Origin of the sequence: Pseudomonas sp. NFACC46-3 (genome assembly GCF_900114515.1) — a bacterium.
Lineage (GTDB): Bacteria > Pseudomonadota > Gammaproteobacteria > Pseudomonadales > Pseudomonadaceae > Aquipseudomonas > Aquipseudomonas fluorescens_Q.
The window spans coordinates 1-46,030 of sequence record NZ_FOTH01000040.1; the positions used below are offsets into that span (position 1 = coordinate 1).

The 46,030-nt window shown below is 60.2% G+C and carries 37 protein-coding genes and 1 pseudogene; 12 read left to right on the forward strand and 26 right to left on the reverse strand.

Going from position 1 to position 46,030, the window contains the following annotated elements; all coding sequences use genetic code 11:
* Window positions 1-113, forward strand: a pseudogene (locus BM300_RS31490) (heme utilization protein); the annotation flags it as partial.
* A 278-nt stretch (window positions 114-391) separates the two neighbouring features.
* A complete protein-coding gene (locus BM300_RS26385; protein ID WP_063324578.1) occupies window positions 392-1,012 on the forward strand; it encodes a flavin reductase family protein in 621 nt (206 codons plus the stop codon).
* Between the two features lie 164 nt (window positions 1,013-1,176).
* Here the strand turns inward: BM300_RS26385 and BM300_RS26390 are convergent, their stop codons facing one another.
* The gene (locus tag BM300_RS26390; RefSeq protein ID WP_063325233.1) at window positions 1,177-1,410 is read right to left on the reverse strand and encodes a hypothetical protein; all 234 of its coding nucleotides are present in this window, start codon (window positions 1,408-1,410) and stop codon (window positions 1,177-1,179) included.
* A gap of 43 nt (window positions 1,411-1,453) precedes the next feature.
* On the reverse strand, window positions 1,454-1,807 hold the full coding sequence (locus tag BM300_RS26395; RefSeq protein WP_072345530.1) for a putative quinol monooxygenase: 354 nt from the start codon (window positions 1,805-1,807) through the stop codon (window positions 1,454-1,456).
* Window positions 1,808-2,135: 328 nt separating this feature from the next.
* Between BM300_RS26395 and BM300_RS26400 the strand changes: the two genes are divergently transcribed.
* Window positions 2,136-3,065, forward strand: a complete 930-nt coding sequence (locus BM300_RS26400) for an AraC family transcriptional regulator (RefSeq protein ID WP_092145061.1) — start codon at window positions 2,136-2,138, stop codon at window positions 3,063-3,065.
* A gap of 25 nt (window positions 3,066-3,090) precedes the next feature.
* On the opposite strand, the gene BM300_RS26405 is transcribed toward BM300_RS26400, so the two are convergent.
* The 6 genes from BM300_RS26405 to BM300_RS26430 all read right to left on the reverse strand — a co-directional run bounded on the left by BM300_RS26405 (window position 3,091) and on the right by BM300_RS26430 (window position 10,542).
* Entirely contained in the window at window positions 3,091-4,146 is a 1,056-nt protein-coding gene (locus BM300_RS26405) for an ABC transporter ATP-binding protein (RefSeq protein WP_092223443.1), read from the reverse strand.
* Window positions 4,147-4,161: 15 nt separating this feature from the next.
* The gene (locus BM300_RS26410; RefSeq protein WP_092345693.1) at window positions 4,162-5,010 is read right to left on the reverse strand and encodes an ABC transporter permease; all 849 of its coding nucleotides are present in this window, start codon (window positions 5,008-5,010) and stop codon (window positions 4,162-4,164) included.
* Window positions 5,007-5,915: an ABC transporter permease gene (locus tag BM300_RS26415; protein WP_092145055.1), complete on the reverse strand. Its 909-nt coding sequence runs from the start codon at window positions 5,913-5,915 to the stop codon at window positions 5,007-5,009. Before BM300_RS26415 ends, BM300_RS26410 begins: the two co-directional genes overlap by 4 nt.
* 225 nt (window positions 5,916-6,140) lie before the next feature.
* Window positions 6,141-7,244 carry an extracellular solute-binding protein gene (locus BM300_RS26420; protein ID WP_092145053.1) on the reverse strand — a complete coding sequence of 368 codons (1,104 nt, stop codon included), beginning with the start codon at window positions 7,242-7,244 and terminating at the stop codon, window positions 6,141-6,143.
* Between the two features lie 215 nt (window positions 7,245-7,459).
* Window positions 7,460-8,908 (reverse strand): aldehyde dehydrogenase family protein, encoded by a 1,449-nt coding sequence (locus BM300_RS26425; RefSeq protein ID WP_092345695.1) that lies wholly within the window; start codon window positions 8,906-8,908, stop codon window positions 7,460-7,462.
* Entirely contained in the window at window positions 8,905-10,542 is a 1,638-nt protein-coding gene (locus tag BM300_RS26430) for a 5-guanidino-2-oxopentanoate decarboxylase (protein WP_092223439.1), read from the reverse strand. Before BM300_RS26430 ends, BM300_RS26425 begins: the two co-directional genes overlap by 4 nt.
* 160 nt (window positions 10,543-10,702) lie before the next feature.
* Between BM300_RS26430 and BM300_RS26435 the strand changes: the two genes are divergently transcribed.
* Window positions 10,703-11,584 carry a LysR substrate-binding domain-containing protein gene (locus BM300_RS26435; protein WP_092464419.1) on the forward strand — a complete coding sequence of 294 codons (882 nt, stop codon included), beginning with the start codon at window positions 10,703-10,705 and terminating at the stop codon, window positions 11,582-11,584.
* A 198-nt stretch (window positions 11,585-11,782) separates the two neighbouring features.
* On the opposite strand, the gene BM300_RS26440 is transcribed toward BM300_RS26435, so the two are convergent.
* Window positions 11,783-12,802 (reverse strand): alpha/beta fold hydrolase, encoded by a 1,020-nt coding sequence (locus BM300_RS26440; protein ID WP_092146960.1) that lies wholly within the window; start codon window positions 12,800-12,802, stop codon window positions 11,783-11,785.
* Between the two features lie 347 nt (window positions 12,803-13,149).
* Window positions 13,150-15,462 carry a 5-methyltetrahydropteroyltriglutamate--homocysteine S-methyltransferase gene (gene metE / locus BM300_RS26445; protein ID WP_092464420.1) on the reverse strand — a complete coding sequence of 771 codons (2,313 nt, stop codon included), beginning with the start codon at window positions 15,460-15,462 and terminating at the stop codon, window positions 13,150-13,152.
* A 109-nt stretch (window positions 15,463-15,571) separates the two neighbouring features.
* Between metE and metR the strand changes: the two genes are divergently transcribed.
* The gene (gene metR, locus BM300_RS26450; RefSeq protein ID WP_092464422.1) at window positions 15,572-16,489 is read left to right on the forward strand and encodes a transcriptional regulator MetR; all 918 of its coding nucleotides are present in this window, start codon (window positions 15,572-15,574) and stop codon (window positions 16,487-16,489) included.
* Between the two features lie 421 nt (window positions 16,490-16,910).
* Here the strand turns inward: metR and BM300_RS26460 are convergent, their stop codons facing one another.
* From BM300_RS26460 to BM300_RS26475, 4 genes are all read right to left on the reverse strand, one after another.
* Complete coding sequence (locus BM300_RS26460) at window positions 16,911-17,408, reverse strand: GNAT family N-acetyltransferase (RefSeq protein WP_092464425.1); 498 nt, start codon at window positions 17,406-17,408, stop codon at window positions 16,911-16,913.
* A complete protein-coding gene (locus tag BM300_RS26465; protein WP_063324566.1) occupies window positions 17,405-18,043 on the reverse strand; it encodes a LysE family translocator in 639 nt (212 codons plus the stop codon). Before BM300_RS26465 ends, BM300_RS26460 begins: the two co-directional genes overlap by 4 nt.
* A 24-nt stretch (window positions 18,044-18,067) precedes the next feature.
* Entirely contained in the window at window positions 18,068-18,484 is a 417-nt protein-coding gene (locus BM300_RS26470) for an NUDIX hydrolase (protein WP_092146950.1), read from the reverse strand.
* Between the two features lie 343 nt (window positions 18,485-18,827).
* Window positions 18,828-20,195 (reverse strand): response regulator c-di-GMP phosphodiesterase, NosR family, encoded by a 1,368-nt coding sequence (locus BM300_RS26475; RefSeq protein WP_092464426.1) that lies wholly within the window; start codon window positions 20,193-20,195, stop codon window positions 18,828-18,830.
* 228 nt (window positions 20,196-20,423) lie between these two features.
* Between BM300_RS26475 and BM300_RS26480 the strand changes: the two genes are divergently transcribed.
* The 6 genes from BM300_RS26480 to BM300_RS26505 all read left to right on the forward strand — a co-directional run bounded on the left by BM300_RS26480 (window position 20,424) and on the right by BM300_RS26505 (window position 30,713).
* On the forward strand, window positions 20,424-22,715 hold the full coding sequence (locus BM300_RS26480; RefSeq protein ID WP_092464428.1) for a GGDEF/EAL domain-containing response regulator: 2,292 nt from the start codon (window positions 20,424-20,426) through the stop codon (window positions 22,713-22,715).
* Window positions 22,712-24,586, forward strand: a complete 1,875-nt coding sequence (locus BM300_RS26485; protein ID WP_092146944.1) for a putative bifunctional diguanylate cyclase/phosphodiesterase — start codon at window positions 22,712-22,714, stop codon at window positions 24,584-24,586. The genes BM300_RS26480 and BM300_RS26485 overlap by 4 nt, the downstream gene beginning before the upstream one ends.
* 42 nt (window positions 24,587-24,628) lie before the next feature.
* Window positions 24,629-25,588 (forward strand): cytochrome-c peroxidase, encoded by a 960-nt coding sequence (locus tag BM300_RS26490; protein WP_092146942.1) that lies wholly within the window; start codon window positions 24,629-24,631, stop codon window positions 25,586-25,588.
* Window positions 25,585-27,387 carry a DAHL domain-containing protein gene (locus tag BM300_RS26495; RefSeq protein WP_092223424.1) on the forward strand — a complete coding sequence of 601 codons (1,803 nt, stop codon included), beginning with the start codon at window positions 25,585-25,587 and terminating at the stop codon, window positions 27,385-27,387. The genes BM300_RS26490 and BM300_RS26495 overlap by 4 nt, the downstream gene beginning before the upstream one ends.
* Complete coding sequence (locus BM300_RS26500) at window positions 27,384-28,790, forward strand: ATP-binding protein (protein WP_092146938.1); 1,407 nt, start codon at window positions 27,384-27,386, stop codon at window positions 28,788-28,790. Before BM300_RS26495 ends, BM300_RS26500 begins: the two co-directional genes overlap by 4 nt.
* Before the next feature lie 303 nt (window positions 28,791-29,093).
* Window positions 29,094-30,713 carry an FMN-binding glutamate synthase family protein gene (locus BM300_RS26505; protein WP_092464430.1) on the forward strand — a complete coding sequence of 540 codons (1,620 nt, stop codon included), beginning with the start codon at window positions 29,094-29,096 and terminating at the stop codon, window positions 30,711-30,713.
* A 41-nt stretch (window positions 30,714-30,754) separates the two neighbouring features.
* Here BM300_RS26505 and BM300_RS26510 read toward each other — a convergent pair whose 3' ends face one another.
* From BM300_RS26510 to BM300_RS26545, 8 genes are all read right to left on the reverse strand, one after another.
* Window positions 30,755-32,200 (reverse strand): glycosyltransferase family 39 protein, encoded by a 1,446-nt coding sequence (locus BM300_RS26510; protein WP_092223420.1) that lies wholly within the window; start codon window positions 32,198-32,200, stop codon window positions 30,755-30,757.
* Entirely contained in the window at window positions 32,197-33,141 is a 945-nt protein-coding gene (locus BM300_RS26515) for a lysylphosphatidylglycerol synthase transmembrane domain-containing protein (RefSeq protein ID WP_092223418.1), read from the reverse strand. Before BM300_RS26515 ends, BM300_RS26510 begins: the two co-directional genes overlap by 4 nt.
* The gene (locus BM300_RS26520; RefSeq protein WP_092223416.1) at window positions 33,138-33,881 is read right to left on the reverse strand and encodes an SDR family oxidoreductase; all 744 of its coding nucleotides are present in this window, start codon (window positions 33,879-33,881) and stop codon (window positions 33,138-33,140) included. Before BM300_RS26520 ends, BM300_RS26515 begins: the two co-directional genes overlap by 4 nt.
* Complete coding sequence (locus tag BM300_RS26525; protein ID WP_092464432.1) at window positions 33,878-35,194, reverse strand: FAD-binding oxidoreductase; 1,317 nt, start codon at window positions 35,192-35,194, stop codon at window positions 33,878-33,880. The genes BM300_RS26520 and BM300_RS26525 overlap by 4 nt, the downstream gene beginning before the upstream one ends.
* 55 nt (window positions 35,195-35,249) lie before the next feature.
* Window positions 35,250-36,719 carry a UbiA family prenyltransferase gene (locus BM300_RS26530; RefSeq protein ID WP_092223412.1) on the reverse strand — a complete coding sequence of 490 codons (1,470 nt, stop codon included), beginning with the start codon at window positions 36,717-36,719 and terminating at the stop codon, window positions 35,250-35,252.
* Window positions 36,716-37,081 (reverse strand): GtrA family protein, encoded by a 366-nt coding sequence (locus tag BM300_RS26535; RefSeq protein WP_092223409.1) that lies wholly within the window; start codon window positions 37,079-37,081, stop codon window positions 36,716-36,718. Before BM300_RS26535 ends, BM300_RS26530 begins: the two co-directional genes overlap by 4 nt.
* Before the next feature lie 169 nt (window positions 37,082-37,250).
* Window positions 37,251-38,672 (reverse strand): amino acid permease, encoded by a 1,422-nt coding sequence (locus BM300_RS26540; protein ID WP_092464434.1) that lies wholly within the window; start codon window positions 38,670-38,672, stop codon window positions 37,251-37,253.
* 682 nt (window positions 38,673-39,354) lie between these two features.
* Entirely contained in the window at window positions 39,355-39,813 is a 459-nt protein-coding gene (locus BM300_RS26545) for an REP-associated tyrosine transposase (protein ID WP_092223403.1), read from the reverse strand.
* A gap of 516 nt (window positions 39,814-40,329) precedes the next feature.
* Here BM300_RS26545 and BM300_RS26550 point away from each other — a divergent pair.
* Window positions 40,330-43,440, forward strand: coding sequence for a transglycosylase domain-containing protein (locus tag BM300_RS26550; RefSeq protein ID WP_092464436.1), 3,111 nt, complete (start codon window positions 40,330-40,332; stop codon window positions 43,438-43,440).
* 144 nt (window positions 43,441-43,584) lie between these two features.
* Here BM300_RS26550 and BM300_RS26555 read toward each other — a convergent pair whose 3' ends face one another.
* From BM300_RS26555 to BM300_RS26570, 4 genes are all read right to left on the reverse strand, one after another.
* Window positions 43,585-44,076, reverse strand: a complete 492-nt coding sequence (locus tag BM300_RS26555) for an adhesin (RefSeq protein ID WP_092223399.1) — start codon at window positions 44,074-44,076, stop codon at window positions 43,585-43,587.
* Between the two features lie 54 nt (window positions 44,077-44,130).
* Window positions 44,131-44,622 carry an adhesin gene (locus BM300_RS26560; RefSeq protein ID WP_092464438.1) on the reverse strand — a complete coding sequence of 164 codons (492 nt, stop codon included), beginning with the start codon at window positions 44,620-44,622 and terminating at the stop codon, window positions 44,131-44,133.
* 39 nt (window positions 44,623-44,661) lie between these two features.
* On the reverse strand, window positions 44,662-45,156 hold the full coding sequence (locus tag BM300_RS26565; protein ID WP_092464440.1) for a CS1 type fimbrial major subunit: 495 nt from the start codon (window positions 45,154-45,156) through the stop codon (window positions 44,662-44,664).
* Window positions 45,157-45,382: 226 nt separating this feature from the next.
* A partial coding sequence (locus tag BM300_RS26570; RefSeq protein WP_256575861.1) for a hypothetical protein occupies window positions 45,383-46,030 on the reverse strand: 648 nt, incomplete at its 5' end.

The window sequence follows — 46,030 nt, forward strand, 5'->3', positions numbered from 1 at the left end:
GCTTCGACCGCACTAACGGCGCCACCGTTGCCGAAGATGGCTTCGACCGCACTAACGGCGCCACCGTTGCCGAAGATGGCTTCGACCGCACTAACACTGCTGCCATCAGCTAACCCGAGAACGACACCCTCACAGCCCGGCTTCGGCCGGGCTTAGTTATTCATGGGCTATGGAAAAAGGAAGACCGCCAGTGGTTTTGTTATCGCCACTCATCAAATTGTGGGAGCGGGCTTGCTCGCGAAGACAGTATGTCAGTCGACATCTATGTGTCTGAACCTGCGCATTCGCGAGCAGCCTGCTCCCACAGTGTCCCAGGGTGCTGACAAAAACAGCGCGGCCCTGCACTATCTTCCAATCCCTTTGAAAGCCCACCGCAGGACCTTCTTCAACCATGCCCGATGACATCCACTTCTACGAACCCGCCAACGGCCACGGCCTACCCCACGACCCATTCAACGCCATCGTTGGCCCGCGCCCCATTGGCTGGATTTCGTCCCAGGATGCCGAAGGCCGCCTGAACCTTGCGCCCTACAGTTTTTTCAACGCCTTCAACTACATTCCACCGATCATCGGGTTCTCCAGCGTTGGGCGCAAAGACAGCCTGAACAACATCGAACAGACCGGCGAGTTCGCCTGGAACCTGGCCACGCGCCCGCTGGCCGAGCAGATGAACCAGAGCTGCGCGATGGTCGCCCCAGAGGTCAATGAGTTCGAACTGGCGGGTTTGACGGCCGCCCCATCACGGGTAATCCAGGTTCCACGCGTCGCCGAAAGCCCGGTGTCCTTCGAATGCAAGGTCACGCAGATTATTCAACTGCAGCGAGCGGACAAAGGGCTCGTGCCAAGCTGGCTGATCCTCGGCGAAGTGGTCGCCGTGCATATCGCCAAGTGGTTGTTGAAAGACGGGGTGTACGACACCGCCGCCGCCGAGCCGATCTTGCGCGGTGGCGGGCCGGCGGATTATTTCCAGCTGGGGCCTGAGGCGTTGTTCAAGATGCATCGCCCGAAGTAAGCGACACGGCTCTCAAGAAGAAACAGCAACCTGTGGCGAGGGAGCTTGCTCCCGCTGGACGCGCAGCGTCCCCTTGCGGTGTGTCAGACAAACCGGGGGGCCGCTTCGCAGCCCAGCGGGAGCAAGCTCCCTCGCCACAAAAGCCCTACCGGGTGATCGTGCCGCTACCAGACCAACCCGCCCTCGTCGTCGACACCTTTGAGGTGGGTCAGCTGCAGGGCTGCCGCTTCATCGGCTTTGACCGCGGTCTCGAAGGTTTGCTCTTCAAGGATCTTGTTGAAACGCGGCGCACCGGAACCACCGATGGCCTTGGTGGCGATGGCGGCATGGTAGCCGCCGCCTTCTTTGGGGATTACAGCGGAAACAGCTTCAAAGGTTTCAAAGGCTTTACGTGCCATGTCTTGTGCATCCTGGCGTTGGAAAATGACGCTCATTAAACCTTCAACCAGCCAGTTTGTGTACCTGCGCCCGGCACCCTTCGGTCGCCTGGGCGGCGGACACGTCGCGGAACGTATGGAAATCCAGGCTGCTCACCACCAGGTCTTGCACCAGCTCGGCAAATATCGCCATGGCCGGGGAATTGAAGTAGGCATCCATGGCCGCCTGATTGACCCAAAGCCCGGACACCAGCCACAAATCGGCATCGCACTGCGAATGCTGCAAGGCAAAGTACAGGCAACCGGGGGCCTGGCGCGAAGGCGCGATCAGCGTACTCAGGCGTGCGCCCAGTTGCTTGGAGCAACCGACGCGGGCCCGGACAAAAGCCATGTGACTGACGGGGATCTGTGTAGACATGTTCAACCCTCCCAGGTCATCCGTTGTGCAGCCGGGGACAGGCCGCGACAGGATCAAAGGTTAAGCGCCGCCCTGCCAGTTTCGTTAGTCGATTCCTGCCGACCCATTGCACGATCCTGCGCGTCGGTATCATAAAATTTGCTATCGATCCGGTCGAAACCCGGGAAGTTGAAACAAAAGGTTTCAAGCAAGTTTCCACAGCATTGCAGCGTCATGGCCCTTTGCGCCGTGCAGGATCAGGCAAGCTTTCAACAGGATGTTGCTATCGCTGTGCCTTGCACAAACATAAGCTTTTGTTCATCGCTCCCTATCGCTTGAGGATCCCGGCATGTCGCCACTCGACCACGCCCACGTCCCACTGGACACGTATCTGGAACAACAGCGCGCCGAACTGGCATCGATCATCGACCGCAACACCAGCGAAGACGGAAGCTACGCCACGGCCATCGGCTCACTGAATCTGTCACGGCACAGCCAGCCGCATAAGTTCGCCCCGGTGTTGGCGCAACCGGCGCTGTGCATCATGGCCCAGGGCAGCAAACAGGTGCGCCTGGCGGATGAGTTGTTCAACTACGACCCACTCCATTACCTGGTGGTCTCGGTCTCGATGCCGTTGAGTGGTTGCGTTGCCGACGTTTCGCCCGAGCAACCCATCCTGGCCCTGCGCCTGGACATCGACCCGGCGGAAATCACCGCGTTGATCGCCGACGCCGGCCCCCTGGGCGTACCGACCCGCCCCGCCGGGCGCGGGCTGTATGTCGAACGCCTGGACACGCCAATGCTCGACGCCGTACTGCGCCTGGCACGGTTGCTCGATACGCCGAAAGACATTGCCATGCTCGCGCCCCTGGTGCGCCGGGAAATCCTCTATCGTCTGCTGCGCAGTCCCCAGGGTTATCGGCTGTACGAAATCGCTATCGCCAACAGTCAGAGCCATCGCATCAGCCAGGCGATCAAATGGCTCAACGGCCATTTCGAACAGCCGCTGCGCATCGATGACCTGGCCCGGGAAGTGAACCTCAGCGTCTCGACCCTGCATCACCGCTTCAAGGCCATGACCGCCATGAGCCCGCTGCAATACCAGAAGCAACTGCGCTTGCAGGAAGCCCGGCGCCTGATGCTCGCCGAAGGGCTGGAAGCTTCGGCGGCGGGCTATCGGGTGGGTTATGAAAGCCCTTCGCAGTTCAGCCGCGAGTACAGCCGATTGTTCGGCGCGCCGCCGTTGCGGGACTTGGCGCGGTTGCGGATGACGGTTTGATCTGGGTTTGCATTGCCTTTTGAAATCAGGCAGCGAGCACCCGACATGCCTGCGCCGGTATGGTCACCGACACCGCATGCCCGATGCCCAGGTCCATGCCCTGGCACGGCGTGCTCAGTGCCGTGAACGAGATTCCAGAACACTCCACCGTGGTCTCGATCGTCGCACCGATGTCGCGCACGAACGTGACCTTGCCCAGCAACCGGTTGCCCACCGTGGCCTGGGGCGCGGACAGTTGCAGGTCTTCGGGGCGCACCAGCAGCTTGATCTTTTCGCCAACCTTGAGGCTATCGCTGGCCGGCACCTCCAGCGCATCGCCACCCGGCAGCCCCACTCGCCCGTTGCCCAGGGTGGTCGCCGGAAAAATGTTGCCAGAGCCGATGAAGTCGGCGACGAACTCATTGGCCGGGTGCCGGTAGATCTCGATCGGCGTACCGACCTGTTGCACCCGATGTTCCCCCAGCACCACGACGATGTCGGCCATGGTCATGGCTTCGCGCTGATCATGGGTCACCAGGATCGTGGTGATGTTCAACCGCTGCTGCAGTTGGCGGATTTCCACTTGCATCGACTCGCGCAGCTTGGCGTCCAGGGCCGACAGCGGTTCGTCCAGCAAGAGGATCTTCGGCCGGGCAGCAATGGCCCGGGCAATCGCCACGCGCTGGCGTTGACCGCCGGACAGTTTGGCCACGGGCCGGTCGATCATCGCCTGGAGCTGGATCAGTTCCAGCAACTCCACCACCCGCGCTTGTTGCTCGGCCTTGCCCACGCCCCGCAGCTTCAGCGGATAGGCGATGTTCTCGCCGACGGTCATATGGGGAAACAGCGCCAGCGATTGAAACACCATGCCGAAGTTACGCAGGTGCGCCGGGGTATGGCCGATGTCTTCGCCATCCAGGCGGATTTCCCCGCCGCTGAGGCTCTCCAGGCCGGCGATCATGCGCAGCAAAGTGGTCTTGCCACAGCCTGAAGGCCCGAGAAAGCACACCAGTTTTCCTTCGGGCAAATGCAGGTTCACGTCCTTCACCGCACAGGCCGAGCCGTAATGTTTCTCGACGTTTTCCAGTATCAGTCCAGTCATGTCTTCACCTTGAAATCAAAAGGAAACGCCGCCCTCGCCCACCAGCTTCTCCAACGCCCAGATCAGCACGAAGTCGATCAGCACGATGAGCACGGCAAACGAGAAAACGGTGGGGTCCAGCGACGATACGGTGCGGCTGTACATCCAGATCGGCACGGTCATGACATCGATGGTGTAGAGGAAATAGGTCACGGTGAATTCGTTGAACGAGACAATGAACGCCAGCAGCATCCCGGCGAGAATTCCCGATTTCATCAATGGCACCACCACATCGACGATGGCCCGCTGTGGTGTGGCCCCGAGCATTCGCGCGGCTTCTTCGACTTCGCTGCCGATGCCAAGCATGGCGGCGGTGCAGTTCTTCACCACGAACGGCAAGGCGAGGATCACGTGGGCAATGACCAGCCGCGAGGTGGTCATCTGGAACGGCAGGCTGTCGAACACCAACAGCAGCGCCAACCCCAGCACCACCATGGGAAACACCAGTGGCAGCGACATCAGTTGCAGCGCCACAGCCTTGCCACGGAACTCGCAACGGGTCAGCGCGTAGGCCGCCGGCACGGCGATCAGCGTGGCGAAAATCATGGTCAGGCAGGCCACCAACAAACTGGTGCCCATGGCCTGGCCCAGGCTCAGCACATCGCTGGCATCCGGCGATACGAAGGTGTGCCAGGCCGCCCGGTACCATTGCAGGCTGTAGCTGCTCGGCGGAAAGTCCAGGTTCGCGGCGCCGCTGAAGGACATGACGATCATGGTCAGGATCGGCAGCACCGCCAGCAGCAGGATGAAACCCGACAGCAGCCCCACTGCGCGCCCGGTTTCACCGGGCAACAGCGACTGGCGTTTTTTGCTCAACGCGGTCATTGAGAAGCCTCCAGCATCCGCCGACGACGGCCGGTGAAATATTCGGACAGGGTCATGATCATCAACGTGGTGACAATCAGCACCACCCCAGCGGCGGACGCGGCGGGCCAGTTCATCAACGGGGCAATCTGATCGTGGACCATCACCGCCAGCATCGGCACCCGCCGGCCGCCCAACAGCAGCGGCACGACAAAGCTGCTGGCGTTGTAGGCAAACACCAGCGTCGCGCCGGTGATGATGCCCGGCAGGCTCATGGGCAGCACCACTTGGCGAAACACCTGGAAGCGGCTGGCGCCGAGGGTCGCGGCGGCCTCTTCATAGCTGCGGGCGACCCCACGCATGGCGCTGGCGATGGGCAACACGGCCAGGGGGAAGGCCGTCTGGACCAGGCCCATCAACACACCATTCTGGTTGTACAGCAGCATGACCGGTCGCTTGATCAAACCCAGGCCCATGAGCGCCTGATTGAGCATGCCGGCAGGGCCGAGGATCACCAGCCAGCCATAGCTTTGCAGCAGCAGGTTGACCAACAGTGGCAACAGCACCGCCGCCAGGAACACCCGCCGCAACAACGGCGAGGCCAGGCGCGACATGGTGTAGGCCACGGGGATCGCCAGCAGCACAGCAATCACCGCGCTGATCAATGCAAGGCGCAAGGTCAGCAGCAGGGACTTGAGGTAATAAGGCTCCAGCAACTGCTCGTAGCTGGCGAGGCTGAACCCACTCCACTCCGCGCCCTTGGTGCCGACGCTCATGCGCAGCACCAGCAGGCTGGCGGCGATCAGCACGCCGAGAAACAGCATGGATGGCGACAGGAACAGCCAGGCTCGGCCGGTGGGTGAAATCTCCCGGGGTGGACGCATGGATGCGACGCGCTGGGGATGGGTTAACGGTTGGGGTTCCATGGCAAGATCTCGTCAGAGGAACACGACAGGACAAACACAATTTCAAAACAACCCACTTCCCTGTGGAGCGAGCTTGTTCGCGAAGGCGGCGGCACCGTCAACATCTCCTTCAACTGACCTACCGCTATCGCGAGCAAGCTCGCTCCCACACTGGATCTCGGGTGGTCACAGAGGCCGCATACTCCTCAATTCCCTATGCTGGGCAGGCGGTGTGCAGCGCTTGTTTCAGGAAGAGAAGATTTCCGTGTACCGACGAATCCACTGGTCATGCACCGTCGCCAGGAAGGCGTTGTCATGCATGATCGCTTTGTCGGCGATTTGCTCCGGGGTGAGGATGTAGGGGCTCTTGCGCGCTTCGCTGGAGATGATGGCCTTGGCGTTGACCGGGCCGTTGAAGATGTCTTCGGCCATCTTGCCCTGCACCAGCGGGTCGAGGGAGTGGTCGATGAAGGCGTAGGCCAGGTCGGTGTCGCCCGGGCGGTTTTTTGGCATGACCGAGAGCATCAGGTCGGTGTAGAAACCTTCCTTCATGCCGAACGTCGCCCCCAGGCCGTAGGCCGGGTCGCGGATCTGCTTGGGGAAAAACGCCGGCGCATACAAGCCGCCCATGTCCAGGGAACCGGTGCGGAACAGCTCGGCGATCTGGTTCGGGTTTTCCCCCAGGGTCACCACCCGATCCTTGAGTTCGGCGAGTTTCTTGAAGCCGGGTTCGATGTTGTGTTCATCACCACCGGCCAGCTTGGCGGCGATGATGATCAGGTCCATGGCCTCGGTCCAGTTCGGCGGCGGCAGGAAAATGTTCGGCGCCAGCTCCGCGTCCCACAGCGCAGCGTAACTGTCCGGTGCCTGCTGCAAGGTACGGGTGCTGTAGACCAGGCTGTTGCACCACAGCAGGTAACCGATGCCATGGCCGCCAGCGCCGGTGCGGTATTGCGCCGGCACGTCAGCCAGGTTGGGAATGCGGTTGAGGTCAGGCTTTTCCAGCAGCCCGGCGACGGCCAGGCCCTCGGCGCCGACGCCTGCCAGGGTGATAATGTCGTACTGCGGCCGGTCGCCACCGGCCTTGAGCTTGGCCACCATCTCCGAGGTACTGCCGGTGCGGTCGGCGATGACCTTGGCCCCGGTCTTGGCCTCGAAGGTGGCGGCGATGTTGCGCAGCGCCGCCAGCCCGGTGTCATCGGACCAGGTCAGCAGGCGCAGGGTCTTGCCGACGAACCGCGTGTCACTGGCCCGCGCACTGATGAACGGCATGCTCATGGCCGCCGCTGCAACCGAAACCACACTTGCAGTCTTGATGAATTGACGTCTGTTCAGATCATGCTCGCCCATGAGGACTCCCTTTATTCTTTTAAGTATGAGGTGGGTGAAAACCGTTGTGCCCGCACCGTTCGGCGTCGACGAAAGCCCCGTATTGCCTGGGCTTTGCCGCCGCCTGCGGCCATCCTGAGGTTGTGCAAAATCCCTGACTATCGAAAAAAACTCATTGGAGCCATGTCCTTGGCGCATGCCTTTTTTCGAGGCATGCATGACCTGAAAACGTGCCGTCAGATCGCCCGGACCACATGCTTGATTTCCTGGAACGCGGCCAACCCCCAAGGTCCCAACTCGCGGCCCAGGCTGCTTTGCTTGTACCCTCCCCACGCCGCCTGGGGAAAAATCACCTGGGGCGCGTTGATCCACACCAGCCCAGCCTGCAACGCGTCGGCCACCTGCCCGGCGGCTTCGGCATCGCGGCTGACCACGCTGGCCACCAGACCGAAACGGCTGTCGTTGGCCAGGGCAATGGCCTGCGCCTGGCTGCTGAAACGGCGTACGCACACCACTGGCCCGAAGATCTCTTCGCACCACAGCGCACTGTCGAGGGGCACGTCAGTGAAGATTGTCGGCTGTAGAAAAAAGCCGCGCGGCAGGTGCGCCGGTCGCTGGCCGCCGCACACCAGGGTCGCTCCGGCGCTCAGGCCTCGGTCGATGTGCCCCAGCACCCGCTGGTATTGCGCCTGGTTGACCAGTGTCCCCATCTCCACGTCCGGATCGAACGGATCGGCTACGCGGATCGCTTCGGCACGGGCCTTGAGCCGGCGCAGGAATTCATCGGCCAGCTCATCGGCCACCAGCACGCGGCTGGTGGCCGAACACATCTGTCCGGCATTGAAGAAAGCGCCGCCACAGGCCAGCTCCACCGCCAGGTCCAGGTCGGCGTCCGCCAGTACCAGCAGGGACGATTTACCGCCCAGTTCCAGGCTCACGCCCTTCACCGTTTCTGCCGCCCGTTGCATCACTTGCACGCCCACCGCGTTGCTGCCGGTGAAGGAGATCTTCGCCACGCGCGGGTCCGCCGCCAGCGGCGCGCCAACTGCCAGGCCGGTGCCGCAGACCAGGTTGAACACCCCGTGGGGCAAGCCGGATTCGGCGATGATCGACGCCAGCGCAAGCTCCGGCAACGGTGTGACTTCCGAGGGCTTGAGCACCACGCAGCAGCCGGCAGCCAACGCCGGGGCGAGTTTCCAGGCCGTGGTAACCATCGGGAAATTCCATGGCACGATCAAGCCGACCACGCCGCACGGTTCGCGGCGCAGGCGTGCGCTGAAATCAGCACTGGGCAATGCCAACGGACTGTCTTGCCGAGCGTCCAGGCCTTCGGCCAACTCGGCGTAATACTCGAAGGTGGCGACCACATCGTCGACATCGATGGCCGCTTCGAACAACGGTTTGCCGTTGTTGCTCGATTGCAATTGCATCAACCGCTCGCGGCCTGCCTGCACGCCAGCGGCAATCCGGCGCAGGATCGCGCCACGCTCGGCGCCGGTGGTGATCGACCAGTGCGTGAAAGCCTGGGTCGCGGCGTTCAACGCCTGATCGACGGCGCGTTCACCACCGCCATGAACGGTGGTCAGCAGCGCTTCGGTCGCCGGGTTGATCACCCGCAGCGGTTGATCGCCGGCCAACCACTCACCGTTGATGTACAGCCCGTCTTGCGTCGTAGGGACATTCATTTCGACACCTGCGCCATCCAGGTTGCCTGGTCGATTTCGATCAGCGTCGGGCCCTGCCGGTCGCAAGCGGCGAGCAACGCGGCGTGCAGTTGCGCCACGCCGTCGATGGCTTGCGCAGCGCAGCCCAAAGCCCTAGCGACACCGATGAAATCCGGGGTGTAGATGTCCACGCCCACCGGTTCGATGGCGCGGTTGACCATGTATTTCTTGATCTCTTCGTAGCCCTGGTTATTCCACAGCAGCACGATCACCGGCGTGCGCGCCTCCACCGCGCTGGCCAATTCCGGCAGGGTGAACTGCAACCCGCCATCGCCGATCAAACACACCACTGCCGGGCGACCATGGCCCCGGTCCTTGCCACCAAGCCAGGCGCCAATGGCCGCCGGCAAGGCGTAGCCGAGGGTGCCGTAGCCGGTGGATGAATTGAACCAGCGGCGTGGCTGCTCCGGGTTGAAGGTCAGGTTGCCGGTGTACACCGGTTGGGTCGAATCGCCGACGAACACCGCCTCCGGCAGCGCTTGCAAGACGGTGTCGAGAAACAAGGTCTGGGCGCGGGTCGTGGCGTCCCAACTGCCTTGAAGCTCTGCGCGCAACCGGGCGGCACGCGTCGTGCCCCAATCGTCACGGCGCTCGGCCAAGGGGTGCTGGCTCAGCGCATCGAGCACGGCCCGGGTGGCGACGCGAGCGTCGGCCACCAGCGCCAGGTGCGGCGGGTAGTTGCGCACGGTCTGGTCCGGGTCGATGTCGATGCGCAGCAACGCACCGGGAATCTCGAAGCCGCCGGCGAAGGTGATGTCGTAGTCGGTCTCGGCCAGCTCGGTGCCGATGGCCAGCACCACATCCGCTTCGGCCACCAACGCGCGGGTGGCGACCAGGCTCTGCGTGGAGCCGATCAGCAACGGATGCCGGGACGGTAACAGGCCCTTGGCATTGATGGTCAACGCCACGGGTGCGCCGAGACGTTCGGCCAGTTCAGTCAATTCGGCCGCCGCGTCGATGGCACCGCCGCCGGCCAGGATCAACGGCCGTTGAGCCGATGCCAACTTTGCAGCCATTTGCGCCACGGCACTCGGCGCAGCACCGGCACGGTTGATGTTCACCGGCACACTGGCGAGCAAGGCATCGGCGTCTTCGACCAGCACGTCCAACGGAATTTCAATGTGCACCGGCCGCGGGCGCCCAGCCTGGAACACGGCGAACGCCCGGGCCAGCACACCGGGCAATTCAGCGGCGGACATCAGCGTGTGGGAAAACGCCGCGACACCGCCCACCAATGCAGCCTGGTTCGGCAGTTCATGCAACTTGCCGCGCCCGCCGCCCAACTGGTTGCGCGACTGCACGCTGGAGATCACCAGCATCGGGATCGAATCGGCGTAGGCCTGGCCCATGGCGGTGGTGATGTTGGTCATGCCGGGGCCGGTGATGATGAAACACACGCCGGGCTTGCCGCTGACCCGAGCGTAACCGTCGGCCATGAAGCCTGCGCCCTGTTCATGACGCGGGGTCACATGGCGGATGTTGGAACGGGCCAGCCCGCGGTACAACTCGACGGTGTGCACGCCAGGAATGCCGAACACCTGCTCCACGCCATACGCGTGGAGTAACTTGACCAATACTTCGCCGCACGTCGCCATTGCCATTGCCTTTTCTTGTCGTGTAAAGGGCCTCGCACGGCATGCGGCGGGACCCTTTTTCTGTCTTGGGAATGGCGTTATTGGAACGGTCCGACCATAGCGGCAACAATGGATAAAAAGTCATACTAGCCATGTCCTCACGTCATGGCTTGGATCCGAAATGAAACGACTTCCCCCGCTGCCGGCGCTGCACACATTTCTGATCACGGCCCAATGCTGCAATTTCACCCGGGCCGCCGAACAACTGCACATCACCCAAGGCGCGGTGAGCCGGCAGATCGCCGGGCTGGAAGATCATCTGGGTTATGCACTGTTCCAGCGCCAGGCACGCGGCCTGACCCTGACTGCCGAAGGCCTGGCGTGGCTACCCCGGGTGCAGCAGGTGTTCAGCCTGATCGGCGAAGCGGTTGAGCAGGTCGGCGAAAAACGCCAGACCCTGCAACTCAAGGCCCCGACCTGCGTGATGCGCTGGCTGCTGCCGCGCCTGTTGCAATGGCAGAAAGAACGGCCGGACGTGCCGGTGGAACTGACCACCACGGTCAGGCACGGCGTGGATTTCCAGCGCGAAGCCTTCGACGCCGCGGTGGTCTATGGCCCAGCACCCGACGCCTCGCTGGCGTGCGTACATCTGTTCGATGAACAACTGACGCCCGTCTGCTCCCGTCCGATCCTGGAAGGGCCGGTGCCGCTGCATGAACCCGCCGACCTGCAACAACACGTGCTGCTGCACCCCACCCGTGACGAGCGCGACTGGAACGCCTGGCTGAAGGCAGCCGATGTGCACTTGAGCAATGTCAGCAAGGGCCAGCATTTCGAAACCCTGGACCTGGCGATGTCCATGGCTTCCCAAGGCACGGGCGTGGCAATTGGCGACTGGTCGCTGATCGGCGATGACTTGAGCGCCGGCCGACTGGTGATGCCGTTTGAACTGAAGGTCAAGACCGGGCTGGGTTATCACTTGGTGCATCCGCACAAACCCGAAGTGTCAGGGCCGTTGCAGGCCTTGATGGGGTGGTTGGTGGAGCAGGCCAAGGCGCGGTAAGCGTCAGCCACCCAGATCATTCAAGGATGAACAGGACCGTGGCGAGGGAGCTTGCTCCCGCTGGGTTGCGCAGCAACCCCTGGGGTCTGCCTGGGGCACTGCGGCGGCAGGTAGATGATGGGGCTGCTGCGCAGCCCAGCGGGAGCAAGCTCCCTCGCCACATGATCACACCAGGCTCAAGAGATCAGTACGGGCTTGTCAGAGCAGATTAGGCGCCTGCACCGGCTCGATCTGCGCCCAATGCGATGTGTCTTCGCGATGCTGCTGCAGATACGGCAACACGGCACCCAGCAACGGCGCCTTGAATGCCTCCTGGAAACGATGGGCCAGGCCCGGGATCAGCTTCAACTGGCTGCCCTGGATGTGCGCCGCCAAGTGCACGCCGTGCATCACCGGCAGCAACGGGTCGGCGGTGCCGTGGATAACCAGGGTCGGCACGCGCAGTTGATCGAGCAGCGTCACCCGGCTTGGCTCGGCCATGATCGCCATGATCTGACGCTTTACTCCCTCGGGGTTGAAGGCCCGGTCATAGGCCACTGCGGCCTGATGCAGCAGCGCCTCGCGGTCGTCGACCACCATCGGGCTGCCGAGGGCGGCCAGCAGATCGGCCTGCTGTTCCAGGGCCATTTCGCGATTCGGCGCACCGCGCCGGGACAACAGTTGCACCAGCCTTTCGCTGGGCGCCGGCAGGCCTGCGGCGCTGGAACTGGTCATGATCAGGGTCAGGCTTTCAACCCGCTCGGGGGCCATGGCCGCCATGTGCTGGGCGATCATCCCGCCCATGCTTACCCCCAGTACGTGGAAGCTTTGCACGTGCAAGGCGTCCATCAGCCCCAGTCCGTCGTCAGCCATGTCGGTCAAGGTATAGGGCGCGGCCACGGGCAAGCCGAGTTTGTAGCGCAGGGCTTCAAAGGTCAGGTTGGCGCTGCCGGGCGCTTGGCGCCAGGTGGACAGGCCGACGTCGCGGTTGTCGTAGCGAATCACCCGGAAACCTTGCTCGCACAGGGCGACCACCACTTCGTCCGGCCAATGGATCAACTGCCCACCCAGGCCCATCACCAGCAACAGCGCCGGATCCGAGGCACGGCCAACGCTCTGGTAGGCCAGGCTCACCTGAGCCAGATCGACCCGTTGGGTCGCAACATTGATGTCACACCGAGAAGCCGCCATCGACGGCAGGCCGAAAAACAACGCGGCCAGGAAAATGAATACACGCATGAAGAAACACCGAAACGCAGAACCCCAGTAGAGCGCGAGTCTGATGAAGTTTGTTCAAGCGCGCTGCCACAATTGCGTGACAGTTTGATGAAGATTGCCGAGTGGTGATGGTTGCCCGGTCAAGGGGAGCAATAAAACCGAATGCTACCCCTTGTGGCGAGGGGATTTATCCCCGCTGGGCTGCGAAGCAGCCCCAGAAAAAGCTGGACGCAATCCACCTGATACAACAGGGCGCCTGGCTTCAGGGCTGCTTCGCAGCCCAACGGGGATAAATCCCCTCGCCACAGGTTAACCATGTCCCCGGACCGAACAGTGCATGTCACAGGGGGTGCAAATCTCATAGGACCTCAGGCCAACTGATTGCGCAACTGCCGCGCCGCCGCCACCATATTCACCAATGCCGCTTCCGTTTCCGGCCAGCCCCGGGTTTTCAACCCACAGTCGGGGTTGATCCACAGCCGCTCGGCGGCGATCCGTTTTACCGCCTTGCTCATCAGCGCAACCATCTCGGCCGTGTCCGGCACCCGTGGCGAGTGGATGTCGTAGACGCCCGGGCCGATGTCGTTCGGGTAGTCGAACGCCTCGAAAGCCTCCAGCAATTCCATGTCCGAACGCGAGGTCTCGATGGTGATGACATCGGCGTCCATGTCGGCGATGGCCTTGATCACGTCGTTGAATTCGCTGTAGCACATGTGGGTATGGATCTGGGTTTCATCAGCCACCCCCGACGCGCACAAACGGAACGCGTCAACCGCCCAGTCCAGGTACTCCTGCCATTGCCCGCGACGCAGCGGCAACCCTTCGCGGAACGCCGCCTCGTCGATCTGCACAATCTTGATCCCGGCCTTTTCCAGGTCCAGCACTTCGTCCCGCAGGGCCAGGGCCAGTTGTCGGGCCTGGGCCTGGCGCGACACGTCTTCACGGGGGAACGACCACATCAGCATGGTCACGGGGCCGGTGAGCATGCCTTTCATGATCTTGTCGGTCAGGCTTTGCGCGTAGCGGATCCAGTCGACGGTCATGGCGCTCGGCCGACTGATGTCGCCATAGATGATCGCCGGTTTCACGCAGCGCGAACCGTAGCTCTGCACCCAACCGAAACGGGTGAAGACGTAGCCGTCCAGGTGCTCGGCGAAGTATTCCACCATGTCGTTGCGCTCGGCTTCACCGTGCACCAGCACATCCAGGCCCAGGCGTTCCTGGATCTGCACGGCATGGCGGATCTCGGTGTGCATGGCGTCCTGATAGTCATTGGCCGACAGCTTGCCTTGCTTGTAGGCCTGACGCGCCAGGCGAATCGCCGGGGTCTGCGGGAAGGAGCCGATGGTGGTAGTGGGAAAGGCCGGCAGTTTCAGACGGGTGCGCTGGCGTTCGATGCGCTTGGCAAACGGCGAGCGCCGCTGACTGTCCTGTGGCCCGATTGCCGCCAGGCGCGCCTGGACCGCGGGTTTGTGAATGCGCGCCGAACGGGCGCGACTGGCCTGCACCTCGCGGCTGTCGGCCAGGGCCTGTTGCACAGCGGGTGCGTGTGGATCGTTCAGGGCATCGCGCAGCACCGCGACTTCACCACACTTCTGCACGGCAAAGGCCAGCCAGCTCTTGAGTTCCGGATCGAGGCGGTCTTCACGCTCCAGGTCCACCGGGCTGTGCAACAGCGAGCATGAGGTGCTGACCCAGAGGTTGTCGCCAAAGCGCTCCTGGGCCGGTTGCAGCTGCGCCAGCGCCTGTTCCAGTTCACAGCGCCAGACGTTGCGGCCATTGACCAGGCCCACCGACAGAATCTTGTAGGTCGGCAGGCGGTCCAGCACCTGGCCCAGTTGTTCCGGGGCGCGCACCGCGTCGATGTGCAAGCCATCCACCGGCAGGCTGACCGCCAGGCCGAGGTTGTCTTGCAGGCCACTGAAATAGGTGGCCACGAGTTTTTTCAGCGGCGAGTACTGGAGGATGTGATAAGCCCGTTCGAAAGCGCTCTTCCAGGCTTGAGGCAGGTCGAGGGTGAGGATCGGTTCGTCGATCTGCACCCACTCCACGCCCTGGGCCTTGAGACGGTTGAGGATCTCCCCGTAGACCGGCAGCAGGCGCTCCAGCAGGCCGAGCTTGTCGAACGCCTCGCCCTTGGCCTTGCCCAGCCACAAGTAGGTCAACGGGCCGATGATCACCGGTTTGACCTGATGGCCCAAGGCATGGGCCTCGTCCACTTCATCGAACAACTGTTCCCAGCTCAGGGCGAAGGTCTGGTCGGCGGAAAACTCCGGGACCAGGTAGTGGTAGTTGGTGTCGAACCACTTGGTCAGTTCCTGGGCGTATTGCGCCTGGCCGTGGTTGGCCCCGCAGCAATTGGCCGTGGCGCCACGGGCCATGGCGAACAGGGTGTCGAGGGTCGGCCGGCCCTGGGCATTCAAGGTGCTGTGGAAACGCTGTGGCACGACGCCCAGGGTCAGGGAATGGCTGAGCACTTGGTCGTACCAGGCAAAGTCGCCGACGGGCAGCAGGTCGATGCCGGCGTCTTTCTGCAATTGCCAGTGCCGGGCCCGCAGTTCGCGACCCACCGCCTGCAACGCGGCCGGGGCCAGGTCACCTTTCCAATAGGCTTCGAGGGCTTTTTTCAGTTCGCGGTCGGCGCCGATGCGAGGGAAACCGAGAGTGTGGGCCAGGGCCATGGTGTGCGTCCTCCTGTAAAAGATGGCGCCATTGTCGACAGCCGACCCTACATGAGACAAACTCAACCTTTTCGTGTTGATCACAAGTTTTACTCATGGAGCAACTCCGGTGCTTGAACTCCGTCACCTCAAGACCCTGCACGCCCTGCGCGAAGCCGACAGCCTGGTCGAAGCCGCCGAACGCCTGCACCTGACCCAGTCCGCCCTCTCCCACCAGTTCAAGGAACTGGAAGAGCGCCTGGGCATGCAGTTGTTCGTGCGCAAGACCAAGCCGGTACGGTTCACCAGCGCCGGCCTGCGCCTGTTGCAACTGGCCGATGCCGCCCTGCCCTTGCTGCGTGGCGCCGAACGGGACATCGCCCGCCTGGCTGGCGGCACCGCCGGACGGCTGCACATGGCCATCGAGTGCCATAGCTGCTTCCAGTGGTTGATGCCGACCATCGACCAATTCCGCGATGCCTGGCCGGAAGTCGAGCTGGACCTGGCCTCGGGCTTCGCTTTCGCGCCGTTGCCAGCCCTGGCCCGGGGCGACCTCGACCTGGTGGTGACCTCCGACCCGCTGGAGCTGGCCGGCATCACCTACGTGCCATTATTCACCTACGAAGCGATGCTCGCCGTGGCCAACCAGCATCGACTGGCGGGCAAGCCCTACATCGTGCCCGAGGACCTGGTCAGCGAAACCTTGATCACCTACCCGGTGGAGCGCGACCGGCTGGACATCTTCACCCGTTTCCTGGAACCGGCCGACATCGAACCGGCCCAGGTGCGCACCTCTGAACTGACGGTGATGATGATGCAACTGGTGGCCAGCGGTCGCGGTGTCTGCGGCATGCCGCACTGGGCCCTGCATGAATACAGCTCGCGGGGTTACGTGAAGGCCAAGCGGCTGGGGGAGAAAGGCTTGTTTGCCACGCTCTACGCGGCGGTGCGCACCGACATGCTCGACGCGCCGTACATGCGCGACTTTTTGCTGACGGCCAAGGACACGTCGTTTTCCACGTTGGACGGGGTCAGTGCCGTGCGCTGACTGCTTTTTGTGGCGAGGGAGCTTGCTCCCGTTGGGTTGCGCAGCAGCCCCCTCTGAAGCTCACTCAATCGACCTGATCCACCGTGTCGCCGGGTTTTAGGGCCGCTGCGCGCCCCAGCGGGAGCAAGCTCCCTCGCCACAGGGAATTGGGCACGGCGTGGGTTAAAGGAATGCCTCGAATCAGTGTCAGTCTCAAGAGCCAATCGGTTGGTCGACCGGGATGCTTTTGAGCTTTTGGGCTTTTGAGCTTTTGAGCTTTTGAGCTTTTGGGCTTTTGGGCTTTTGGGCTTTTGGGCTTTTGTGGCGAGGGAGCTTGCTCCCGCTTGGGTGCGCAGCGCCCACCTGAAAAGGGGCTGCTGCGCAGCCCAGCGGGAGCAAGCTCCCTCGCCACAAAAAAGCTCAACAGTCATGGCCGATTGGTTTACAGCTCGAGCCACATGTGGATTTTGTCGAGGAACTCATCCTCCACGCGGATCGCCATCGGTTCGAGGCCGTACAGGACGAAGCCGCAGCGCTGGTAGAGCTTGAGCGCCGGGGTGTTGCCGGCGGTGACGGTCAGTTGCACCAGGCGCAGGAAGGGATGACGCCGGGCTTCGGCGAGGGCGGCTTGGACCAGTTGGTAGCCGAGCCCACGATGGCGATGTTCATCGGCGACGTACATGCCGAACAGCAGCGCCTTGTGCCGGGCTTTTTCCCGGGGCTCCAGGGCCAGGCCGACAATGCCGACCAGCTCTTGCTCGACAAACGCCCCCAGCAGCACATCGAGCCGGCTGCCCAGGCGTGACTCCCACCAGTTGATAGGCAGCTTGGCCCGCTCGGTGACGCTGGAGGTGAAGGCCTGGGGATGCAGCGCGTATGCCTGCAGCATCAGTTGGCGATACGCCTGGGCATCGCCGGCCCTCAACCGTCGGATGCTCACGCCGAACGCCGTTGCTCAAACATCAGGCGCAACGCCAGCGCACCGAGGACAAACCCCATGAAGTAGCGCTGCGCCGCCAGCCAGGTCGGGTTGTGGACGAACCATGAGGCAATGCCGGCAGCGAACAGGGCGATCAGCAGGTTGACGCTGAAACTGACGCTGATCTGGGTCAGGCCCAGGATAATGCTCTGGGTGAACAACGAACCGTGTTCCGGGCTGATGAACTGCGGGAACACCGACAGGTAGAACACCGCGATCTTGGGGTTCAGGGCGCTGGTGAAAAAACCCATGGTGATCAACTTGCGCGTCGAGTCCGCTGGCAACTGCTGGGCCTCGAAGGGCGAACGCGCGCCCGGCTTGACCGCCTGCCAGGCCAGCCACAACAGGTACAGCGCACCGGCCCATTTCAATACTTCATAGGCCATGGGCACCGCCAGGAACACCGCCGTCAATCCGGCGGCCGCGGCGAACATATGCACGAAGAACCCCGCCACCACCCCCAGCAGGGAGGTGACGCCGGCCTTGCGACCCTGGCAGATCGAACGGGAGATCAGGTAGATCATGTTCGGGCCGGGCGTCAGTACCATCAGCAACGCGGCAGCGGCGAAAATCAACAGGTCCGGCAATGGAATCATGGGCATCAGTCCTTGAGGCGTGAATCAGCAGGCAGCTAGAAGTGTCGTTCGATAAAACGGCAGGATCACCTCGCCTGTCAACGGTGCCAGCAAAAGATTGCTGGCGCCGGCCGGGTCGATCCAGCACACCTCTTCAATTTCGGCTGCCGGCGAAACCGGGGCATCGATGCTCAGCAAAAATACCTCGGCCTGCACGATAAACCCCGGCTCGTTGGCCGCCGGAGCGCTGAACACGCCCAGGTAACGGGCCTGTGCCGGGTCGATCTGCAACCCAAGCTCCTCTTCCAGCTCCCGGGCCAGCGCCTGCACCGGCTGTTCATGGGCCTCGATCTTGCCGCCCGGCTGCATGAAGGCCCGGGTGCCGCGCTTGCGCACCAGCAGGGTTCGCCCGTCCGGCCCGAGCAACAGGGCGGCGGCGATGCGGATGAGGGAAGTGGTCATGATGAGTCAAAGCCTTGGGCAGAAAAATGCCAGGGAGATTACAGACCACGGTGGCAGGGAGCAAAGCCTGGCCCCAGTTTCAGGACCCACGCTTCCCCTTGTGGGAGCGCAATGCTGTTCACTTAAGGCAGTAGATGAATCTGTGGCGAGGGGATTTATCCCCGCTGGTCTGCGAAGCAGCCCCAAAAAAGCTTCAGACATGACTTTTGCCTGACACACCGAGTGTTCAGGTTTGGGGGCTGCTTCGCAGCCCAGCGGGGATAAATCCCCTCGCCACAATGATTCAACCATCCTTAAGTGAACAGCATTGCCTTGTGGGAGCGATGGCGTCGTCCGATCCGCGTCACCCCAAAATCGGCTTCGGCGCCGTAGGGTCGGCCTGCTCTTCGGGGATCTTGACGAACACGCTGTACCGGGCCCCTTCCATCGCTTCGAAGGCGATGAGCTTTTCCACCAGCGGGCCGCTCAGGACCTTGCCGGCGTTGAGCAGCAGCATGCCGTTGTCAGCGTTGAGGTTGCGGGCCAGGATCATGCCGGGCATCAGTTCGCGGGTGGTCTTGACCTCTACCGTCGGGTCGGACAGGGTCACGTCCTCCAAGTATTCCCCACAGGCCTTGATGAAATCCTCGACCATGTCCGGGTCGTACAGCTTGCCGGCGTATTTGCGGATGTAGACCAGCGCTTCGTCGCTGTTCATCTGCCGCTCCAGGATCAACCCGCGCTGCAGCTCGATGAAGTCCACCGCCAGTTTCAACAGCCTCGAACCGAACGGAATGGCCTCGCCCCTGAGGTGCTCGGGGAAGCCGCTGCCGTCCCAACGCTCCTGGTGATGGCGAATGATCCGCGCCGCATCCTTCATCGGGTCCAGGGTCATCAGCAGCGATTCGCTCTGCTTCGGATAGGCCCGATAGAGCTCAAGTTCGTTGTGGTGCAGCAAGTCGGCAGGCGTGACCATCATGTTATCGGTCCAGCTCAGCTTGCCGATGTTGTAGAGCGCCGCGGCCATGGTCAGGTCGCGGTCGGTGGACTCATCGAGGAAATGCAGCCGGCTATAGACCCTGATCAACTCGATGATCTGCCGGTTGGTCTGCTTGGCCTTGGGCAGGCGCAGGTTGGCGATCAGCGAAAACACTTCGGTGCTGGTCACATAACTGCGCTTGAGCTCGTCATAGGCCAAATCGAGCATGTCGGCGGTCTGCTGCAGCTCGGAGGTGCGCGACGCCACGCGTTTTTCCAGGGTGGCGTTAAGGGTCTTGAGTTGCTGGTTCTGCTCGCGGTTCAGCGCTTCGAGGCGCTGGCGCTCGCTTTCGGAATGCTGGTGGGACAGGGCCTGGCGCAAGGCCTGCACCAGTTCCTCATCGTTCCAGGGCTTGCTGAGGTAGCGATAGAGTTGCCCCTCGTTGATGGCCTTGGTCATCATGTCCACATCGGCATAACCGGTGAGCAGGATGCGCAAGGTCGATGGGTACAGCTTGCGGATCTCGGCCAGCAGCGTGGCGCCATCCATGTTCGGCATGCGCGCATCGGTCATCACCAGGTCGACCGGCCGCTCCTTGAGAATTTCCAGGGCCCTGGCGCCACTGTCGGCCAGCAGGATCTCGTACGGCTGGCTGCGCAATAGCCGACGCAGGCTATTGAGGATCGACTCTTCGTCATCGACCAACAGCACCGCTGGCTTCCTTACCGGAACATCCGGCGATTGATCTTCCATTTGAAACCCCCCTCCTATTCACGACAACCGTTCTACCTTACCCCCGAAATACAGGCTAGTAGATTGCGAACATTTAGACACATTTGCCATCACTGACCGAGCGTATCCCGATGAGACGACTATGCTGTATCCCATGAAGGGCCATGTACAGGCCGAATACTCATGCCAGCGAAAGGGATATCAGATGTTTCCAGGGTTCTATAGTCAGCATCAAAACGGTGCACGGCCATGAGCCTGCCGTTGGATAAAACTAATCGGCGAATCCTGATTGTCGACGACACGCCGACTATCCATGAGGATTTCCGCAAGATCCTCAGCCCCGAGGCGGACACCCAGGACAGCCTGAGCAGCGCCGAAGAGGCCTTGTTCGGCTCGCCCGTGGCGGTTTCTGGTACGAGTTTCGTGCTCGATTCGGCATTCCAGGGCATGGAGGCGCTGAACAAGGTCGAAACGGCGCTGGCCCAGGGGCAACCCTTCGCCATGGCGTTCATCGACATGCGCATGCCGCCGGGCTGGGACGGCCTGGAAACCATCGAGCGGCTGTGGCGCGCCGACCCCAAGCTGCAAGTGGCCCTGTGCACCGCTTACTCGGACTATTCCTGGGAAGACATTGCCGATCGCCTTGAACTGGGCGACCGCCTGCTCATCCTGAAAAAACCCTTCGACGCCATCGAGATCCGCCAGATGGCCAGTACCTTGACCGTCAAATGGCAAATGACCGAAGACGCGGCGCTGAAAATGGACATGCTCGAGCGCGCAGTCGAGGAACGCACCCGCGAACTGGCCGACGCCAACATCATCGTGCAGAACAGCCCGACCATTCTCTATCGCCTGCGGGGCGAGCCGCCGTTCGCATTGATGTATATCTCCCACAACATCACCAAGTTCGGCCATTCCGCAGCGCAACTGACCAACTCGCCGGACTGGGCGCAAACCCTGATCCACCCCGACGACCAGGAGAAGGTCCATGAGGCCATGGTTCGCGTTCTGGACCGCGACACCGCAGGGGCGTCCATCGAGTTCCGCATGCACACCGGCGACGACACGTACCGCTGGGTAGAGAACCGCTACATCCCGGTGCGCAACGAGCAAGGCCTGTTGCTGGAAATAGAAGGCATCATCCTCGACATTACCGAGCGCAAGCTGGCCGAAGAGAAAATCGCCCTGCTGGCCCGCACCGACGGCCTGACCGGGCTGGCCAACCGCGCCACCATGATCGAGCGCCTGCACCAGGCCTTCGCCGCCGCTCGTCGGGGTGCGGCGCCGTTTGCGATGTTCTACCTGGACCTGGACCACTTCAAACGGATCAACGACACCCTGGGTCACCCCATCGGCGACCTGCTGTTGCAGGAAGTCGCCACACGGATCAAGGCCTGCACCCGGGAAAACGACGTGGTGGCGCGCCTGGGCGGCGACGAGTTCGCCCTCCTGCAACTGGACGTCCATGAAGCGACCCATTGCGCCGCGCTGGCGGGCAAGATCCGCGATGCGCTGGTGGCACCGTACTCCCTGGACGGCAACGACGTGCGGATCTCGGTGAGCATCGGCATCGCCCTGTACACCCCACAGAGCCTGAGTGCCGACAGCCTGATGGCGCAGTCCGACATGGCCCTGTACCGCTCCAAGGAAAAGGGCCGCAACCAGTACCATTTCCATAACGAGGAAATTAACCAGGAAGTCACCGACCGGGTCGCCCTGGCCAACGATCTGCGCCAAGCCATCGAAAACCAGGAACTGCACCTGCACTACCTGCCGGAAGTCGACCTCGGCACCGGCAAGATCCTCGGCATGGGCGTGCAAGTGCGCTGGAACCACCCCCAACGTGGCTGGCTGGAGCCGGCGGTCTTCATGCCCGCCGCCGAGAAAACCGGGATCATCATTGGCCTGGGGCATTGGGTGCTGGACCAGGCTTGCCAACAAATGCGCCAGTGGCGCGACCAGGGCATGGCGCCCCCGGTGATCGCCATCGACCTGTCCCTGACCCAGCTCAAGACCGGCCCGGAACTGATCTACGACGTGCTGCGCACCACCGCACGCTGGGAACTGGCGCCCTGGGACCTGCGCTTCGACGTCACCGAAGCCACCCTGGCCCAGACCAAGTGGACCCACAACGACGTGCTGCCGCGCCTCTGCGAGTTGGGCGTGCAGATCGCCATCGATGACTTCGGCACCGAGTACTCTTCGTTCGATTACCTCAAGACCTACCGGGTCAATCACCTCAAGCTCGCCCAGCGCTTCCTCGACAGCGCCAACGCCGATCCCGAGAATGCCACGACGTTGCGGGCGATCATTAACTTCGCCCGGGACGTGGGCATCGGGATCATTGCCGAGGGCGTCGAAACCCAGGAGCAACGCGCCACGCTGATGTCCAGCGGCGGCGCGATGCAGGCCCAGGGGCATTACTTCAGCACCGTGGTCGACAGCGGCCAGGCCGCCGAACTGCTCAAGGCCGGCACCATCGTTCCGGCGACAAACCACTGGACCCGACCAGCGAGCGAGCTATCGGAGAGCAATCCATGAACCCGATGTCGGTACCTGCCAACCGGCGAATCCTGGTGGTGGACGACACACCGGCGATCCACCAGGACTTTCGCAAGATCCTCAGCCCCAGCGCCGGCAGCGATGACTCACTGGACGACACCGAGAGCCTGCTGTTCGGCACCCCACAGGTCAGCCGGCTGCAATTTCAGATCGACTCGGCCTACCAGGGCGAAGAGGCGCTGGAACTGGTCAAGCGCGCCCAGGCCGAAGGCCAGCCCTATGCGATGGTGTTCGCTGACATGCGCATGCCACCGGGCTGGGACGGCCTGCAAACCATCGAGCGGCTGTGGGAAGCCGACCCGCGCCTGCAAATCGCCCTGTGCACGGCGTTCTCGGATTACTCCTGGGAAACCATGTCCGAACGGATCGAGTTCGACGATCAGTTGCTGATCCTCAAGAAACCCTTCGACACCCTGGAAATCCGCCAGATGGCCAGCGCCATGACTTGGAAGTGGCAGCTGGCCCAGGATGCGGCGAGGAAAATGCGCAGCCTGGAGCGCACGATCGAAGAACGCGTCCAGGAATTGCTCAAGGTATCCCACCTGCTGCAATACGACGTGCTCACCGAGTTGCCCAACAGCATGTTGCTCGGCGATCGCCTGACCCAGGCCATGGCCCAGTGCCGCCGGCACGACCGGCAGCTGGCGGTGATGTTCATCGGCCTGGACCGCTTCAAGCGCATCAATAACGCGCTGGGCCATCCCGTGGGCGATGAAATGCTCAAGCGAGTGGCCCGGGCACTGGCGACCGTGGTGCGTGAATCCGATTCGGTGTTTCGCTACGGTTCCGATGAATTCGTGGTGGTGCTGGGAGACATCGTCGACCCGCAGCAGACCAAAGGCGTGGCCGACAAACTGCTGGCGGCCATCAGTTCCCCGCAACCCATCGACGGCCATGACCTGACCGTCACCGCGAGCCTGGGCATCAGCGTGTACCCCTCCGACGGTTTCGACGCCGTGGCGCTGATCAAGAAAGCCGAGACAGCGATGCGCAACGTCAAGGAAACCGGCCCCAACGACTACCGGTTTTTCACCGAAGACATGAACCGCCGGGCGCGACAGCAACAGACCATCGAATCCGGCCTGCGCCTGGGCCTGCAACGCAAGGAGTTCGTGCTGCATTACCAACCCAAGCTCGACCTCAAGAGCGGCAAGGTGGTCGGTGTCGAGGCGCTGGTGCGCTGGAACAGGCCGGATCATGGCCTGGTCTATCCGTCGGATTTCATTCCGGTGGCCGAAGACAGCGGCCTGATCGTTCCGCTGAGCCAATGGGTGCTTCAGGAAGCCTGCCAGCAGGCGTGTCGCTGGCAAGCCCAGGGCATGCGCCCGCTGTACCTGTCGGTGAACGTCTCGGCCATCGATTTTCGCCAGCGCGGCTTCGTCGAAGGCATCGCCCGCACCCTCAAGGAAACCGGCTTGGCTCCGACACAGTTAGAACTGGAGATCACCGAAAGTGTACTGATGCAGAACGTCGATACCACGGTAGCCATCCTCAAGGCCATCAAGCAGCTAGGCATTCGCCTGGCCATCGACGACTTCGGCACCGGCTATTCGAGCCTGAGCTACCTGCAGAAATTTCCGGTGGATGTGTTGAAGATCGACCAGTCGTTCGTCGGTGACCTGAGCATCGACAGCAACGACGCCAAGCTGGTGAGCACCATCATCAGCCTGGGCAAGAGCCTGAACCTGCACATCATTGCCGAAGGTGTGGAAACCCTCGAACAGTTGGAATTTCTCAAGAAGCACCATTGCGAGGAGGTCCAGGGTTATTACTTCAGCAAGGCCGTCGAACCGCAGGCCTTCGCCGACTGGATGACCGAGTGGGAAAAACGCCAGAACCCGTTTTCGTGAACACCTGAGTGTTATCAACCAAAGTTTCAAGGAAAGCATCCCATGGCGTTACATGGACTGATTCTGGCTCTCGGCCTACTCGTGGGATCAAGCGTGACCGCTCACGCCGAGCCACTGGACGAACCCCTCAAACCCCTGCCAGCGGCTCCGGCCCTGGACCCCAAGCGCGTCCAACTGGGGTTGCGGCTGTTCAATGACCCGCGGCTGTCGGTCAACAACACCCTGTCCTGTGCCAGTTGCCATCGCCTGGACAAGGGCGGTGCCGACGACAAGCCGTTCTCCCTGGGCTTCGACGGCAAGCCGGTGGAGGTCAATACGCCGACCGTGTTCAATGCCGGCCTGAACTTCCACCAGTTCTGGGATGGTCGCGTCGACACGTTGGAAGAACAGGTCCACGCAGTCGTGACCAGCCCGGCGGAAATGGGCAGCACCTGGGAATCGGTCGTCAAGCGCATCGCCAATGACCCCGGTTATGCCAAGGACTTCAAGGACGCCTATCCCGACGGCGTGACCAAGCCCAATATCCAGGGCGCACTGGCGGATTACGAGCGCACCTTGCAGACACCCAATTCGCGCTTCGACCAATACCTGCTGGGCAATACCGACATCCTCACGCCCCGGGAAAAGTTCGGTTACCAGCGCTTCAAGGAGTACGGCTGCATCGCCTGCCACCAAGGCGTGAACATCGGCGGCAACATGTTCCAGAAGTTCGGGGTGATGGGCGACTACATCAAGGATCGGGGCAACCCTACCCGAGCCGACGAAGGACGCTTCAACATCACTGGCGATGAAGCCGACCGCCAGGTCTTCAAGGTGCCCAGCCTGCGCAATGTGGCCGTCACCGCCCCGTATTTCCATGACGCGTCGGCACCGACCCTGGAACGCGCGGTGGAGATCATGTTCAAGTACCAACTGGGGCGTGAGCCCCTCAAGAACGATACGACCCTGATCGTCGAGTTCCTCAAGACGCTGACCGGTGAATCGGAGGGCAAGCCCCTATGACCACTCTCCGTCGCCTCGGCCTTGCGTTCATCGGCCTGTTGCTGGCATCGGTCCTGCTGTTCATGTACATCAATTCAGGGGCCCAGCAGGCCGCCTCGTACATTGAGTCCCGGGACCTGATTCGCCTGCTCAAGCAGCAGGACGCCATCTGGGACAACGAAGTGCTCAAGTCGCGGATCGCCCTGACCCAAAACTACGATCCCCTGGTCACGCCCCTGCATGAAATGGCGCGCCTGTGGCAGCGTCTCGACGCCATCGAATCGGAGCCCGGACGCCACAAGCCGTCACTCTGGGAAGCCCAGCGCGACGAGTACCTCAAGGCGGTCAAGGAAAAGACCCGGTTGGTGGAACAGTTCAAATCCCACAACGCGGTGCTGCGCAACTCCATGGCCTTCCTGCCCTCCGCCGAGGACGACATCCAGGCCCAGTTCGCCCGGCTGGCCGACACGGAGCGCCTGCAACTGCAAAACGTCGCCATCGACACCTACGACCTGTTGCTCAGCAGCATGGAGTTCGCCCAGTTGAGCACCAGCGAGGTAGCCGCCGAAGTGCTGCTGGGCCTGAACCGGCTGGACATCAACAAGGAGCGCATGCCCCAGGGGCTTCAAGGCCCTGTTGACATCCTGAGCAGGCACATCGCGCTGATCCTGCGCGAACAACCGCGGGTCAATGAGCTGTTAGCGGCCATCGAAGCGATCCCCGTGTCCGGACACCTGGACACCATTACTGACCTGCTGGAGAAAGACCAGAGCAAAGCCGCGGCCAAGTACGAACGTAACCACGTCTACCTGCTGGTGTTCGCCACGTTCCTGGTCTTGATACTGATCTGGCTGGCGATCCGGCTGGTACGCAGTTTCGCCGAGATCAAAAGGGTCAACAACGCTCTGCAAAGCGCCAACGATGAACTGGAACAGCGGGTTGAAGAACGGACCCGCCAGCTCAAGGACACCCAGAGCGAATTGATGGACACCGCCCGCCAGGCCGGCATGGCGGAAATCGCCACCAACGTGTTGCACAACGTCGGCAACGTCCTCAACAGCGTGAACATCTCCGCCGACCTGGTCAGCCGCAAACTGCGCAGTAGCAAGGCCCAGGGGCTGGGCAAGGCGATGCAACTGATCAATGAACACGCCGATAACCTCGGGCACTTTTTCACCGAAGACGCCAAAGGCAAGCTGCTGCCCGGTTACCTCAACCAACTGGTCGAGGCCATCGCGCTCGAGCAACAGGGCATGACCGACGAACTGGCCCAGTTGAGCAAGAGCGTGGACCACATCAAGGACATCGTTTCCACCCAGCAATCCTATGCCGGGGCCAACAGCCTGCTGGAACCCTTGGTGGTCAGCGAACTGCTCGAAGATGCCTTGCGCATGAATTCGGGCGCCCTGACCCGTCACCATGTTACGGTGATCAAGGAATACGGCGATGTGCCGCGGATCATGGGTGACAAACACCGCTTGCTGTTGATCCTGATCAACCTGATCAGCAACGCCAAATACGCCATGGCGGGGGTTTCCAATCATGCGCGAAACATGACCCTGAAGGCTGCCGTCGTCGATGGCCAGACCCTGCAAATCAGCGTCAAGGACGAAGGCGAAGGTATCCCGGAGGAAAACATGACGCGCATCTTCGCCCACGGTTTTACCACGCGTAAGGAAGGCCACGGCTTTGGCCTGCACAGTTGCGCATTGGCGGCCATTGAAATGGAAGGCCGCCTCACCGCCCACAGTGAGGGGCCAGGCAGGGGGGCGACGTTCCAACTGCAACTGCCCCTGAAACTTGCAGAAGGTGAGCCATGAATAGCATGAGTAACCGCCGCATCCTGTTGATCGACGATACACCCGCCATTCATGAAGATTTCCGCAAGATCCTCACCCCGGAGGATGACAGCAACGCTGACTTGCTGGACATGGAAAGCGCGCTGTTCGGCGAAGCACCAAAACCTGCTGCCACCGTGTTCGAACTCGACTCGGCCTATGGCGGGATGGAAGGCCTGAACAAGTTGCTGGAGGCATCGGCAAAAGGGCGTCCTTATGCCCTGGCCTTTGTCGACATGCGCATGCCCGAAGGCTGGGATGGCGCCAAGACCATCGAAGAACTCTGGAAGCGCGACCCGCAGTTGCAAGTGGTGGTCTGCACCGCCTATTCGGATTATTCCTGGGATGAACTGCTCGACCGTCTGAACGGCCACGACCGTTTGCTGATCCTGAAAAAACCGTTCGACAACATCGAAGTCCAGCAGATGGCCAACACCCTGACTACCAAATGGGAAATGACCTCCCGCGCGGAACTGAAAATGAACAAGCTCGAAGACCTGGTGGAACAACGCACCCAGGCGTTCAAACAGGCCAGCGAGCTGCTGCAAATGGAAATCGACGAACGCAAGATGCTGGAAACCCAACTGGTGCAATCGGAAAAGCTCGCCTCGCTGGGACAGTTGGCGGCTGGGGTGGCCCATGAAATCAACAACCCGATCGGTTTCATTTCTTCCAACCTCGGTGCATTGGACGGCTACTTCGGCAAACTCCAGGAAATGCTCAGCGCCTACGGCAGCGCCGAGGGGGCCATCGCCTCGCCGGAGCTGGTGGTGCAATTGCGCAAGCTGCGCGAACAGGTGGAGCTGGACTTTCTCGTCGAGGACATTCCCCTGCTGATCAAGGAGTCCAAGGATGGCATTGGCCGGGTCGGGCAGATCGTCAAGGACCTGAAGGACTTCTCTCGCGTCGATTCCAGCCAGGAATGGCAGATGGCCAATTTGCAGCAGGGCATGGATTCGACGTTGAACATCGTCGCCAATGAAATCAAATACAAGGCCGACGTGGTCAAGGAGTACACGCCGTTGCCGGAAGTGGAATGCCTGCCGTCGCAGATCAACCAGGTGATCATGAACCTGATCGTCAACGCCGCCCAGGCCATCGGCCCCGAGCGCGGCACCATCACCCTGCGCAACGGCGTGGGTGATGAAACCGTATGGATCGAAGTCGCCGACAACGGCTCGGGCATCCCCCCCGATACCCTGCAGAAAATCTTCGACCCGTTCTTCACCACCAAACCCATCGGCCAGGGCACAGGGCTCGGGCTGTCGTTGTCCTACGGCATCGTGAAAAAACACCACGGCGAAATCACGGTACGCAGCGAAGTCGGCGTCGGCACCACCTTCCGCGTGGAATTACCGTTGCGGCAGATGAAGCAGGCGGGCTGACAGGCGCGGTGCAACCACGTTCTTGTGGAAGGAAATTCATCAATGGCAGGGAAGTTTACCTGTGGCAGGGAGTTTCCTGTGGCGAGGGGATTTATCCCCGCTGGGCTGCGAAGCAGCCCCCAAACCAGGCAACTCGGTGCGCCAGGTAGATTGAGTTCGCTGCTTTAGGGGGCTGCTCCGCAGCCCAGCGGGGATAAATCCCCTCGCCACAGATCCCCTCACCACAGATAAGTGCCCTCCCCACAGACCTAATATTCCTGAGTACCATATCCCCCCATCAACCGCTCCCCCTAAGGAAACCGCATGAGCCTGTCGCTGCTGAGCCGTTACGCCTTCTTCGCCGGCTGTGTCATCTTCACCCTCGCCAGCCTGCCGTTCCTGCAACACGACTGGCTCTGGCCGATGGCACTGGTGACGGGGCTGTTAAGCCTGCTGGGGCTGTTCGACCTGCTGCAAAGCCGCCATGCGGTGCGGCGCAACTATCCGATCCTGGGCAACATCCGCTACCTGGTCGAAGGCATCCGACCGGAAATCCGCCAGTACCTGCTCGAATCCGACAGCGAGGCCCTGCCCTTCTCCCGGGCCCAACGTTCGCTGGTGTACTCCCGGGCCAAGAACGAAAGCGCCGACAAACCCTTCGGCACCCTGATCGACGTCTACCAGACCGGCTTCGAATTCATCGGCCATTCCATGCGCCCGGCACCGTTGAGCGATCCCAGCGGTTTTCGCGTGACGGTCGGCGGCCCGCAGTGCACCCAGCCGTACTCAGCGTCAGTGTTCAACATCTCGGCGATGAGTTTCGGCTCCCTGAGCGCCAATGCGATCCGGGCGTTGAACCAAGGTGCCAAGTTGGGCAACTTCGCCCACGACACCGGTGAAGGCAGCATCAGCCCCTACCATCGCGAACACGGCGGCGACCTGACCTGGGAACTGGGCAGCGGTTATTTCGGCTGCCGCACCAGCGACGGGCGCTTCGACCCGGAGCGCTTCGCCGCCCAGGCGCAGAACCCGCAGGTGCGGATGATTGAAATCAAGATGAGCCAGGGCGCCAAACCCGGCCACGGCGGAATCCTGCCCAAGCACAAGGTCACCCGGGAAATCGCCGAGACCCGCGGCATCCTCATGGGCGAGGATTGTGTTTCGCCGTCACGTCACAGCGCGTTTTCCACGCCGATCGAACTGATGCAGTTCGTCCAGCAACTGCGCGAACTGTCCGGCGGCAAACCGGTGGGCTTCAAATTCTGCCTGGGCCACCCCTGGGAATTCATGGGCATCGCCAAAGCCATGCTGGAAACCGGAATCCTCCCCGACTTCATCGTGGTGGACGGCAAGGAAGGCGGCACGGGCGCGGCGCCAGTGGAATTCACCGACCACATCGGCGTGCCGCTGCGCGAGGGCCTGTTGTTCGTGCACAACACCCTGGTGGGCCTGAACCTGCGGGACAAGATCAAGCTCGGCGCCAGCGGCAAGATCGTCAGCGCCTTCGACATCGCCAGCGTCCTGGCCATCGGCGCCGACTGGGCCAACGCCGCGCGCGGCTTCATGTTCGCCATCGGCTGCATCCAGTCGCAAAGCTGCCACACCAACAAATGCCCCACCGGCGTCGCCACCCAGGACACCCTGCGCCAGCGCGCCCTGGTCGTCCCGGATAAAGCCCAGCGGGTCTACAACTTCCACCGCAACACCCTCAAGGCCCTGGCCGAAATGCTCGCCGCCGCCGGGCTTGAGCATCCTTCGCAGTTGCAGCCCAAGCATCTGGTACGGCGGATGTCAGCGACTGAGATCAAGCTGTTTTCGCAGCTGCATGTGTTTTTGAAACCGGGGGAATTGCTCACTGGGGAGGTGAATGGGGAGTTTTATTCGCGGATGTGGCAGATGGCGCGGGCGGACAGTTTTGAGGCGAGAGAAATCGCTGCGGCCTAATCTTGCGCAACACTGAATTGCTGTGTTGCTGCAACCGCCATTCATTTTGGATCAAACTGATACTCAGTTAATGATGAGTTACCGACTATCTCTTTCCTGACCAATTTAAAATGATGTTTTTTCATATACTCCACATCAGCCTCAAATATGCCGCTCGTATTAAAAAAACAAATTCCCAGTGGTTCTTCAGCAGACTCAATATCCCTCTCCATCACACGAACACTATTTATTTTTAATGGCAAATCAAGAATCTTGGCATACCCTTGAGCCTCCACAGATACTCCCGAGTAAATTGAACGACCTGCGCATCGATCAACCATCATCCTTAGAACATCTCGCATCAGGCTTTTTGGGGGCAGTTGATTTTCAAAGCTATGAACAGGTTTATCCGCGGTATACAATGGTGTCATTGAAAAACAAAAAAAGGCAATGATCACACTATAAAAAAACACTTTATCGCGGACAAGACTGAGACCATATCCTGTCATGATCAAAAGCGCAGGCAAAACAACAATAAGATTGCGCATTGTCAATACAGGCTGAATGTAAATCGAGCGCACATAGGGAACCATCACGCAAACACCCACCCATAAAACTAATACCCATAAAGCTTCTTTCCTCTCTGTATCTCTCACTAGCTTCACAAGCCCCAACGCCATTAAAATCGCGGCAATGATGGAAAGTGATGCATTTCCAAAATACAACGTGAACAACTGAATAAAAAATGAGTCCTGCGGTGCAGGTATCCAAAACCCCTGCCGCCCAAGATTATTCTCGATGTATCCAGCACTCGGAAGTAGCGTCAGGAAAACAATCGCTCCCACCGTTAAAAATTTCAACATCATTTTCACTTGAAAAGCTTTTCGACCATAAATCAGAAAAAACAACCCAACCTGGGCGCCTACCGGCAAAAGCCCAAAGTAGTGAGTATTCACCAGCATTGCCATGACCAACGCATATAACACAACATTCAAGCTCGTAGGACTGCGCAAGAGCGAAATAAAAAATACAAATGAAAGCACAGCCAAAAGAACCAGCAACGCATACGACCTGGTTTCTTGAGAGTAAGTGATAAAATAAAAATTTACAGCCACTAACCATGAACAAATCAGCCCTGTGCGCCTATTGATCATCTGCCATCCGAGACAAAAAACACTTGGAATCAATAGAACACCAATAAAAACCGACAGATATCTCCCACTCATTTCAGTGTAGCCAAAAACCTTATAAAACAACCATAAAAGCACCTGATAGAAAGGTGGATGTACATCTATCAATGTTCTTTTATAAACGTCTATAAAGCTATTATTCGGATCACTGGTCGCTACGCTGAATGCTTCATCTACCCAAAGACCATTAACATCAATATTATGCAACCGCAAATAGCAACCGAAGAGCACTGCCCCTGCCAGGGGAAGATAAGCCGGCCATTTTTTGGTGCTCTGCCCAACGCTCATTTCTGACCTCGATTTCAGTGTCCAATTCATGATTTTTCTCGACCGATCAAGATTGCAGCCCCCAACCCCACCGCCAGCCACAACGTCACCAACCGCAACAAAACCGTCGCCGCTATCGCACTCGGCATGGCAACGCCGCCAGACGCCAGCAAAGCCACCATTACCGCTTCGGCACCGCCCAACCCGCCGGGCATGAAACTCAGCGCACCCGCCAGCATGGAAACGGCATAAATGAACATGGCAGAGGTCAGGGATACGTCCGCTTCCATGGCCTTCAAGATCCAGTAGAACGCCAACACTTCGAGCCCCCAGGCCATGAGGCTCAACAGCGTCGCGCCTACCTGGCGGCGTGGGGTGTGGCAATTGCGGGTCTGGTGCAACACTTGGATGACATAGTGCAACCATCGGGAGATCCAGCTGCGTTCCCGGTCGATGCGCCGCTCGATGCTGCCGACCAGCGCTGGATGGGCCACCAGCAGTACGCCGCACGCCAGCAGCACCAGACTGGTGATGATCAACGGCAACCATTGAGGATGAACACTCAAGCCCAATAGCGCCAAAACCACCATCGCCAGCAGATCCGAAAGCCGCTCACTGAGCAACGCGGCAAAACTGTGTGCGTAAGGCACATTGCAGCGTCTTAGCAGAACGCCACGCAACGCTTCACCAGCCTTTCCTGGCGTCGTGGTCAGGGCAAATCCCGCCAGGTAGATTTTCAGGCTAGGCCAGCAGGGCAGTGAATGTCCCAGGGCATTGAGGTAAACCTGCCAACGCCAGAAACGCAGCCCATAGCCAAGCAGAACCAAGGCGACAATAGATGTCCCATGCCACCACCCGACCTGACTGATCGCCCTGCTCACCGCCGACCAGCCGCCCCAGAGGGAAATACCCAGGTACGCCAGGGCCGAACAGACCACCGAACCGATCAAGACCCGATAACGCCACCCGGAGAGCATCGGGACCTGGCTCACAGGTTTAGCCTTTTGAACAGTGACTGCGGCAATGCCCGTATCAAACACATGATCAGCGCCCAGAAAGCGGGCACATAAAGGACCGACACCTTGCGCTCGATGCCTGCGACTATTCGCCGGGCGACGACCTCCGGCTGCGCAACCAGAAATGCCGGCAATGCCAAACCCTGGGTCATCGGCGTATCGATAAAACCGGGTTTGATGGTGATAACGTGCGCGCCCGCCTTGAACAGCCGTGCCCGCAGCCCTTCGCAAAACGTGGAAACAGCCGCTTTGGCCGAGCCATACACATAGTTGGAGGGGCGCCCCCGGTCCCCCGCGACGGAAGAGATGACCGCCAGCGTGCCGTTGCGCTGGGCGACCAACTGGTTTGCCACCAACGTCAATAATGCGATCACCGTGCTGCCGTTATTGGCGAACTCGGCCATTGCCATCTCGACATCCCGTTCGCACGCGGATTGATCGGGCAACGTGCCGTAGGCGATCAGGCAGATATCCACCGTGTGCAGCGTTTCCAGGCATCGCTCCAGCATGGCGCGATGCAGGGCAATGTCGTCATTGGCGTCCATGATGTAGGGCACCGCCGCGCTCGCGCCTCGTGCGCGCAGGTCCGCACAGGTTTGTTGTAGTTTTTGCTCACCTCTGGCGACCAGAAAAAACTCGCTCCCCTCGCCTGCCCAGAGCCGGGCGCAGGCATTGGCGATGGTTGAAGTCGCTCCCACAATCAGTATTTTTTTCATTGAGTGACTCGCCGCCAGAAACGGGACATCAATGCCGGGTCGCGCATGGCTTCCAATTGCTCCCAGGCGGGATAGGCTCGCTGAAAAAAGCTGGCGCTCATATGCGCATCCTTGGCCGGATACAAGCGGCCATCGGCCTCATGAACAATGGCGTCCAGATGCGGCAGCAATGTGGTGCTCAAGGCGCGGTTCTGAGGAAAATCCAACGCCAGCGACGTTCCAGGCATCGGAAAGGACAACAATCCTGGAGAGGCGATATCGCCACAACGCTTGAGTACTGCCAGGAAAGAACCCATGCCGCTCCGGGCAATGACGTTGAGCAACTCTGCCAGGGCGTCTTCGGCTACCGCTTGCGGCAATACACACTGAAACTGTTGAAATCCCTTGCGTCCATAGATTCGGTTCCAGCGCTCGATACCATCCAGCGGATAGAAAAACGGGCTGTAGGCAATCGTCTGGGTTTTCCTGCTCGTCGGCTGCATGTGCCAATAACAACGGTTGAACACGCTCACCATGAGTGGGTTGACCAGGGATACCGGCGGCCGGACGGGCATATGCATGGCGCGAGCGGTCGGGACTTCGAGGGGTCCACTTTCGCAGTGAGCACCGAAGGTAATGACACCACGTCCCGATGCAGGTCCCGTGGCCAGGCAATCAATCCAGGCCACACTGTATTCATGCAAAGAATCGAGTTCTGCCGACAGGGCGAAGAACTCGCTCAATCGACCAAATCGCACCCGAGTCGTTTCGATCCGACTGGACTGGATTCTGCGCAGGCGAATACTGACCCAACTGATAATACCCGTCAGACCCAATCCACCGATTGTGGCCGCAAACCATTGGGGATTTTCCGTTGGCGAACACACCATCGCCGGTTGCTCGGACCTGTGCAGGCCAAAGCGCAAAACCGAATGGGCAAACGTCCCGCGGCAATGGTGATTCTTGCCATGAACATCGTTAGCCACCGCCCCGCCCAACGTCACATGGCGGGTTCCAGGCGTAACTTGCAAAAACCACCCGCGAGGAACAGCCAGCTGCAGCACTTCACCCAGGGTGACACCTGCCTCGGCGCAAACTTCTCCCGTTTGCCAATTGGCCTCGATGAACCGGTTCAAGGGACGCACGTGGACTACATGATCGCTGCCGGCCAGGCAACTGTCGCCATAGCTGCGGCCATTGCCGAACGGTAATGTCGAGCCATGTGCAATGGTCACTCGCCGCCACTGTTCATCGAGATCATTTCGCCAGGCACAAGGATGAGCGGCTTGCGGTTCAGCGGGGTATCGCCCCCACGAATTCAAGAGGAGTTTCATCGCTGGCACGATTGCGAGATATCAATGAGCCGGCCTCCGGCATCACGGCAGTCGTTCATGTCGCACTCCAGAAAACAAGACAAAACAGTGCGCCCACGATCAAGCTCCATCGGTCCTTGAGCGCAAATACCAGCGGATCATCTTTCATCAACCCGCGATGAGTGAGGATCCAGACTCGGGTAATCCAGAACAGCAACAAGGGGCAGGCAAGCCAAATGATTTGAGGGTGGTCGTATAGCGCGACAGTCGCGCCGTCGCGGATGTAGAGCGCCAGCACCATCACCGCGAGATAGCCTGAGGCCGCGCCTAACGATGACAGCATTGCCATATCGGCAGGGTAGTAATCCCGGCCACTGGTTTTATCGGTACGACCACTGCGCGAGACAACAAGCAGTTCGGTGTAGCGTTTGACCAGCGCAAGGCTCAGGAAAATAAACATGGAAAACGCTAGCATCCAGGCCGTCAGTTCCAGATTGAATACCGCGCCACCCGCAATGATTCGTAGCGTGTAGAGCAACGCCAACGTGACCACGTCCAGTGTCATGACCCGCTTTAACTTAAGCGAATAGGCCAGGGTCAAAACATAGTAGAACGCCAACACCACGACAAATTGCGGAGGCAGCCACCACCAGGCGCCCCCCAGGGATACGATCAACAGCAGAGGACAAACCATCAGGCCGGATTTAATCGAAAGCTGCCCGCTGGCAAAGGGCCTGGTGCATTTGGTTGGATGCCCGCGATCGTCTTCCAGATCCAGCAAGTCGTTAAGTACATAGACGCCGGATGCACATAACCCGAAGAACAGAAATGCCAGCAGGCCATGCCAGAACAACAGCGGATTAGCGATCTGATGCGCGGCCAGTAAAGGCACGAAAATCAGCGCATTCTTTACCCACTGATGAATGCGCAACGCCTTGCGCCAAGCGCCGAACCCCGTCACACCAGAACGGATCGGTTGCACAATGTTGTCTAGACTTTTGACCCCGAGCAAGACAGACGCCGAGGCATTGACAACATAGGCATATCTGGCAGAACGCCAGATTTTCAGATCTTCCAGTGAATTGCCGACGTAATCGAATCCTCGTTCACCGAACTGCTCGATCAATAAATCACGCTTGTGATGACCTGACAGATTGCACTCCAGCCGGGTCGCGAATATGTCGTCGAACATCTGCAAATGCTCGCCGATCCGCCGCGCCAATGAGTGATAGCTGGCAGTGGCCAGCACGATTTTGCGCCCCTGGCGGCGCTGCTCCTCAATCATGGCCAGCACGTCGGGGTCGTAAGGCAGCAGGCTGACATCGATATACGTCGATTGAGCCAGTTGTTTCTTCAGGTACGCCTTGCCTTGAGCGAGCCAACCCAAAAGGCTGAGGCATCGCCACGGTTGACTACGAACGAAAGCCATCATGCATTCAAAAAGCACATCGGACTTGAGGAGCGTTCCGTCCAGATCGACGACGAAGGGAATCACAGATCCAGGACTTTTAACGGTTGGCTGCAAGGCTTGCTGAGACGTGCTCATGTCCGATGATGACCATGAAGCCATTTAAACCGGAAAAAGCCGTACCCCATCGACAAACTCAGCAATGAATATGAAACCAGGGTCGTCCACCCAGGAGAATTCCAGGCATCACCGATCGAGCCGATACCATAACTCAAGGCGCCCATCACGCCATTCAACAACACATACCCGCGCCATGACTCCCCAGGCTCGAAGATGTAAAGCGCATTCAAATAAAACGAAAACGCCGCAGCCACACAAAACGCCGCGAGGTTACTGGTCGCTTGGGGTAGTCCAGCAGCGCCGTAGCACACAAAAAACACCTGCCAATGAATCAATCCATTAACAAGCGCGATAACCAGCAAAGCAGGAAAATCTTTCATCGTGATGCCTTGCCATATCCCAAGTGGCGGGCTTTAAAGCTATGCCATGGTACCGGACCGATCTACTGTCAGAACTTACAGGTCAAACACTGATTTCGACGGACGGTCAGTCACCCCCAAAAAAAAGCCCCGGTCATCTGACCGAGGCTCTCTTTACATCACCCTCAACTTACGAAGCTGAACGCACCGCCCCCTGCCCATCACCGGTCGGTTGCAACTTGAAGGCGTAAAACAACACCGTCAGCAACACCAGGAACGCTGGGCCGACATACAGCGCCACGCGAGTGTCCGGGAAGTACGCCATCAGGCCCACCACCAGCACCAGGAACGCCAGCGCCAGGTATGAGCTGACCGGGTACAGCCACATGCGATATTTCAGCGCCGCACGTTCCGAAGCGCTCAGGCTTTTACGGAATTTGAGCTGGGCCAGCAGGATCATCACCCAGGTCCAGATCGCGCCGAAGGTGGCGATGGAGGTCACCCAGACAAAGACTTTCTCTGGCACCAGGTAGTTGAGCAGCACGCCCAGCAGCAACGCGGCGATGGACAACAGCAAGGCGCGGCGCGGCACGCCGTTGGCCGAAGTGGTGGCAAAACCGGCCGGGGCCTGGCCATTCTGCGCCAGGCTGTAGAGCATCCGCCCGGTGCTGAAGATGCCGCCGTTACAGGACGACAGCGCGGCGGTGATCACCACGAAGTTGATGATGCCGGCGGCGGTCTTGATGCCCAGGCGCTCGAAGGTCATCACGAACGGGCTGCCCTGGGTGCCGATCTCGTTCCACGGGTAGATCGACAGGATCACGAACAGCGCGCCGACGTAGAACAGCAGGATCCGCCAGAACACCGAGCCGATGGCGTTGGGGATGGTTTTCTGTGGGTTCTTCGCTTCGCCGGCGGTCAGGCCGATCATCTCCACGCCCAGGTAGGCGAACATCACCATCTGCAGGGACATCAGCACACCCTGCACGCCGTTGGGCATGAAACCGCCGTGGGTCCAGAGGTTGGAAATGCCCAAGGCCACGCCGTCGTTGCCGAACCCGAAGGCGATGATGCCGACGCCGCCGATGACCATGGCGATGATGGTGACGATCTTGATCAGGGCGAACCAGAATTCGAACTCACCGAAGGCCTTGACCGCGATCAGGTTGATCGAGCCCATGCTGACCAAGGCGGCCAGGGCCCAGATCCAGCGGGGCACGTCGGGGAACCAGATGCCCATATACACCGCCACCGCGGTGATCTCCGCCACACAGGTCACCAGCCACAGGAACCAGTAGTTCCAACCGGTCAGGAAGCCGGCTAGCGGGCCGAGGTAGTCCTGGGCATAGCGGCTGAACGAGCCGGCCACCGGGTTGTGCACGGCCATCTCGCCGAGGGCGCGCATGATCACCAGGATCGTCAGGCCGCCAATGATGTAGGACAGCATGATCGCCGGGCCGGCCATTTCAATGGCCTTGGCCGAGCCGAGGAACAGCCCGACACCGATGCAGGCGCCAAGCGCCATCAGGCGGATGTGCCGCTCACCGAGCTCACGTTTGAGCGGACCACCCTGAGCGGTCTCGCCATGGGGCAGATGATTGCCGACAGCCATAGGGATACAACCTCGTCTTGTTATTGGATTGACCACCGAGTCTCCAAAGCCGCAGGTCGATAAGCCTGCCACTTTGCCGAAACCAGTCTGTTTCGTGGACAGACCGTCCTGTGAACAGCGCCCTCAGGATCAGCGGGCCGTGCAGTATAAAAAGCCAGGGATAGAGAGATTCACTGTAAAACCGGGGAAATTCAGGGAGAAACCTCAGTAGAAACCGTGTTTCCGGAGATGCATTATCTGGACGACAGACCTTTCCGAAAGCGCCGCCGAGTATTGCACAGGGAGGGTGCAGCGTCATGTCTGGGCGCGGGGCGATGGCTCTGGCACAAGGCTTTCAGGCATCGCAGCCCTGTAGTGAGGATTCCCCTGTGACAAGGGGTTCACTTGTGGCAAGGGATACACCTGTGGCAAGGGATACACCTGTGGCGAGGGGATTTATCCCCGCTGGGCTGCGCAGCAGCCCCCTACGGCATCCAGGTATGTCTGAAAGATCCAGTTGTCTGCATTGGGGCTGCTTCGCAGCCCAGCGGGGATAAATCCCCTCGCCACAATAACCTCACCATCACAGATAACCTCACCATCACAGATAATCTCCCCCATCGCAGATTAAATCTTTATCAGATAATTCTCCTCACCACAGGGAATCCGTGTTCCTCGGTCCAGACAGGGAGCATGAGGCGCTTCAAGGCCATGCAGTATCCCAGAGAGGGTAATCGCCAATACATTCCACCAGCCCAGCCCGTAGCGGATTATCAATGATGTAGTCGGCGAAGGGCCGCAGCTCTTCATTGTCACGAATCGCGCGATCATGGAAGCCGCTTTGCCAAAGCGGGCCAGAGGTTTTACTCATGTTATTGACGCGATGGGTGCATCGAGCTTTGGTGGCACCGATGACACGACTCAGATGGCCGTCGTGGAGTTGCAGCAACCAGTGAAAATGATCCGGCATCACCACCCAGGCTAAAGAGTTCACCAGGCCAGAATCATGGGCGTATTTGAATTCTGTAACCAACAATCTTCCAACCTTCCAGTTGGAAAAAACAGGACGGCGCTGATGAGTAACGGCTGTCACCAGATAGGCGCGTCCCTGCTCCGAATAACGTCCTCGACGCAGGCGATGTGAATTGGGGCGTGGATGCATTCCTTACTTCCTTTAAGAGGGTTTGGATGCAGCGTAGCCATGCTGTTGGTTGATCGACGCTGAGAAGGTCGAGCGAATATTCCGAAGTGGTCGTAGTACTTGTGGCTAGGACATTTATCTGTGACAGGGGATGTGTCTGTGGCAGGAATGTATCTGTGACAAGACATTTATCTGTGGCGAGGGGATTTATCCCCGCTGGGCTGCACAGCAGCCCCCAACTGCAACCCCGATATGCCTGGATAATCGCGTTGCCTGCATTGGGGCTGCTTCGCAGCCCAACGGGGATAAATCCCCTCGCCACAGATAAATACCTCCTCACCCACAGATAATTCCTCCTCACCCACAGATAATTCCTCCTCACCCACAGATAAATCTCTCCTGGTCACAAAGTCGTTGCCACAAAGGAATGCCACTGGCCATGACAGACCGCCACCCACAATTTCCCCTCCCCCCACGCCAACCACCGTCTAAGCTTCAAGCAAGTCCGATCAATCTGCGTGAATGGATCAGTCGACTATGGGCGCTTTGTGGCAAACCGATTCGAATGAACCTGTGGTCCCGACTGAACGTATGGAAGAAGCGCCTTTACCTCAAAAAAAACGCCGCGCCCGGCATGGCTGGCGGGCGTTCTGGTTGTTGTTGCTGATTATCGTCGTGGTGGTCGGCCTGGCGGTGGCCAAGGAAATGCGCACCTCGCGCTTCCAGGCCCGGGAGATCAGCAAGTACGCCGCGTCGCTGAGCTATTCGGTGCAACCAGGGCCCAGCGATGCCATCATCTACCCGGGTGCCGGCCCGTTCGATCGGCGGTTGGGCTACAGCTCGCTGGGGGAGTTTTTACCGCGGTTGCTCAAACGCGACTACGTTATCCAGGCCCAGGCCCGTTTCTCACCGGCCTTGATGGATTACGTCGAAAAAGGCCTGTTCGTGCCCTACGCCGAAAAGATCCAGGCCGGGCTGACCATCACTGACTGCCGCGCCGCGCCGGTGTATCAGTTCAAGTATCCGCAGCAGTTGTACGCCAATTTCGATGCGATCCCACCGGTAGTGGTGCAAAGCCTGTTGTTCATCGAGAACCGTTTCCTGCTCGACCCCAAGCAGCCCTTGGCAAACCCAGCGGTAGACTGGCCGCGCTTCGCCATGGCGGCCTGGTCGCAAATGGCCAAGCTGTTGAGCCTGCCGGGACAATCCGCCGGCGGCAGCACGTTGGCGACGCAGCTGGAAAAATACCGTCACTCCCCCGAGGGCCTAACCGTGTCGGGCGGGGAGAAAATCCGCCAGATGATTTCCGCCAGCGTGCGGGCCTATCAGGCCGGCCCGCAAACCCTTGAGGCGCGGCAGCGGATCATCCGCGACTACCTCAACAGCGTACCGCTCTCGGCCGTGCCGGGGCACGGTGAAGTCCACGGCATGGCGGAGGGCTTGCGGGTTTGGTACGGCGCCGATTTCAAGCGGGCCAATGAACGCCTGTCCAGTGCCGCCAACGACCCCAAGAGTCTGGCGGAAAAAGGCCTGGCCCTGCGGGAAATGCTGTCATTGATGATCGCCCAGCGCCGCCCGTCCCATTACCTGTCCAAGGGGCACGAAGAGCTGGCGCGCCTGACCGACAGCCATATCCGGCTGTTGGCGCAGAACGGCGTGATCGATGCGGCACTGTCGAAGGCGGCCCTGGCGAGCCAGGTCAGCTATCGCGACTGGGTCCAGGACCCGACCGTGCAACCCAACGAAACCAACAAAGGCATCAGCGCCGCCCGCAGTCGCCTCGCCACGCTGCTCAATCGTCCGCTGTACGACCTCGATCGCCTGGACCTCTCCGCCACCAGCACCTTGCAAAGCGACTTGCAGGCCCAGGCCACCGAGTACCTCAAGCGCTTGGCCGACCCGGCGTTCGCTGCCGAGATCGGCCTGATGGGCGAACGCTTGCTGACCCCCACCAGCACCACCCAGGTGCGCTACAGCTTCACCCTGCTGGAACTGACCCCCGACGGCTCGCGGGTACGGGTGCAAACCGACAGTACCGACCAACCCTTCGACATCAATGAAGGCAGCAAACTGGAACTGGGCTCCACCGCCAAGTTGCGAGTCCTCACCACGTACCTGCAGATCATCGCCGAGCTGCACGAGCGGTATGCCGAGCAGACCCCGGCGGCGTTGAAGAAGGCCGATATCGCCGAACAGGATCGCCTCTCGCGCTGGGCCGTCGACTATTTGATCCAGAACACCGACCGCAGCCTGCCGAAGATGCTGGAGGCGGCCCTGGACCGCACCTATTCCGCCAGCCCCGGCGAGGCGTTTTTCACCGGTGGCGGCCTGCACACCTTCCACAACTTCCGCAACGAGGACAACGGCCGCAACCCGACCCTGCGCGACGCCCTGCGCGAGTCGATCAACCTGCCGTTCATTCGCCTGATGCGCGACCTGGTGCGCTACGCCACCTATGCCGGCCCCAATAACAGTTCCGAGCTGCTCAAGGACGACAAGGACCCGCGCCGCCAGGAATACCTGGCCCAGTTCGCCGACCGCGAAGGCACTTCGTTCCTGCTCAGGTTCTGGAAGAAGTATCAGAAAAAGGACACCAGCCAACGCCTGGAAACCTTCCTCGACGGCATGCGTCCCACGGCGATCCGCCTGGCGGCGGTGCACCGCTACTTCTTTCCTGGCGACAGCCAGGAAAGCTTCAACCTGTTCGTGCGCTCGCACCTCAAGTCAGTCAAGAACCCCGAGAAGCTCACTGACGAACGCCTGGAACGGCTCTACCAGAGCTACGGCCCCGGTGCCTATGACCTGCCGGACCAGGGTTTCATCGCCAAGGTCCATCCACTGGATTTATGGTTGATGGGCTACCTGCTGAATAACCCCGACGCCAAGTTCAGCCAGATCGTCAAGGCCAGCGAGTTCGAGCGCCAGGAAGTCTACAGCTGGCTGTTCAAGAGCCGGCACAAGAGCGCCCGCGACAGCCGCATCCGCACCATGCTGGAGATCGAAGCCTTCCTGGATATTCACCAGCGCTGGCAGAAAGTCGGCTACCCGTTCGATCACCTGGTGCCGTCGCTGGCCACCGCCATCGGCAGCTCCGGCGACCGCCCTGCCGCCCTTGCCGAGCTGGTGGGTACCATCCTCAACGACGGCATCCGCCAACCGGCGCTGCGCGTCGACAGCCTGGACTTTGCCGTCAACACGCCCTACGAGACACGGCTGGTGAGCAACCCGGATAACGGCAAGCGCGTGATGCCGGTGGAAGTGGCCCGGGCCCTGCGCGGCGCGCTGTCCCAGGTGGTGGATGCCGGCACCGCGAAACGCGTGGCCGGCAGTTTCAAACTGGCCGACGGCACACCGCTGGCCATGGGCGGCAAGACCGGCACCGGCGACAACCGCATCGAAGCCATCGGCTCGGGTGGGCGGGTGATCAGTTCCAAATCGATCAACCGCACCGCCACCTTCGTCTTCTACATCGGCGACAGCCATTTCGGCACACTCACCGCCTATGTCCCGGGCGCCTCGGCACAGAACTTCAAATTCACCTCGGCCTTGCCGGTGCAGGTGCTCAAGGGTATGGCGCCGTTTCTCTCGCCGTACTTGCAGCCGGGCAGTCATACCCAGTGCAAGCCGTTGGTGGCAAGCCAACCATAACCCCTGTGGCGAGGGAGCTTGCTCCCGCTGGGGCGCGCAGCGGCCCTGAAACCTGACGACGCGGTGGATCAGAGTGATTACGAGGCCCTTCAGGGGGGCCGCTTCGCAGCCCAGCGGGAGCAAGCTCCCTCGCCACACAAAAAATCACAGAGTTACACGGGGTACCGCATCGAAGATGACAGTGAAGTTCGCGGTATACAGGCCAGGAATGCGATCGATAGGCGAATGACTCGCATGGATGAACATCTCCACCTGGGTCCCAGGCGTGGATGTGGCGTCGTCTACTACTTCTCGAGGCACCTCGTTCAAGAATACGTCGTTGAAAAAGACGCGCAGAGGTATGCGCAAGCGACCATTAGACAAAAAAGAGCCCCCCTCAATGTAGGCATGAATCGAGCCATCGGTATTCTTCACATCAAAGGTCTGGCGTATGGTGCTCAAGTCGTAGTTTACAGTGTTGTAATACATGTACTCATCTTTACCAAAATCCGGATTGCGTGGCTGCACATGAAATTGCTTGTTCGGAATATTTGCGGTGATATGAATCGGTGCGCGGGCATCATCAGCGGCCAATACCAACGAAGGGCTCAGGGCTGCAACAACAAGGGCTGTTACGGACACGATTTTGTTTAACATACTTTTTCCTTCTGATTAATGAAACGAAGTGGAGACTCCCCGTGGCACGGTGAGTTACTGGGTGACCCGAGGGACCGCGTCGAAGACCACGGTGAATTGGCCGGTGTACAAACCTGACTGCATGGGACTAATCGGGAACGGCGCAAAGATGCGCATCTTAGCCGTCGTACCGGGCGTGGACGTGGCGTCATCCACCACTTCCTGCGGTGTTTCTTGCACGTGAACATTGTTGAACATTACAACAGTGACAATCGGATACTTGTCACCGTGCAGCCAGGAATCCCCTTCAAGGTAGGCATGGACCGAACCGTCGGTATTCTTTACATCAAAGATCTGGCGCACCGGAGACAACATTCTGGTCACAGTATTGAGGTGCATGACCTCGTCCTTACCAAACTCCGGATCCCGTGGCATCACATGAAACTGCTTGTTCGGAATGTTCGCCGTGATATGAATGGCTGCGCGAGCATCATCCGCCGCCAATACCCATGAAGGGTTCAAGGCTGCAACGACCAAGGCCGTAAAGGACACTGTCTTCTTAAACATGCTGAATTTTTCTTATGAGTAATGAAACAAAAATACAGATCAGAGGCTAACCCGAGGGACCGCGTCGAAGACCACGGTAAATTGTCCGGTGTACAAACCAGTCTGTTCCTGGGGATTGATCGGAAACGCCGTGGAGATGTGCAACTCTACCGTCGTACCTGGGGTGGATGTTACGTCATCAACCACTTCCTTCGGCAAGTGGTTCAGATAAACGTTGTTAAACACAACAGCAATGGGGATCGAGTTACGGCCGTTGAACAGATCGGGGCGCCTATCAATGTAGGCATGGACCGAACCGTCGGTGTTCTTCACATCAAAGAGCTGGCGCACCGGGGACAACGCGCTAGTCACAGGGTTGTAATGCATGACCTCGTTCTTACCAAACTCCGGATCCCGTGGCATCACATAAAACTGCTTATTCGGAATATTCGCCGTGATATGAATGGCTGCGCGAGCATCATCCGCCGCCAATACCCATGAAGGGCTCAGGGCTGCAACAACCAAGGCCGTAAAGGACACTATTTTCTTAAACATGCTGAATTTTCTTATGAGTAATTAAACGAAATACATACCTGTGGCGAGGGGATTTATCCCCGTTGGGCTGCGCAGCAGCCCCACAGTCACCTTAATCTGTCTGATCCACCGAGTTATCTGGTTTAGGGCTGCTTCGCAGCCCAGCGGGGATAAATCCCCTCGCCACAGAGAAATTCCTTCATCAGAGAGAAATCCTTCACCTCAGATAAATCCCCTCGCCACTAAATCAGCGGGTGACCCGAGGCACCGCGTCGAAGATCACGGTGAAGTCAGCGTTATACATACCGGGAGAGAGTGGGCTTGTAGGCGAGTTCGCAACCATGATTAGCATCTCCGCCTGGGTGCCCGGTGTGGACGTGGCATCGTCCACGACTTCCTGAGGCAGGTTGTCCAGAGGTACACCGTTGAATACCGCCCTCAGGCTTACATGATCCACTCCGTTGCTCAGATAGATGGCACCTGTGCTGTTACCATTCTCAACATAGGCATGGACGGAACCGTCGGTGTTCTTCACATCATATATGTGGCGCAAAGGCGTAAATCTGTAGGTCATGGGGTTGTAGTACATGTATTCATCCTTGCCGAAATCCGGGTTGCGGGGCTGCACATGGAACTGCTTGTTCGGGATTTTCGCTGTGATGTGGATAGATGCGCGGGCATCATCCGCCGCCGACACCCATGAAGAACACAGGGCTACAACAACCGAGGCCGTGACGGGCACTATTTTTTTTAACATTGTTTGATACCTCTTCTGAGTAATGAAACGACATGCGGACTCCCTGTGGCGAGGGAGCTTGCTCCCGCTGGGTGGCGAAGCCGCCCCACGCTTTTCCAACCAACTGGATACCTCTGACTTGCCATCTTTGCGGCTGCT

Bases quoted from the DNA above. Each gene is read 5' to 3' on its own strand.
- BM300_RS26470 (WP_092146950.1), bottom strand. From the start codon at position 18,484: ATGACCACTTCCCTCATCCGCATCGCCGCCGCCCTGTTGCTCGGGCCG.
- BM300_RS26540 (WP_092464434.1), bottom strand. From the start codon at position 38,672: ATGGCTGTCGGCAATCATCTGCCCCATGGCGAGACCGCTCAGGGTGGT.
- BM300_RS26555 (WP_092223399.1), bottom strand. From the start codon at position 44,076: ATGTTAAACAAAATCGTGTCCGTAACAGCCCTTGTTGTTGCAGCCCTG.
- BM300_RS26560 (WP_092464438.1), bottom strand. From the start codon at position 44,622: ATGTTTAAGAAGACAGTGTCCTTTACGGCCTTGGTCGTTGCAGCCTTG.
- BM300_RS26415 (WP_092145055.1), bottom strand. From the start codon at position 5,915: ATGGAACCCCAACCGTTAACCCATCCCCAGCGCGTCGCATCCATGCGT.
- BM300_RS26520 (WP_092223416.1), bottom strand. From the start codon at position 33,881: ATGAAAAAAATACTGATTGTGGGAGCGACTTCAACCATCGCCAATGCC.
- BM300_RS26465 (WP_063324566.1), bottom strand. From the start codon at position 18,043: ATGATTCCATTGCCGGACCTGTTGATTTTCGCCGCTGCCGCGTTGCTG.
- BM300_RS26425 (WP_092345695.1), bottom strand. From the start codon at position 8,908: ATGAATGTCCCTACGACGCAAGACGGGCTGTACATCAACGGTGAGTGG.
- BM300_RS26400 (WP_092145061.1), top strand. From the start codon at position 2,136: ATGTCGCCACTCGACCACGCCCACGTCCCACTGGACACGTATCTGGAA.
- BM300_RS26495 (WP_092223424.1), top strand. From the start codon at position 25,585: ATGACCACTCTCCGTCGCCTCGGCCTTGCGTTCATCGGCCTGTTGCTG.
- BM300_RS26565 (WP_092464440.1), bottom strand. From the start codon at position 45,156: ATGTTTAAGAAAATAGTGTCCTTTACGGCCTTGGTTGTTGCAGCCCTG.
- BM300_RS26410 (WP_092345693.1), bottom strand. From the start codon at position 5,010: ATGACCGCGTTGAGCAAAAAACGCCAGTCGCTGTTGCCCGGTGAAACC.
- BM300_RS26405 (WP_092223443.1), bottom strand. From the start codon at position 4,146: ATGACTGGACTGATACTGGAAAACGTCGAGAAACATTACGGCTCGGCC.
- BM300_RS26500 (WP_092146938.1), top strand. From the start codon at position 27,384: ATGAATAGCATGAGTAACCGCCGCATCCTGTTGATCGACGATACACCC.
- BM300_RS26535 (WP_092223409.1), bottom strand. From the start codon at position 37,081: ATGAAAGATTTTCCTGCTTTGCTGGTTATCGCGCTTGTTAATGGATTG.
- BM300_RS26420 (WP_092145053.1), bottom strand. From the start codon at position 7,244: ATGGGCGAGCATGATCTGAACAGACGTCAATTCATCAAGACTGCAAGT.
- BM300_RS26385 (WP_063324578.1), top strand. From the start codon at position 392: ATGCCCGATGACATCCACTTCTACGAACCCGCCAACGGCCACGGCCTA.
- BM300_RS26505 (WP_092464430.1), top strand. From the start codon at position 29,094: ATGAGCCTGTCGCTGCTGAGCCGTTACGCCTTCTTCGCCGGCTGTGTC.
- BM300_RS26525 (WP_092464432.1), bottom strand. From the start codon at position 35,194: ATGAAACTCCTCTTGAATTCGTGGGGGCGATACCCCGCTGAACCGCAA.
- BM300_RS26440 (WP_092146960.1), bottom strand. From the start codon at position 12,802: ATGCGTGTATTCATTTTCCTGGCCGCGTTGTTTTTCGGCCTGCCGTCG.
- BM300_RS26475 (WP_092464426.1), bottom strand. From the start codon at position 20,195: ATGGAAGATCAATCGCCGGATGTTCCGGTAAGGAAGCCAGCGGTGCTG.
- BM300_RS26530 (WP_092223412.1), bottom strand. From the start codon at position 36,719: ATGAGCACGTCTCAGCAAGCCTTGCAGCCAACCGTTAAAAGTCCTGGA.
- BM300_RS26510 (WP_092223420.1), bottom strand. From the start codon at position 32,200: ATGAATTGGACACTGAAATCGAGGTCAGAAATGAGCGTTGGGCAGAGC.
- BM300_RS26435 (WP_092464419.1), top strand. From the start codon at position 10,703: ATGAAACGACTTCCCCCGCTGCCGGCGCTGCACACATTTCTGATCACG.
- BM300_RS26490 (WP_092146942.1), top strand. From the start codon at position 24,629: ATGGCGTTACATGGACTGATTCTGGCTCTCGGCCTACTCGTGGGATCA.
- BM300_RS26550 (WP_092464436.1), top strand. From the start codon at position 40,330: ATGGGCGCTTTGTGGCAAACCGATTCGAATGAACCTGTGGTCCCGACT.
- BM300_RS26390 (WP_063325233.1), bottom strand. From the start codon at position 1,410: ATGGCACGTAAAGCCTTTGAAACCTTTGAAGCTGTTTCCGCTGTAATC.
- BM300_RS26545 (WP_092223403.1), bottom strand. From the start codon at position 39,813: ATGCATCCACGCCCCAATTCACATCGCCTGCGTCGAGGACGTTATTCG.
- BM300_RS26485 (WP_092146944.1), top strand. From the start codon at position 22,712: ATGAACCCGATGTCGGTACCTGCCAACCGGCGAATCCTGGTGGTGGAC.
- BM300_RS26480 (WP_092464428.1), top strand. From the start codon at position 20,424: ATGAGCCTGCCGTTGGATAAAACTAATCGGCGAATCCTGATTGTCGAC.
- BM300_RS26430 (WP_092223439.1), bottom strand. From the start codon at position 10,542: ATGGCGACGTGCGGCGAAGTATTGGTCAAGTTACTCCACGCGTATGGC.
- BM300_RS26395 (WP_072345530.1), bottom strand. From the start codon at position 1,807: ATGTCTACACAGATCCCCGTCAGTCACATGGCTTTTGTCCGGGCCCGC.
- metE (WP_092464420.1), bottom strand. From the start codon at position 15,462: ATGGCCCTGGCCCACACTCTCGGTTTCCCTCGCATCGGCGCCGACCGC.